At 65.9% G+C, this 56208-nt stretch carries 58 protein-coding genes; 31 read left to right on the forward strand and 27 right to left on the reverse strand.

Annotated features, from left to right (window positions below; all coding sequences use genetic code 11):
- Window positions 1-100: 100 nt before the first annotated feature.
- Window positions 101-361, reverse strand: coding sequence for a 30S ribosomal protein S20 (rpsT, locus tag LOC57_RS07850; RefSeq protein WP_227911452.1), 261 nt, complete (start codon window positions 359-361; stop codon window positions 101-103).
- Between the two features lie 173 nt (window positions 362-534).
- Window positions 535-1164 (reverse strand): type II toxin-antitoxin system PemK/MazF family toxin, encoded by a 630-nt coding sequence (locus LOC57_RS07855; protein WP_229959038.1) that lies wholly within the window; start codon window positions 1162-1164, stop codon window positions 535-537.
- Between the two features lie 178 nt (window positions 1165-1342).
- Here LOC57_RS07855 and lepA point away from each other — a divergent pair, with 178 nt between their 5' ends.
- The gene (gene lepA, locus LOC57_RS07860) at window positions 1343-3196 is read left to right on the forward strand and encodes a translation elongation factor 4 (RefSeq protein ID WP_227911450.1); all 1854 of its coding nucleotides are present in this window, start codon (window positions 1343-1345) and stop codon (window positions 3194-3196) included.
- Window positions 3193-4425 (forward strand): radical SAM family heme chaperone HemW, encoded by a 1233-nt coding sequence (gene hemW, locus LOC57_RS07865; protein WP_227911449.1) that lies wholly within the window; start codon window positions 3193-3195, stop codon window positions 4423-4425. Before lepA ends, hemW begins: the two co-directional genes overlap by 4 nt.
- A 66-nt stretch (window positions 4426-4491) precedes the next feature.
- Here hemW and LOC57_RS07870 read toward each other — a convergent pair whose 3' ends face one another.
- Both LOC57_RS07870 and LOC57_RS07875 read right to left on the reverse strand, forming a co-directional pair.
- On the reverse strand, window positions 4492-4914 hold the full coding sequence (locus tag LOC57_RS07870; RefSeq protein WP_442860712.1) for a DUF4870 domain-containing protein: 423 nt from the start codon (window positions 4912-4914) through the stop codon (window positions 4492-4494).
- A 121-nt stretch (window positions 4915-5035) separates the two neighbouring features.
- Complete coding sequence (locus LOC57_RS07875; protein ID WP_229959040.1) at window positions 5036-5884, reverse strand: DUF3097 domain-containing protein; 849 nt, start codon at window positions 5882-5884, stop codon at window positions 5036-5038.
- 163 nt (window positions 5885-6047) lie between these two features.
- On the opposite strand from LOC57_RS07875, the gene hrcA reads away from it, so the two are divergent.
- The 3 genes from hrcA (at window position 6048) to LOC57_RS07890 (ending at window position 9089) form a co-directional block, all read left to right on the forward strand.
- Window positions 6048-7061 carry a heat-inducible transcriptional repressor HrcA gene (gene hrcA, locus LOC57_RS07880; RefSeq protein ID WP_229959041.1) on the forward strand — a complete coding sequence of 338 codons (1014 nt, stop codon included), beginning with the start codon at window positions 6048-6050 and terminating at the stop codon, window positions 7059-7061.
- A 104-nt stretch (window positions 7062-7165) separates the two neighbouring features.
- Complete coding sequence (gene dnaJ / locus LOC57_RS07885; RefSeq protein WP_227911446.1) at window positions 7166-8305, forward strand: molecular chaperone DnaJ; 1140 nt, start codon at window positions 7166-7168, stop codon at window positions 8303-8305.
- A 1-nt stretch (window position 8306) separates the two neighbouring features.
- Entirely contained in the window at window positions 8307-9089 is a 783-nt protein-coding gene (locus tag LOC57_RS07890) for a 16S rRNA (uracil(1498)-N(3))-methyltransferase (RefSeq protein WP_229959043.1), read from the forward strand.
- A 20-nt stretch (window positions 9090-9109) separates the two neighbouring features.
- Here the strand turns inward: LOC57_RS07890 and LOC57_RS07895 are convergent, their stop codons facing one another.
- Window positions 9110-10081 (reverse strand): GerMN domain-containing protein, encoded by a 972-nt coding sequence (locus tag LOC57_RS07895; protein WP_229959045.1) that lies wholly within the window; start codon window positions 10079-10081, stop codon window positions 9110-9112.
- A gap of 380 nt (window positions 10082-10461) precedes the next feature.
- On the opposite strand from LOC57_RS07895, the gene LOC57_RS07900 reads away from it, so the two are divergent.
- The 8 genes from LOC57_RS07900 to LOC57_RS07935 all read left to right on the forward strand — a co-directional run bounded on the left by LOC57_RS07900 (window position 10462) and on the right by LOC57_RS07935 (window position 19513).
- Window positions 10462-11520 (forward strand): PhoH family protein, encoded by a 1059-nt coding sequence (locus LOC57_RS07900; protein WP_442860135.1) that lies wholly within the window; start codon window positions 10462-10464, stop codon window positions 11518-11520.
- On the forward strand, window positions 11517-11993 hold the full coding sequence (gene ybeY, locus LOC57_RS07905; RefSeq protein WP_227911442.1) for an rRNA maturation RNase YbeY: 477 nt from the start codon (window positions 11517-11519) through the stop codon (window positions 11991-11993). Before LOC57_RS07900 ends, ybeY begins: the two co-directional genes overlap by 4 nt.
- A 20-nt stretch (window positions 11994-12013) precedes the next feature.
- Window positions 12014-13330, forward strand: a complete 1317-nt coding sequence (locus tag LOC57_RS07910) for a hemolysin family protein (RefSeq protein ID WP_442860134.1) — start codon at window positions 12014-12016, stop codon at window positions 13328-13330.
- Window positions 13323-14252, forward strand: a complete 930-nt coding sequence (gene era / locus LOC57_RS07915) for a GTPase Era (protein WP_227911440.1) — start codon at window positions 13323-13325, stop codon at window positions 14250-14252. The genes LOC57_RS07910 and era overlap by 8 nt, the downstream gene beginning before the upstream one ends.
- Window positions 14253-14369: 117 nt before the next feature.
- Complete coding sequence (locus tag LOC57_RS07920) at window positions 14370-15905, forward strand: LCP family protein (protein WP_227911439.1); 1536 nt, start codon at window positions 14370-14372, stop codon at window positions 15903-15905.
- A gap of 177 nt (window positions 15906-16082) precedes the next feature.
- Window positions 16083-17825: a 2-isopropylmalate synthase gene (gene leuA, locus LOC57_RS07925; protein ID WP_227911438.1), complete on the forward strand. Its 1743-nt coding sequence runs from the start codon at window positions 16083-16085 to the stop codon at window positions 17823-17825.
- A gap of 78 nt (window positions 17826-17903) precedes the next feature.
- Window positions 17904-18653 (forward strand): DNA repair protein RecO, encoded by a 750-nt coding sequence (recO, locus tag LOC57_RS07930; protein WP_227911437.1) that lies wholly within the window; start codon window positions 17904-17906, stop codon window positions 18651-18653.
- Window positions 18654-18688: 35 nt separating this feature from the next.
- The gene (locus tag LOC57_RS07935; RefSeq protein WP_227911589.1) at window positions 18689-19513 is read left to right on the forward strand and encodes an isoprenyl transferase; all 825 of its coding nucleotides are present in this window, start codon (window positions 18689-18691) and stop codon (window positions 19511-19513) included.
- On the opposite strand, the gene LOC57_RS07940 is transcribed toward LOC57_RS07935, so the two are convergent.
- Complete coding sequence (locus tag LOC57_RS07940) at window positions 19510-20511, reverse strand: alpha/beta hydrolase (protein WP_227911436.1); 1002 nt, start codon at window positions 20509-20511, stop codon at window positions 19510-19512. The genes LOC57_RS07935 and LOC57_RS07940 overlap by 4 nt on opposite strands.
- A 78-nt stretch (window positions 20512-20589) precedes the next feature.
- Between LOC57_RS07940 and LOC57_RS07945 the strand changes: the two genes are divergently transcribed.
- A complete protein-coding gene (locus LOC57_RS07945; RefSeq protein WP_227911435.1) occupies window positions 20590-21654 on the forward strand; it encodes a quinone-dependent dihydroorotate dehydrogenase in 1065 nt (354 codons plus the stop codon).
- A gap of 91 nt (window positions 21655-21745) precedes the next feature.
- On the opposite strand, the gene LOC57_RS07950 is transcribed toward LOC57_RS07945, so the two are convergent.
- Window positions 21746-22339: a DUF3043 domain-containing protein gene (locus tag LOC57_RS07950; protein WP_227911434.1), complete on the reverse strand. Its 594-nt coding sequence runs from the start codon at window positions 22337-22339 to the stop codon at window positions 21746-21748.
- 38 nt (window positions 22340-22377) lie between these two features.
- On the opposite strand from LOC57_RS07950, the gene LOC57_RS07955 reads away from it, so the two are divergent.
- The 8 genes from LOC57_RS07955 (at window position 22378) to LOC57_RS07990 (ending at window position 30048) form a co-directional block, all read left to right on the forward strand.
- A complete protein-coding gene (locus LOC57_RS07955; RefSeq protein WP_227911433.1) occupies window positions 22378-23787 on the forward strand; it encodes a dipeptidase in 1410 nt (469 codons plus the stop codon).
- Between the two features lie 163 nt (window positions 23788-23950).
- Complete coding sequence (locus LOC57_RS07960) at window positions 23951-24331, forward strand: HesB/IscA family protein (protein WP_227911432.1); 381 nt, start codon at window positions 23951-23953, stop codon at window positions 24329-24331.
- A gap of 181 nt (window positions 24332-24512) precedes the next feature.
- Entirely contained in the window at window positions 24513-25367 is an 855-nt protein-coding gene (gene ctaC / locus LOC57_RS07965) for an aa3-type cytochrome oxidase subunit II (RefSeq protein WP_227911431.1), read from the forward strand.
- A 9-nt stretch (window positions 25368-25376) separates the two neighbouring features.
- Window positions 25377-27104 carry an aa3-type cytochrome oxidase subunit I gene (ctaD, locus tag LOC57_RS07970; protein WP_227911430.1) on the forward strand — a complete coding sequence of 576 codons (1728 nt, stop codon included), beginning with the start codon at window positions 25377-25379 and terminating at the stop codon, window positions 27102-27104.
- The gene (locus LOC57_RS07975) at window positions 27101-27502 is read left to right on the forward strand and encodes a cytochrome c oxidase subunit 4 (protein WP_227911429.1); all 402 of its coding nucleotides are present in this window, start codon (window positions 27101-27103) and stop codon (window positions 27500-27502) included. Before ctaD ends, LOC57_RS07975 begins: the two co-directional genes overlap by 4 nt.
- Before the next feature lie 105 nt (window positions 27503-27607).
- A complete protein-coding gene (locus LOC57_RS07980; protein ID WP_229959047.1) occupies window positions 27608-28576 on the forward strand; it encodes a 5'-3' exonuclease in 969 nt (322 codons plus the stop codon).
- 141 nt (window positions 28577-28717) lie between these two features.
- Window positions 28718-29449 (forward strand): GntR family transcriptional regulator, encoded by a 732-nt coding sequence (locus tag LOC57_RS07985; RefSeq protein ID WP_442860133.1) that lies wholly within the window; start codon window positions 28718-28720, stop codon window positions 29447-29449.
- 41 nt (window positions 29450-29490) lie between these two features.
- Entirely contained in the window at window positions 29491-30048 is a 558-nt protein-coding gene (locus tag LOC57_RS07990; RefSeq protein ID WP_227911427.1) for a hypothetical protein, read from the forward strand.
- A gap of 87 nt (window positions 30049-30135) precedes the next feature.
- Here the strand turns inward: LOC57_RS07990 and qcrB are convergent, their stop codons facing one another.
- From qcrB to ctaE, 4 genes are all read right to left on the reverse strand, one after another.
- Entirely contained in the window at window positions 30136-31821 is a 1686-nt protein-coding gene (gene qcrB / locus LOC57_RS07995; RefSeq protein WP_227911426.1) for a cytochrome bc1 complex cytochrome b subunit, read from the reverse strand.
- 2 nt (window positions 31822-31823) lie between these two features.
- Entirely contained in the window at window positions 31824-32855 is a 1032-nt protein-coding gene (qcrA, locus tag LOC57_RS08000; RefSeq protein WP_227911425.1) for a cytochrome bc1 complex Rieske iron-sulfur subunit, read from the reverse strand.
- 86 nt (window positions 32856-32941) lie between these two features.
- A complete protein-coding gene (gene qcrC / locus LOC57_RS08005; RefSeq protein WP_227911424.1) occupies window positions 32942-33742 on the reverse strand; it encodes a cytochrome bc1 complex diheme cytochrome c subunit in 801 nt (266 codons plus the stop codon).
- A gap of 80 nt (window positions 33743-33822) precedes the next feature.
- A complete protein-coding gene (gene ctaE / locus LOC57_RS08010) occupies window positions 33823-34461 on the reverse strand; it encodes an aa3-type cytochrome oxidase subunit III (RefSeq protein WP_227911423.1) in 639 nt (212 codons plus the stop codon).
- Between the two features lie 159 nt (window positions 34462-34620).
- On the opposite strand from ctaE, the gene trpD reads away from it, so the two are divergent.
- A complete protein-coding gene (gene trpD / locus LOC57_RS08015; protein ID WP_229959049.1) occupies window positions 34621-35667 on the forward strand; it encodes an anthranilate phosphoribosyltransferase in 1047 nt (348 codons plus the stop codon).
- Between the two features lie 63 nt (window positions 35668-35730).
- Here trpD and LOC57_RS08020 read toward each other — a convergent pair whose 3' ends face one another.
- From LOC57_RS08020 to LOC57_RS08065, 10 genes are all read right to left on the reverse strand, one after another.
- Complete coding sequence (locus LOC57_RS08020; protein ID WP_227911421.1) at window positions 35731-36012, reverse strand: Lrp/AsnC family transcriptional regulator; 282 nt, start codon at window positions 36010-36012, stop codon at window positions 35731-35733.
- Between the two features lie 64 nt (window positions 36013-36076).
- Window positions 36077-36526, reverse strand: a complete 450-nt coding sequence (locus LOC57_RS08025; protein WP_227911420.1) for a DUF3054 domain-containing protein — start codon at window positions 36524-36526, stop codon at window positions 36077-36079.
- The gene (locus LOC57_RS08030; protein WP_227911419.1) at window positions 36523-37128 is read right to left on the reverse strand and encodes a TetR/AcrR family transcriptional regulator; all 606 of its coding nucleotides are present in this window, start codon (window positions 37126-37128) and stop codon (window positions 36523-36525) included. Before LOC57_RS08030 ends, LOC57_RS08025 begins: the two co-directional genes overlap by 4 nt.
- 23 nt (window positions 37129-37151) lie before the next feature.
- Window positions 37152-37856, reverse strand: a complete 705-nt coding sequence (locus LOC57_RS08035) for an ABC transporter ATP-binding protein (RefSeq protein ID WP_227911418.1) — start codon at window positions 37854-37856, stop codon at window positions 37152-37154.
- Entirely contained in the window at window positions 37853-38998 is a 1146-nt protein-coding gene (locus LOC57_RS08040; RefSeq protein WP_227911417.1) for an ABC transporter permease, read from the reverse strand. Before LOC57_RS08040 ends, LOC57_RS08035 begins: the two co-directional genes overlap by 4 nt.
- A gap of 172 nt (window positions 38999-39170) precedes the next feature.
- Entirely contained in the window at window positions 39171-39956 is a 786-nt protein-coding gene (locus LOC57_RS08045) for an SDR family oxidoreductase (RefSeq protein ID WP_227926265.1), read from the reverse strand.
- Between the two features lie 43 nt (window positions 39957-39999).
- Window positions 40000-40347 (reverse strand): UBP-type zinc finger domain-containing protein, encoded by a 348-nt coding sequence (locus LOC57_RS08050; RefSeq protein ID WP_227911415.1) that lies wholly within the window; start codon window positions 40345-40347, stop codon window positions 40000-40002.
- A 93-nt stretch (window positions 40348-40440) separates the two neighbouring features.
- Window positions 40441-42114: a glycoside hydrolase family 13 protein gene (locus LOC57_RS08055; RefSeq protein WP_229959051.1), complete on the reverse strand. Its 1674-nt coding sequence runs from the start codon at window positions 42112-42114 to the stop codon at window positions 40441-40443.
- Window positions 42115-42223: 109 nt separating this feature from the next.
- Window positions 42224-43519, reverse strand: a complete 1296-nt coding sequence (locus tag LOC57_RS08060) for an RNA polymerase sigma factor (protein ID WP_229959053.1) — start codon at window positions 43517-43519, stop codon at window positions 42224-42226.
- Window positions 43477-43920 carry a YciI family protein gene (locus LOC57_RS08065; RefSeq protein WP_229959055.1) on the reverse strand — a complete coding sequence of 148 codons (444 nt, stop codon included), beginning with the start codon at window positions 43918-43920 and terminating at the stop codon, window positions 43477-43479. The genes LOC57_RS08060 and LOC57_RS08065 overlap by 43 nt, the downstream gene beginning before the upstream one ends.
- A gap of 163 nt (window positions 43921-44083) precedes the next feature.
- Between LOC57_RS08065 and LOC57_RS08070 the strand changes: the two genes are divergently transcribed.
- A complete protein-coding gene (locus tag LOC57_RS08070; protein ID WP_229959057.1) occupies window positions 44084-44920 on the forward strand; it encodes a class I SAM-dependent methyltransferase in 837 nt (278 codons plus the stop codon).
- Between the two features lie 24 nt (window positions 44921-44944).
- Here LOC57_RS08070 and LOC57_RS08075 read toward each other — a convergent pair whose 3' ends face one another.
- Together LOC57_RS08075 and LOC57_RS08080 are read right to left on the reverse strand one after the other, a co-directional pair.
- Complete coding sequence (locus LOC57_RS08075; RefSeq protein ID WP_229959059.1) at window positions 44945-45508, reverse strand: GNAT family N-acetyltransferase; 564 nt, start codon at window positions 45506-45508, stop codon at window positions 44945-44947.
- A complete protein-coding gene (locus LOC57_RS08080) occupies window positions 45505-45975 on the reverse strand; it encodes a MarR family winged helix-turn-helix transcriptional regulator (protein WP_229959061.1) in 471 nt (156 codons plus the stop codon). The genes LOC57_RS08075 and LOC57_RS08080 overlap by 4 nt, the downstream gene beginning before the upstream one ends.
- A gap of 85 nt (window positions 45976-46060) precedes the next feature.
- Between LOC57_RS08080 and LOC57_RS08085 the strand changes: the two genes are divergently transcribed.
- Window positions 46061-46945 carry an alpha/beta fold hydrolase gene (locus tag LOC57_RS08085; RefSeq protein ID WP_229959063.1) on the forward strand — a complete coding sequence of 295 codons (885 nt, stop codon included), beginning with the start codon at window positions 46061-46063 and terminating at the stop codon, window positions 46943-46945.
- Here the strand turns inward: LOC57_RS08085 and LOC57_RS08090 are convergent.
- Window positions 46942-47310, reverse strand: a complete 369-nt coding sequence (locus LOC57_RS08090) for a hypothetical protein (protein ID WP_229959065.1) — start codon at window positions 47308-47310, stop codon at window positions 46942-46944. The two genes, LOC57_RS08085 and LOC57_RS08090, sit on opposite strands and share 4 nt — an antisense overlap.
- Window positions 47311-48094: 784 nt before the next feature.
- On the opposite strand from LOC57_RS08090, the gene LOC57_RS08095 reads away from it, so the two are divergent.
- Entirely contained in the window at window positions 48095-48397 is a 303-nt protein-coding gene (locus LOC57_RS08095) for a DUF4193 domain-containing protein (protein ID WP_227911407.1), read from the forward strand.
- A gap of 220 nt (window positions 48398-48617) precedes the next feature.
- On the opposite strand, the gene LOC57_RS08100 is transcribed toward LOC57_RS08095, so the two are convergent.
- Window positions 48618-49184, reverse strand: coding sequence for an SOUL family heme-binding protein (locus LOC57_RS08100; protein ID WP_227911406.1), 567 nt, complete (start codon window positions 49182-49184; stop codon window positions 48618-48620).
- Between the two features lie 109 nt (window positions 49185-49293).
- Here LOC57_RS08100 and LOC57_RS08105 point away from each other — a divergent pair, with 109 nt between their 5' ends.
- Window positions 49294-49878, forward strand: a complete 585-nt coding sequence (locus LOC57_RS08105) for a peptide deformylase (RefSeq protein ID WP_229959557.1) — start codon at window positions 49294-49296, stop codon at window positions 49876-49878.
- 28 nt (window positions 49879-49906) lie between these two features.
- On the opposite strand, the gene LOC57_RS08110 is transcribed toward LOC57_RS08105, so the two are convergent.
- Complete coding sequence (locus tag LOC57_RS08110; RefSeq protein ID WP_229959067.1) at window positions 49907-51967, reverse strand: S9 family peptidase; 2061 nt, start codon at window positions 51965-51967, stop codon at window positions 49907-49909.
- Between the two features lie 58 nt (window positions 51968-52025).
- Here LOC57_RS08110 and LOC57_RS08115 point away from each other — a divergent pair, with 58 nt between their 5' ends.
- The 4 genes from LOC57_RS08115 to LOC57_RS08130 all read left to right on the forward strand — a co-directional run bounded on the left by LOC57_RS08115 (window position 52026) and on the right by LOC57_RS08130 (window position 55310).
- Entirely contained in the window at window positions 52026-52862 is an 837-nt protein-coding gene (locus LOC57_RS08115) for a putative RNA methyltransferase (RefSeq protein ID WP_229959069.1), read from the forward strand.
- 242 nt (window positions 52863-53104) lie between these two features.
- On the forward strand, window positions 53105-53629 hold the full coding sequence (locus LOC57_RS08120; RefSeq protein ID WP_229959071.1) for an NfeD family protein: 525 nt from the start codon (window positions 53105-53107) through the stop codon (window positions 53627-53629).
- Between the two features lie 75 nt (window positions 53630-53704).
- A complete protein-coding gene (locus tag LOC57_RS08125) occupies window positions 53705-54676 on the forward strand; it encodes an SPFH domain-containing protein (protein WP_229959073.1) in 972 nt (323 codons plus the stop codon).
- A 286-nt stretch (window positions 54677-54962) separates the two neighbouring features.
- On the forward strand, window positions 54963-55310 hold the full coding sequence (locus LOC57_RS08130; RefSeq protein WP_227911401.1) for an RNA polymerase-binding protein RbpA: 348 nt from the start codon (window positions 54963-54965) through the stop codon (window positions 55308-55310).
- A 119-nt stretch (window positions 55311-55429) separates the two neighbouring features.
- On the opposite strand, the gene LOC57_RS08135 is transcribed toward LOC57_RS08130, so the two are convergent.
- Complete coding sequence (locus LOC57_RS08135; protein WP_227911400.1) at window positions 55430-56158, reverse strand: polyprenol monophosphomannose synthase; 729 nt, start codon at window positions 56156-56158, stop codon at window positions 55430-55432.
- Window positions 56159-56208: the final 50 nt, after the last annotated feature.

The following is a 56208-nucleotide window of genomic DNA, read 5'->3' on the forward strand; positions in this document are numbered from 1 at the left end:
CGGGCCGGGGGGGCGGGGCCCCCCCCCCCCCCCCCCCCACCCCCCCCCCCCCCCCCCCCCCCCCCCCCCCCCCCCGCCGGAAGTCTTGCTAGCTTGCTGCTTAGAGCGCGCTGACCTTCTTGGAGATGGCCGACTTGCGGTTGGCAGCGTTGTTCTTGTGGATTACGCCCTTGCTGACGGCCTTGTCCAGCTTGCGGCTGGCGGTCTTCAGCGCTTCGGCTGCTGCATCCTTGTCGCTGGCCTTGACTGCAACATCAACCTTGTTGATGACGGTCTTCAGCTCGGACTTCACCGAGTTGTTACGCTGACGCGCCTTCTCGTTGGTGAGGATGCGCTTCTTCTGGGACTTAATATTGGCCACTTATAAACTCTCTTTGTATTGCGGACTTGGTCGGTGAGGGAATTTCAGACCAGACATTGACTGAGCGGCGTGGGGATACCGTAATGGCGCCTGAACTGAAGTGCCCGTCGACCTGCGCGGACACACAGCAATAAATGTTAGCAGAGATTCGGTGCCGGTATGCCAACCGGCGCTCAGCGCGCCGGGCGCACCTTTGCCAGTGCGCGGACTACCCGGCCGAACACCCGCTCATCCATCACTGCGCCCTCACGGCGGATGCTCTCCGGTTCCAGGCGGAGCACCCGGTCCAGTTTAACTTCACTGGGACGGCCCTTACTGTCCCACGGCCCGGTACCGACGTCCAGGTACCGCGGATCAGACGATCCAGTGTTGTTCCGGTCCCGGCTGGTCATCATCAGGCCCAGCAGCAGGGCACCGCTGCGGCCGATCAGCAGCACGGGGCGGTCCTTGCCCTGCGCCGGGTCTTCCTCGTAGGGGACCCACGCCCATACAACCTCACCGGGGTCGGGATCGCCGTCGGGCCGGGGTGCGTAGACCGGACTTACGGGCCCCGCATAGTCACCCGCGTATCCAGTAGGGCCCGACGCCGCGGCCTGCCGGGGGTGCGACGGCGCAGCCTTGGGTCCGGGGGAGGGCGCGGAGGACGGCCTTGGGGAGCGCCGGCCGGGCCCGGGCCGGGATTTTATGCCGGTCCGGTTCCGGGACCCCTGCCCGGAAACGGTGCCGGCACCGGACCCGGCCTGGCCCAGCAGCCGGGCGGCGGAACGGACAAGGGAAGCGAAGGTGCGTGCGTTAAAGGGCATGGCACTACGTTAGGCGTCCGGCAGTCAACGGCGCTTCGGTTCCTGCTGGGGCAGGCAAACGTGGGAGACTGTTAATTCGACAGAAACACCCACCAGCAAAGCCTGGACACTGCCACCGCACGCAGGCGCACCCGCGCGGCGTCGGGCCTGTCCCGGAAACAGTAAAGGAACCGCCACAGTGTCACCTATGGCCCGCTTCTCGCCGGTGCCTGCCGCGACGGATCCGGCGATCATCAGAAACTTCTGCATCATCGCCCACATCGACCACGGCAAGTCCACCCTGGCCGACCGCATGCTCCAGTCCACCGGCGTCGTCGAGCACCGCAATATGAAGGCCCAGTACCTGGACCGGATGGATATTGAGCGGGAACGCGGCATCACCATCAAGTCCCAGGCCGTGCGCATGCCGTGGGAGCTCGACGGCGAGTCCTACGCACTGAACATGATCGATACACCGGGCCACGTGGACTTCACCTACGAAGTATCCCGGTCCCTGGCAGCCTGCGAAGGCGCGATTCTGCTGGTGGACGCCGCCCAGGGCATCGAGGCCCAGACGCTGGCGAACCTGTACCTGGCCATGGAGAACGATCTGACGATCATTCCGGTGCTGAACAAGATCGACCTCCCGGCAGCGCAGCCGGAGAAGTACGCCGAAGAACTGGCGAAGCTCATCGGCGGCGACCCGGCGGACGTGCTGAGGGTTTCCGGCAAGACCGGCGTGGGCGTCGAAGCCCTGCTGGACCAGATTGTCCGCGAGATTCCGGCGCCGCAGGGCGATCCCGATGCCCCGGCCCGCGCCATGATTTTCGACTCCGTGTATGACACCTACCGCGGCGTCGTCACCTACGTCCGTGTGATTGACGGGTCCCTGTCCCCGCGCGAACGAATCCAGATGATGTCCACCCGCGCCAGCCACGAGCTCCTGGAAATCGGCGTCAGCTCCCCGGAACCCACCCCGTCCAAGGGACTTGGGGTCGGCGAGGTGGGCTACCTGATCACCGGCGTGAAGGATGTGCGCCTGTCCAAGGTCGGCGACACGGTTACCAACCTGGCCAAGCCGGCTACGGAATCCCTGCCCGGCTACGCAGACCCGAAGCCCATGGTCTTCTCCGGGCTGTACCCCATCGACGGTGCCGACTACCCGGTGCTGCGCGAGGCGCTGGAAAAGCTGATGCTCAACGACGCCGCGCTGGTCTACGAACCCGAGACGTCGGCCGCGCTGGGATTCGGCTTCCGGGTGGGCTTCCTGGGCCTGCTGCACCTGGAAATCACCCGTGAACGGCTGGAGCGTGAATACAACCTTGACCTGATCTCCACGGCGCCCAACGTGGAGTACGAGGTGACGCTCGAGGACAAGAAGGTCGTCACGGTGACGAACCCCAGCGAGTACCCCGAAGGCAAGATCAAAGAGGTCCGTGAGCCGATGGTTTCGGCTACTATCCTGGCGCCGAATGAATTTGTCGGCGCCATCATGGAGCTGTGCCAGACCCGCCGCGGTGTCCTGGGCGGCATGGACTATCTGTCCGAGGACCGGGTCGAGATCCGGTACCGCCTGCCGCTGGCCGAGATCGTGTTCGACTTCTTCGACATCCTCAAGTCCAAGACCCGCGGCTACGCCTCCCTGGACTGGAAGGCCGACGGCGAGCAGGTTGCCGATCTGGTCAAGGTGGACATCCTGCTCCAGGGCGAGCAGGTGGATGCTTTCAGCTCCATCACCCACAAGGACAAGGCGTACTCCTACGGGGTGATGATGACGGGCAAGCTGCGCGAACTCATCCCGCGCCAGCAGTTCGAGGTCCCCATCCAGGCCGCCATTGGCTCGCGCATCATTGCCCGCGAGTCCATCCGCGCCATCCGCAAGGATGTGCTTGCCAAGTGCTACGGCGGCGACATCAGCCGTAAGCGCAAGCTGCTTGAAAAGCAGAAGGAAGGCAAGAAGCGCATGAAGATGGTGGGCCGTGTGGAGGTTCCGCAGGAAGCCTTCGTGGCTGCACTTTCCTCTGACGATTCCAAGGACAAATCCAAGAAGTGACACCCAGCGCATTGCCCCTCGGAGACCCGGCACCCGCCGACGGCCTCCTGCCCGCACAGGCCGCAGAAGGCGCAGCGGAGCGGAACTTCGGACTGTACGTCCACATTCCGTTCTGCTCCGTCCGCTGCGGTTACTGCGATTTCAACACCTACACGGCCACCGAGCTCGGCGGCGGCGCCTCCCAGGCGGCCTACGGGGCGACGGCGGCCCGCGAAGTGGTTTTCGCAGCGGACGCGCTCCGCCGGTCCGGGATGCCCGAGCGCCGGATGGAAACGGTGTTCTTCGGCGGCGGCACGCCCACGCTGCTGCCGGCCGAGGACCTGGCCATGATCCTCACAACCGCCGTCGACCAGTGGGGCCTGGCGCCCGGCGCTGAGGTCACCACCGAGGCGAACCCGGATTCGGTGACCCCCGAATCCCTGCAGTTGCTCGCCGACGCCGGTTTCACCCGCGTGTCCTTTGGGATGCAGTCAGCGGTACCGCACGTGTTGGCGGTCCTGGACCGCACGCACACCCCCTCGCGGGTGCCGCAGGCAGTGAAATGGGCGCGCGACGCCGGCCTGCACGTGAGCGTGGACCTGATCTACGGCACCCCGGGCGAATCCATGGAGGACTGGAAAACTTCCGTGGAAGAAGCCCTGAGCTACGAGCCGGACCACATTTCGGCCTATGCCCTGATCATCGAGGAAGGGACCAAGCTCGCGGCGCGGATGCGGCGCGGCGAGGTGCCCCCGATTGACGACGACGACCACGCTGACAAGTACGTGCTGGCCGACGAAATGATGACCGCAGCCGGCTTGTCCTGGTATGAGGTCAGCAACTGGGCGCGCACCCCGGCGGACCAGTGCCGGCACAACCTGGCCTACTGGCGCAGCGACGACTGGTGGGGGATCGGCCCCGGCGCACATTCGCATGCCGGCGGCGTGCGCTGGTGGAACGCCAAGCACCCCACCGCCTACGCCCAGCGGATCGCAGCGGGGGAGTCGCCCTCAGTGGGCCGGGAGACGCTTGACGCCGACACCCGGTACATCGAAGACATCATGCTGCGCACGCGGCTGGCAGAGGGCCTGGAACTGAACCGGCTGCGGGAGCCCGGCCGGCTGGCCGTCGCGGGCCTGATGGCCGACGGACTGGTGGATCCCCGGGCGGCGCTGACCGGGAAAGTGATCCTCACCGGCAACGGACGGCTGCTGGCCGATGCGGTGGTCCGCCGGCTGCTGCCGGACTGATCGCCGGCACAAACGAAAATAGCCGGACCGGGCTTAGTCCCGGTCCGGCTATTTTATTTGGCTGAACTACTTGATGCGGCGCAGGTTGAACGGGTAGCGGTACGGCCGTCCCCGGTTGCACTCAATGCCGGCAATGACGGAGGACACAGCCACGTAGACCCAGATCAGGGCGTTGAGTACGGCGAAGAAGCCGCCCACCACGGGAATAAAGGACAGGGCCCAGACCACCAGCGCCGCAATGCTGGGCGGTAGCGTGAAGTTCAGTGCTTCCTTGGATTCCTGGGCAGTGAACGGGCCGCGGTCGCGGAAGACCAGGTAGATGATCAAGGACGGGACGAAGGCGAGTATGCCGCCGAAGTGCGCCATGGTTGCCCACTGCCGGTCCTCCGAAGCGGTCAGCGGAAGTGCGTTGGCCGGAGCGCCCTGATACACGGGTCGCTGCGTGGGCTCTTCCGGGCGGGGCGGGTGATTCTGGCGTGTGTTGGACACGGCGTAATTTCCTTTTGGCTCATGGTGACTCAGGGTCGGTCCGCTACTACGTATTCCTCAAGCGTACTGTCTGGTCCGCTTTATAACGGAACGGAGACGGCCGGTGCGGCGCACATCTCACCTAAGGGACAGTCAGGAAGTCAATGACTTCTTCCACCCGTCCCAGCAGCGAGGGCTCAAGGTCCGCATAGGTGTGCACCTGCCCCAAAAGCTTCTTCCACCCCAGGGCGACGTCGGTGTGGTCCCGGTGCGGCCAGCCCAGGCCCTGCAGGATGCCGGTCTTCCAATCAAGGTTCCGCGGCACCACCGGCCAGGCACTCCGGCCGATCACCGAGGGTTTGATCGCCTGCCATACATCCACATAAGGGTGGCCCACAATGAGGACGTTGCCCGGCGCTCCGGGGCAGGTCATTGCCTCGGCGGCAATCCGGGATTCCTTGGACCCCGGGACCAGATGGTCCACCAGGATGCCGAGGCGGCGCCCGGGTCCCGGCCCGAAGTCGCGGACCGCCGAATAGAGGTCATCAACGCCGTGGAGGGGCTCGACGACGATTCCCTCCACGCGCAGGTCATCGCCCCAGACCTTTTCCACCAGTTCCGCGTCGTGCTTGCCTTCCACCCAGATGCGGCTGGCCCGCGCGGTGCGGGCGCGTTGGTTGGCCACCCGTACGGATCCGGACGCGGTACGGGCCGGTGCGGCCCTGCCCGGCGCGGCCGCGGACGCCGGCACCACCTCCACGGGCTCGCCCTCCAGCAGGAAGCCAAAGCCCAGCTCGAAGGACTTGGTTTTTCCGCGGCGGTCCTCCAGGACCATCAGGTGCAGCCCGCCGGATTTCTCCACCCGCACCACGGCACCCACCCAGCCGGAGGCAACATCCTCCAGGACCAGGCCGGGTTCGGCGCCGACTTTTCGCAGGGCCGTCCGGGCCGGGGCAGTGATGTCCTGCGGACCCCAGGAAAAACTGGACACGAAAATTGCCTCACTCAGATGCTCGGTTGGGCTGGAATGCCCGCAGGGGGTGAACGGGTTCCTCAATGCTAGCAACGCAGTTGATCCGTATTAGACTTAGCACTTGAGCAGTGGGAGTGCTAACCCGCCGCACCATCCGCCGATTCGCTGGGAGGGAAAAGCCATGAGTGAGCCACGCCGGCTCGAGGTCCTCCGCGCCATTGTCGAGGACTACGTCCATTCACGCGAGCCCGTCGGCTCCAAGGCACTGGTGGAGCGCCACCAGTTGGGTGTTTCCTCGGCCACCATCCGCAATGACATGGCGGCCCTTGAAGAGGAAGGGCTCATCACCGCCCCGCACACTTCGGCGGGACGCATCCCCACGGATAAGGGCTACCGCCTGTTCGTGGACCAGATTTCGGACGTGAAACCGCTCTCGGCCCCGGAACGCCGTGCCATCCAGTCCCTGCTCGAAGGCGCAGATGATCTGGATGACGTTATGGACCGCACTGTACGGCTGCTGTCCCAGCTGACCAACCAGGTGGCCGTGGTCCAGTACCCGCACCTGGGCAACGCCAAAGTGCGCCACATCGAATTCGTCCTCCTGGCGCCGGCCCAGGTGCTGGTTGTCCTGATTTCCACCACGGGACGGGTGGAGCAGCGGGTCATCACGGTTCCGCAGCCGGTGACCGAACCCGATCTGCTGGACCTGCGCCACCATTTCCTTGCCGCCCTTGCCGGCACGCCGCTCAGCAGCATCACCGGCCACCTTGCCGAAGCGCTGGCCACCGTGCCTGCCGCTTCCCGGAGGGTGGCTGCCTCGTTGGGCCACTGCCTGGAAATGCTCGCCGGAATTAACCGGGAGGACCGCATGGTTATGGCCGGAACGGCCAACCTGGCCCGCTCCACGGTAGACTTCCCGCTGACAATCGGACCGGTCCTGGAGGCTCTCGAGGAACAAGTCGTGATGCTGCGGCTGTTGTCCGAGATGGAGCAGGACGCCCGGGGTGTTGCCGTCCGGATTGGACGGGAAAACCCGCACGGCGGACTATCCGAAGCATCGGTGGTGGCCACGGGGTACGGACCCGACGCTTCGGCAAAGGTCGGCATCCTGGGGCCCACCCGGATGGACTATCCCACCACCATGGCAGCCGTCCGGGCCGTGGCGCGGTACCTCTCCCGAATACTCAATAACTAGGCCGGCCCGCACCAGCTGCGCGGCCGTCCCGCCGGGCCACCCGGCGGACCACAAACTACGCCTCCACCACCGGAGGCAGGCAATACAGGAAGCGATGTGCACGAGTGAGCGATCACTATCAGGTTCTGGGCGTCGGACGAGACGCCACGGGTGAAGAAATCAAGAAGGCGTACCGGAAGCTTGCCCGCAAGCTGCATCCGGACGTCAACAATGCTCCGGGTGCATCCGATGAGTTCAAAGCCGTAACGCACGCCTACGAGGTTCTCTCGGATCCGGAGAAGCGCCGCATTTACGACACCACGGGCAACGAGAACGGCACCGACAACGGCTTCGGCGGCGGCGGCTTCGGCGGCCAGGGCTTCGGTTTCCAGGACATCTTCGACACCTTCTTCGGCGGTGCAGCCCCCGGCGGCGGCCGGGGACCCGCCTCGCGGGCCCGGCGCGGCCAGGATGCGCTCATCAACGTGCGGATCGACCTCAAGGACGCCGTCTTCGGCGTCAACAAGAAGATCGACGTCGACACCGCCGTCGTCTGCCCCACGTGTGACGGATCGTGCTGCCAGCCGGGCACATCCCCGCGGACCTGCGACATTTGCCACGGCACCGGCCAGGTGCAGCGGGCTGTACGTTCCATCCTCGGCCAGGTCATGACCTCGGCCCCCTGCGGAACCTGCAACGGCTTCGGCACCGTCATTCCGGATCCGTGCCACGAATGCTCCGGTGAAGGCCGGGTCCGCAACCGCCGCACACTGACCATCAAGATCCCCGCCGGCGTCGCCACCGGCACCCGGATCCAGCTCAGCCAGCAGGGCGAGGCCGGCATGGCCGGCGGCCCCGCCGGCGACCTCTACGTGGAAATCAGGGTCAACAATGACCCGACGTTCCTCCGCGAGGGAGATGATCTGCACGCCACCCTCACCGTCCCGATGACTGCGGCGTCCCTGGGCACCACGGTCACCCTCGACACCTTCGACGGCGAACGTGAAATCACGGTCAAGCCCGGCACCCAGTCCGGTGAGGTCTCCGTCCTCAACGGACTCGGTGTTACGCACCTGCGCGGCCACGGCCGCGGCGATCTGCGGGTGCATGTGCACGTGGAAACCCCGCAGAAGCTGGACTCCGAGCAGGAAGAGCTGCTGCGCAAACTCGCCCAGCTGCGCGGGGAGGAATACAGCGAGGGCCGCCTGAACAGTTCGAACTCCGGCGTCTTCGCGAAACTGCGGGACCGGTTGGGCAACCTCTAGGATGACCAACCCCATTTTCTTCGGGGATCCGGAGCTGGTGGCAGCAGTCCGCCCCGGCGGCTCGTTCCGCCTGGAAGGACCGGAAGCCCGCCATGCCGTGTCCGTGAAGCGGATTGCCCCCGGCGAGCCGGTGGACGTTGTGGACGGTGCCGGACGGCGGATCACCGGCACCGTCACCGTGACCGGCCCGTCCCTGCTGGAACTGGCCGTGGAAGCGGTAACGCAGGAGCCGGCGGAGGCTGAGCGCCTTGTCCTGGTGCAGGCCCTCGCCAAGGGAGACCGTGATGAGCAGGCGGTCGAAGCGGCCACGGAACTGGGCGTGGATGCCGTGATCCCGTGGCAGTCGGACCGCAGCATTGTCCGGTGGCGCACGGAGAAAGCGGTCAAGGGCCAGGCCAAGTGGCAGGCACTGACCACCGCCGCCGCCAAGCAGTCCCGCCGCTCCCGCATTCCCGAGGTTGAGCCGCTGCTCGACAGCAAGGCCCTGGTCCGCCGTCTCTCGGACCTGGACCTGGTACTGGTGCTGCATGAGGAAGCCGACGCACCCCTCGCCGGGGCCTTGGCGGCACTCGGCGACCGCCGCGCTGGTCCGGCCGGGCCGGATGAGGCGCAGGCTTCCATTGCGGTGGTTGTGGGACCGGAGGGCGGTATCAGCCCGGCGGAGCTGGAACAGCTGCGTGCCGCCGGCGCGGTGGCGGTCCGGCTGGGCCCGCATGTGCTGCGGTCCTCCACCGCCGGTCCTTCTGCGCTGGCCGTGCTGAATCAGCTGCTGGGCCGCTGGTAGTCCGGCCGCCGTAGGGCGCCTTACCCCTCGGGGGAGCCGGGATCGGAGATAACCGTGATCCGCTTGGAATCTCCGGCCGATTCATGTCCGCCGTAGAAGACACGGATACTGTAGTCGCCCGGTGCGAGGGTCGCGGAGAAACTGAACCTCCCGGTTTCCCCTACTGCGGCAGGCAGGTCCACGGTGCCCGCAGCCACGGCTGCCGAGGACGGCCTGCCGTCCACCACGGGCTCGGCACGCCAGTACAGCTGGGAAGGCTGCGCCACCGCGGTGCCGCTGATCTCCACGTCACTGCCGCGCACCTGGGATTCCTGCGGATCGATGATCCAGATGGGAGCAGCCAGCTTGGTGTCCCGGCGAAGCGGCTCATCCAGCGGGACATGCCCGAACGCACGATAGCCCGCCTTGCCGTCCACCAGGATCACCACCGTGCTTTCCTGGCCCACCGCAGTGAGTTTCGCGTTGGCGGCAGCGGCGGTGGCGGTGTACACCAGCTGCTGCACGGCACGGTGGGCCATTCCGGAGTCGAGGGAGCCCTTGAACGCATCCGAGGAGATGTCCACCGTGATGACGTTCTTGCTGGAAATGGAAGCGGTGACGCTGTCAGCCGGATGCCATGGCGTGAAATAGTCCTGGTCCAGCGGTTTCCCCGCCGTCATTGCCCGGACTGCCTCGCCGACCGGATCGCCGGTGTGGTCCGAGTGCAGGAACTCCCGGTAGAGGCTCACGGTTGTTTCGTTGAGGCCGAGCCAGTAGACCGGCATCAAGGTAGAAGCCGAGGCCGCCTCGGCGGGCGGGGAGATGGTCATGGCGGCACCTCCGCCGGTTTCGCCGGCGTTGGCCGACGTCGGCATGGTGGTGGTGGCATTCTCTGCCACCACGCCGCAGCCGCCAAGCATCACGGCGCCGGCTGCCAGGGCGGACCCGGCGAGCAGGAGCCGGCGCCGGCACATGGAGGGGGATGGGGCACGGCGGGTTTTTCCGGTGGACATCAACCCTCCTTAAGGTGTCGCTAACAGGTACGTCATCCACCTTCGCACACGGTTTCGGGCCCACCGGTGCTGTTCGCGGGACCGCGGCCGGACTGAAACACGATTGAGACATCACCGTTGCGGCCCCGAGATAAAGCCCATGGTGTTCCGCCCGGGTGCGGGCAGATCAAGTAAGATTTACGTAGCCGGAGTTGCGCGGCGCAGGCACCAGCAGGGGCGCAGGAATCACGTGCAGGGAAATAAAGCCCCGTACTGCGGCGTTTTTAGTAAAAGGGACGCGGAGTACGGCGCACCGAACCACCCAACAGCAGCACACCCAACAGCACTCAATAAGGGGCGATGAAAGGCCTGGAAAGGCCGTCTATATGACCGAATCTTCAATGGAAATCGGCACCATCCGACTGGACAACCAGACAATTGTCTTTGACTCCACGGAACACATGGTCCAGTCGCTGGGGGCCAACGACGAGGCCCTGCGGATCATTGAGGCGGCCAATCCCGAGGTGAGCCTGCTGGTCCGGGGAAATGAGCTTTCGGTTGCCGGACCCGCGGCCGATGTGGAGCAGACCGTCCGCCTGGTCAACGAGGTCCGTGTCCTGGCCCGGAACCAGACCCGGGTTACCCCGCAGGTCCTCGAGCAGCTGATCAGCATGCTCCGTGACCAGAGCACGCACCGCCCGGCGGACGTGCTTACCCAGAACATCCTCTCCACCCGGGGCAAAACCATCCGGCCGAAGACCCTGAACCAAAAGAACTACGTGGACGCGATTGACCGCAACACAGTGGTCTTCGGCATCGGGCCGGCCGGCACCGGCAAGACATACCTGGCAATGGCCAAGGCCGTTCAGGCGCTGCAGCAGAAGGAGGTCAACCGGATCATCCTGACCCGGCCGGCCGTTGAAGCGGGGGAGCGGCTCGGCTTCCTGCCGGGCACACTGAGCGACAAGATTGATCCGTACCTGCGACCGCTGTACGACGCGCTGCACGACATGATGGACCCCGAATCCATTCCGCGGCTGATGGCGGCAGGCACCATTGAGGTGGCGCCGCTGGCCTACATGCGCGGCCGGACCCTCAATGACGCGTTCATCATTTTGGACGAAGCGCAGAACACCACGCCCGAACAGATGAAGATGTTCCTGACCCGCCTCGGCTTCGGCTCCAAGATGGTCGTCACCGGAGACGTCACCCAGGTGGACCTTCCCGGCGGCACAGCCTCGGGGCTGCGTATTGTGCACGACATCCTGGGCGACATCGACGACGTCGCGTTCTCCGAACTCCAGGCGGTCGACGTCGTACGCCACCGGTTGGTCAGCGACATTGTCACTGCCTACAGCGAGTGGGACGAGGCAAAGCGCAGCCGCAGCGCCGCGCGCAGCGACGAAGGACAGTCCAACAGCCGCGGCAACGGCGGCCACGGGCGGGAGGCCCGTTCATGAGCATTGAAGTAAACAACGAATCCAGCGCGCCCGGAGTGGACGAAGAGGGACTGGCCCGGCTGGGCCGGTACCTGCTCGACAGCCTCTACGTGCACCCCGAAGCGGACCTGTCCATCATCCTCGTGGACGAGGATGCCATTGAAAAGCTGCATATCGAGTGGATGGACCTGCCGGGCCCCACCGATGTGCTCTCCTTCCCCATGGATGAGCTGCGTCCCGGAACAGCCGGACGAATCACCCCGGCCGGCGTCCTGGGCGACATTGTGCTGTGCCCGCAGGTAGCCGCACGCCAGGCCGCCGACGCCGGGCACGGCACCGACGAGGAACTGCTTCTCCTGACCACACACGGCGTTCTGCACCTGCTCGGATACGACCACGCCGAACCGGAGGAAGAGAAAGAAATGTTCGGCCTCCAGCGCCGCCTGCTCTCCGCCTACCTGGGTAAACAGGCCCCCAAGGAGACCCGAAGTTGAGCATTGGTGTCCTTGTTGTTATGGCCATGGCCTTTATGGTCCTGGCCGGGCTGCTGACCGCAGCCGAATCGGCGTACGGCTACCTGCCCCGCCAGGACGCCGAGGCGCTGCTTCACGGCAAGGCAGGCGCACCGCTGCGCCGCATCCTGGCACACCCCGTGGCGCACATGCACGCGCTGCGGTTCTGGCGCGTCTGGTTCGAAATGGCGATGGCGGTTTCCGTGGCCACGCTGTTCCAGCTGCTGCTGGACAACATCTGGCTGGCCGGGCTGCTGGCGACCGTCACCATGGCCGCCGTCGGCTTTGTCCTGGTGGGGGTGTCCCCGCGGCAGATTGGACGCAAGCACGTTACCGCCGTCGTGGTCCTCACCGCCGGACTGGTCCGCGTGCTGCGCGCCGTCCTGGGTCCGATCCCCGGCTGGCTGGTGCGGCTGGGCACGGCCGTGGCTCCCGGCACCCAGGGCCCGGATGCCGCCTTCTTTACCGAAGAGGAATTCCGGGAGCTGTTGGACCGCGCCTCCGATGCGGACATGATCGAAGACACCGAAGCGGAACTGATCCATTCCGTCTTCGAACTCGGTGACACCAAGGTCCGCTCGGTGATGGTTCCCCGCACCGACATGGTCTGCATCGAAGCGGGCAGCACCCTGCGCCAGGCCATGTCCCTGTTCCTGCGTTCGGGATACTCCCGGGTGCCGGTCATCGAAGACAGCGCCGACCACCTGGTGGGCATCCTCTACCTCAAGGACGTAGCCGCCCGGATCCACAGCGATCCCGAGCGCGGCTCCGTGGAAAAGGTCGAAGACTTTGCCCGCAGCGTCCGCTACGTGCCCGAATCCAAGGCCGTCAGTGAACTGCTCCAGGAACTCCAGCGGGAATCCACTCACGTGGCCGTGGTGATCGACGAATACGGCGGAACTGCCGGGCTGGTGACGCTTGAGGACCTCATTGAGGAGATCGTCGGCGAAATCGTCGACGAGTACGACTCGGAGCGCCCCGAAATCGAAAACCTCGGCGAAAACCGCTACCGCGTCAGCTCCAAAACCGGCATCGACGACCTCGGCGAACTGTTCGACGTCGAACTGGAGGATGATGAAGTGGACACGGTTGGCGGATTGCTGGCCAAAGCCCTCGGCCGCGTCCCGATTGTCGGTTCCGAGGTGGTAGTGGAAGGCATCGTCCTCCACGCCGAACGCCTGGAAGGCCGGCGCAACCGGGTTTCACATGTCCTGGCCTGGAAGGCCGCTTCCCCGGAAGACTCCGAAGAATCCAGCGATGAGGGCCAGAACCCGGCCCCGCGCTCCCGCTCTACAGAATTGGTACCCCGTAATGACTGAACCGCAGTTCCGCGCAGGATTCGTTTCCCTGGTGGGCCGGCCCAATGCCGGCAAGTCCACCCTGACCAATGCGCTGGTCGGTTCCAAGGTGGCGATTACCTCCGCCAAGCCGCAGACCACCCGGCACACCATCCGCGGCATCGTGCACCGCGAAGACTCACAGGTGATCCTCGTGGACACCCCGGGACTGCACCGCCCCCGCACCCTGCTGGGCAAGCGGCTCAACGAGCTGGTGGCTGACACCCTGGCTGAGGTCGACGCCGTCGGGTTCTGCCTGCCGGCCAACGAAGCCGTAGGCCCCGGCGACCGCTACATTGCCGCCCAGCTGGCGGCACTGAAACGCACTCCCGTGATTGCCCTGGTCACCAAGACCGACCTGGTGGACCGCGCGGCACTGGCCAAGCAGCTGATGTCTGTCACCGCGCTGGGCAATGAGGTGCTGGGCGAGGCCGGCTGGGCCGACGTCGTACCCGTCTCTGCTGCGGACGGTTTCCAGGTCGGTACCGTAGCGGACGTGCTGGCCGGCCACATGCCTGCCTCGCCGCCGCTGTACCCGGACGGAGAGCTGACGGACGAGCCCGAGGCCGTTATGGTGGCAGAACTGGTCCGGGAAGCCGCCCTGGAGGGCGTGCGGGATGAGCTGCCACACTCCCTTGCCGTGGTTGTGGAGGAAATTGTTCCCCGCGAAGGCCGCAGCGAGGAGAACCCGCTGCTGGACGTACGCGTGAACCTGTACGTAGAGCGTTCTTCCCAGAAGGCCATTATCATCGGCCGCGGCGGGTCCCGCCTGCGGGACGTTGGAACAACTGCGCGCCGCGGCATCGAGGCGCTGCTGGGCACGAAGGTGTACCTTGACCTTCACGTCAAGATCGCCAAGGACTGGCAGCGGGACCCCAAGCAGCTGGTGAAGCTGGGGTTCTAGCTCCGCTCCGGCCGGCTCTTCCGGCCGCCACGGTGCCTGCCCCCGCGTAACTCACAGGGTCAGCCCGTACACTTTGTACATTCGTTTGAGCATATCGATTCATGAAGGGGACCGGCTATGTCATCTCGCCGTGCCGCAACGGGCGGCGGCCCCTTGGGAAATACCAGTGCCAGGACAGGCGGTTCCGCGGAACCGGGTGGCAGGCATCTTTCCCGGCGGGCCTCCGCCGGGCATCCGGTCCTCAAGGGTATTGCCGCCCTCCTTTCGCTGGTCCTCGTGGCCGGCGTCGTTTTCGGCGTGGTGCAGGTCATGCGGCTGCAGGGCAACTTTGACACCGAGCCGCTGAACCTGGGTTCGGGTGACGCTCCGGTTGAGCAGGTGGATGCCAACACCGATCCCATGCAGATCCTGGTCTTGGGCACCGACAACCGCGACGGGCAGAACTCGAACAACTCCGACGTGATGATGCTGGTGAACCTCTCCGCGGACCGCTCTAACGTCACCGTGGTGAGCTTCCCCCGCGACCTGCTGGTCCCGCTGCCCCAGTGTGAAGATCCGGCCTCCGGCGTTGTTTATGACGCCATGGACTTGGGCCAGCTCAACGGCGCCCTGGGCAACGGCGGCCCGGGCTGCACGGTTGCAGCCATCAACGAACTGACCGGCCTGACCATCGACCACTTCATGATGGCCGACTTCGATGCCGTGAAGGAGTTGTCGAACACGCTCGGCGGCGTGGAGGTGTGCGTCAACCAGCCGGTTAATGACCCGCTTTCAGGTTTGGATCTTCCCGCCGGTGTCAGCACCGTCCAGGGCGAACAGGCACTGGCGTTCCTGCGCACCCGGCACGGATTCGGCAACGGCGGCGACGAAGGCCGTATCCGCGCCCAGCAGAGCTTCCTGGCCTCCATGGTCCGCAAGGTCAAGGACGAAGGTACGCTGAACAACCTGCCGAAGCTGTACTCCATGGCCGAGACGGTCACCAAGAACCTCACCGTGGACGAGGGCCTGGCGCAGATTCCGGACCTGGTTTCCCTCGCCACCCGGCTCAAGGACGTGGACCTGGGCAAGGTGGCGTTCGTGACCGCTCCGGTGGTGCCCTGGGAACTGGACCCGAACCGCCTCGTGCTTGACGAGGAAAAGGCGCAGCCGCTCTTTGACGCACTGGTCTCCGACCAGGGTGTGACCGCAGAGCCCACCGCACCTGGAACCACCGGGACCCCGACGGATGCCTCTACTGACGCAGCCACCGGCATGCCGGTCACAGAGGAGCCCACGGTTCCGGTGGTGGATCCGGCAACTGTGCCCGTCACGCTGGTGAACGCCTCCGGCGCTTCGGGACGGGACAAGGCTGTAGCCGAAGTCCTGCTCTCGAAGGGGTTTGTCCAGGCACTGGCCGGCGGCACGGCGTCCACGCAGAGTCCGGCAACGCAGATCTTCTATGGTTACGGCTATGAGGAGATGGCGCTGGAAGTGGCCCGGACCCTGAATATCCCGGACGTGCAGGTGGTCCTTAGTGCGGCCTACACGGGTGTTTCCGTGGAGATCGGAGCGGACTTCGCCTCCGGCTCCGCCATGAAGGACCTGGGCGACGTCGGTGACCTGAGCGGCCAGACCGCTGCGCAGGTTACGTGCCAGTCCGCATTTGGAAACTAACATTTGAAGCGGGGGATCGCCTGCGTGTTAGTGTGATCACGTGCACGCAGAGATCCTTCTCCTTAGCTGCCGCGGCGAGGCTCCACAAGCACCTGCTTAGGCCGACCCCCCGCTGCGGAGTTCGTGTTGCCCGGCCACCGTTTCTGATGATCGACGAGAAAAGGCCAAACCAACACCATGCGCAACGCACAGCAGCCCTCGGGCATGCCGACGTCCAAGTACGTACCGTTCCACGAGCAGATCAACGTGGACCTGCCGGACCGGACGTGGCCCGGCAAACTCATCACCAAGGCGCCGCGCTGGTGCGCGGTGGACCTGCGGGACGGCAACCAGGCCCTCATTGACCCCATGACTCCCGAGCGCAAGCACAAGATGTTCGACCTGCTCGTGAAAATGGGCTTCAAGGAAATCGAGGTCGGTTTCCCCTCCGCATCCCAGTTGGACTTCGACTTTGTACGGCAGCTCATTGAAGGCGACCGGATCCCGGACGACGTGACCATCCAGGTCCTCACCCAGTCCCGCGAACACCTGATCGAGCGGACCTACGAATCGCTCGAAGGCGCAGACCGGGCCATTGTGCACCTCTACAATTCCACCTCGATCCTGCAGCGGCGGGTGGTCTTTAACACCGACCGGGACGGGATCGTGGACATTGCGCTCAGCGGTGCCCGCCTGTGTAAAAAGTACGAGGAACAGCTGCGCGGCGTCGACGTCACGTATGAATACTCCCCGGAGTCCTACACCGGCACTGAACTGGACTTCGCCGCACGCATTTCCGACGCCGTCGCCGAGGTGCTGGAAGCGTCCCCGGACCGGCAGATGATCCTGAACCTGCCGGCCACCGTGGAAATGACCACCCCCAACGTTTACGCGGACTCCATCGAGTGGATGCACCGCAACCTCGCCAGCCGGGACTCGGTGATCCTCTCCCTGCATCCGCACAATGACCGGGGGACCGGTGTGGCCGCAGCGGAGCTGGGCTACCTGGCCGGGGCGGACCGGATTGAGGGCTGCCTGTTCGGCAACGGTGAGCGCACCGGCAACGTGGACCTGGTGACCTTGGGCATGAATATGTTCAGCCAGGGCATCGACCCGCAGCTCGATTTCTCCGACATGGACGAAATCCGGCGCACCGTTGAGTACTGCAACCAGCTGCCCGTGCCCGAGCGTTCCCCCTACGGCGGCGACCTGGTGTTCACGGCCTTCTCCGGCTCCCACCAGGACGCCATCAAAAAGGGCTTCGAGGCCATGGAGAAAGACGCCGCCGCCGAAGGCAAGACCGTGGACGAAATTGCGTGGGGCGTTCCGTACCTGCCGATTGACCCCAAGGACATTGGCCGCAGCTATGAAGCGGTTATCCGGGTCAACTCCCAGTCCGGCAAGGGCGGGGTGGCCTACCTGCTTAAGAACGAGCACAACCTGGACCTGCCGCGGCGCGCGCAGATCGAGTTCTCCGGCGTCATCCAGCGCCGCACCGATACTGCCGGCGGCGAGATCACCGGTGCTGAGCTGTGGAAGGTGTTCCAGGACGAGTACCTGCCGCACACCCCGGAGTCCGACGCCGCCGCGTGGGGACACTATGAACTGATCTCCGTGAACGCCGACACACCCGCGGACGGCCGCTTCAACCTGACCGCCACCCTGAGTGTTGACGGCGTCTCCCAGCGGCGGATGGCCAGTGGAACCGGTCCCATTGCCGCACTGCTGGAAATCCTCGGCCAGGACGGCATTGACGTGCGCCTGCTGGACTATACCGAGCACGCACTGTCGGCCAGTGGAAACGCCCACGCGGCGGCCTACGTGGAACTCGCGGTGGGGGAGCGGGTGCTGTGGGGTGTGGGAATAGACCCCAACACCACCATGTCCGCGCTGAAAGCGGTCATTTCCGCGGTCAACCGGGCCATCCGGGACCAGGGCTGATCCTGCCCTTCGCAACGGTGTCCGGACGCGCCCGGCGGCAGTGTCCGCCGGGGCGTCCGGACGTGGGAAAATAGCCGGGTGGCCAAATCCTTCGCATCCCGCACCTACCGTGATGATGCCGTGGTCCTGCGAACCCACAAGCTGGGCGAGGCGGACCGCATCCTCGTGCTGCTGACGCGCGAGCACGGCCAGGTGCGCGCCGTGGCCAAGGGCGTGCGGCGGACTTCGAGCAAGTTCGGGGCGCGGCTGGAACCCTTTATGGTGGCCGAACTCCAGCTCTCGCACGGCCGGAACCTGGACATCGTTACCCAAGCCCAGACCAAGGGCGCCTACGGGCACGGCATAGTATCCGACTATGCCCGCTACACGGCCGCCGCCGCCGTCGCCGAAACGGCCGAACGGCTCACCGACATTGACGGCGAGTCGGCCAAGGCGCACTACCAGCTGGTGATCGGCGCCTTTGCCGCGTTGAGCCGCGGTGCGCACGCCCCGGAACTGATCCTGGACTCATATCTGCTGCGCGCGCTGGCCACGGCTGGGTGGGCGCCGAGCTTCACCGACTGCGCCCGGTGCGGTGCGCCGGGTCCGCACACCGCTTTTTCAGCGCCGCTGGGCGGAGCGGTCTGCCCGGTGTGCCGCCCGCCCGGCTCGGCGTCGCCGTCCCCCGAAACCATGACGCTGCTGGCGGCGCTGCTCAGCGGCGACTGGCCGGCGGCCGATGCTTCCGGACCACAGCCGCGGCACGAATCCGCCGGGCTGGTGGCCGGTTACCTGCAGTGGCACCTGGAACGGGTGCTGCGGTCCCTTCAACACGTGGAGCGTGTCTGACCTTGCGTTCAAAAACCCCCTCCGCCGTTCCGGCAATGCCGGTTATCCGGCCTACACCGCATCCCTCAGGGGCGGTGCCGCCGCCGGTGCCAGCGGAGCTGGTGCCCGCGCACGTGGCTATTGTGATGGACGGCAACGGACGCTGGGCCAACCAGCGCGGACTGCCCCGGACCGAGGGGCACCGCGCCGGCGAGGCGGCACTGCTGGACGTGATGGCAGGCGCCATCGAAATGGGTATCCGGCACGTCTCCGTCTACGCCTTCTCCACCGAAAACTGGAAACGCTCCCCGGAAGAAGTCCGCTTCCTGATGGGCTTCAGCCGCGACGTACTGCGGCGCCAGCGGGACCAGCTGAACGAATGGGGCGTCCGGATCCGCTGGTCCGGACGCCGCCCGCGGCTGTGGCAGAGCGTGGTGAAGGAACTGGAGACCGCTGAGGAGGCCACCCGCGGCAACACGGTATGCACGCTGAACATGTGCGTGAATTACGGCGGGCGGGCGGAAATTGCCGACGCCGTGGCCGCGATTGCCGCAGATGTGCAGAAGGGGCGGCTGCGGCCGGGGTCCATCAGCGAAAAGACCATCCAGAAGTACCTGGACGAACCGGACCTTCCGGACGTTGACTTGTTCCTGCGCACCTCGGGGGAGCAGCGGTTCTCCAACTTCATGCTCTGGCAGTCGGCCTACGCTGAAATGGTCTTTATGGACACGCTTTGGCCGGATGTGGACCGGCGGACCCTGTGGGAAGCGGTGGAGATCTATGCCCGGCGCGACCGCAGGTACGGCGGCGCCGTCGATCAGGCCGCCGTCGGCCAGGCCGCAGCCGACCCGGCCGCAGTAGATGAGGCCGCCGGGGCCTAGCCGCCGAACACAAACGCGGAGGCCCAGCGTTTGATGCCGGCGTATACGCGGGTCCGGACCGGCAGCGCGGAAAGCAAGGTGTCATGGAGGGCGCCGTCGAAGCGGTACACAGTGACTTCCGGACCCAACAGCACCGCGCGCTGGACCATCAGGGAGACGTCCAGGACGCTGTCGGTGCGCAGCATCTGCGGATTCCAGGCGGGGGCGATGGTGGAGGCCGCAGAGGCGAGCATCAGGACGGGCACGTTGATGTCCAGTCCCCGGGCCACGCGTGCGTGCCCGGCCAGCACGGCCCGAATCCAGCCTGCCCGCACCGGGAAGCTGAAGGGCGGACGCCAGGCCGGGTCTACGGGCCACTCCCCGTCCATTTCGGCGCTGATGCTGCGGAAGTAGAAACCGAATTCGGGGATCTTCAACCGTGTTTTGGGCCGGCGGCGTGCCACCGGTTCCACCAGCCCGCTGGTGGCGAAGCGGAGCATGGAACTGCCGCTGATTTCCAGCCACGGGCTGTTCAGGATCAGGGCCCGGAGCCGGCCCGGGTTGCGGTGCGCCCACAGCGCGGCGACCAGCCCCCCGGTGGAATGCGCCATCAGCGTGGTCCGGACTGTTGCATCGGCACCGTACCGGGCCTGTACATCCTCGGCGACGGCGGCCAGCGCCGCTTCGATGTCGGCGTTATACTCGGCGAGGTCGCTCACGTAACCTTCGGATTGTCCCGGCCTCAGGCTCCTGCCGTACTTGCGCAGGTCAAGTGCATAGAACACCGCACCCTGTTCCGCCCAGAAGCGCGCAAGCTCCGCCTGGAAGAAGTAGTCACTCCAGCCGTGCAGGTAGAGAACGGTATCCACGGTCCCCTTTACCGGTGCCGCCTGCACCGGTACATAGGAGACCAGGGTGGCAACCAGCGGGCCTTCCTCGTCTGCCCCGAGGTCCAGCGTCATACTCCGGAATCCAACGCCCAGGACGTCGGGTTTCCAGTTCGGCTGATCGTGGTGCATGCCTTCGACAATAGCGGAGCGTGCAGCAGCGGCGGGCAGGGTTTGGCCGGACGTGCAGGTTCTGGAATTCTTTGGAGTATGCGCATCTATCCCACCTTCTTCCGCCTCGTTTTCTCCGGCATGGATCCCGAGCGGGCCCACCGGATCGGTTTTGCGCTGATCCGTGCCGCAGCCCGGACTCCCGCAGCACCCGTGATGCGCCGCCTGATGCGGCCGGCGGCAGGTCTGCGCACCGAGGCCCTCGGCTTGTCCTTCCCCTCGCCCTTCGGCCTGGCCGCCGGGTTCGACAAGGAAGGCTCCGGCATCGGCGCCCTGGCGAACCTTGGCTTCGGCCACGTGGAAGTAGGCACGGTCACCGCGCAGGCGCAGCCGGGCAACGCCAAACCCCGGCTCTTCCGCCTGGTCGAAGACCGTGCGGTCATCAACCGGATGGGTTTCAACAACGACGGCGCCGCCGCCGTCGCCCCGCGCCTGGACAAAGCGCGGAGGGCGCTGGCCCGCACCTTCAGTGAGCCCCGTCCCGTGATCGGGATCAACATCGGCAAGACGAAAAAGGTGGACCTGGCCGACGCTGTGCAGGACTACCTCACCAGTGCACGCACCCTGGCGCCGCACGCGGACTACCTCGCCGTCAATGTCAGCTCGCCGAACACCCCCGGCCTGCGCCTGCTGCAGGACATCAGTTCCCTGCGGCCGCTGCTCACGCAGGTGGGCAATGCTGCGGACGACGCCGCGGGCCGGCATGTGCCGCTGCTGGTAAAAATCGCGCCGGACCTGACGGATGAGGATATTGACGACGTCGCAGAACTGGCGCTGTCACTGGGACTGGACGGGGTGATTGCCACCAACACCACCGTCACGCGGGAAAACCTGGCCACGGACCCGGAGCAGGTGATCTCCTGCGGTGTCGGCGGACTAAGCGGTGCACCGCTGAAACGGCGTTCCCTTGAGGTCCTGCGCCGGCTGCACGCCCGGCTGGAAGGCAGCGGCTGCGCGATCATCTCCGTCGGGGGAGTGGAAACCGCAGCGGATGTCCGGGAACGCCTGGCTGCCGGGGCAACCCTGGTGCAGGGCTACACGGCCTTCCTCTATGAAGGTCCGTTCTGGGCGGCACGCATCAACCGGGCACTGGCGCGCGGCTAGGCGGCGCCCGGAGAGCAGGCCTGGAAAGCAGGCACAAAAAAAGGGGGAAGGGCCGCCGTCGGCCCTTCCCCCTTCCGGTAAGCGGAACGGGTCAGGCGGGGTACTGTCCGCGCGCCACCTGCGGCTTCGGGAGCCGGAAGCGGCGCAGCTGCAGGGAGCGGGACACCCCGTACCAGACATCGCCGGAGTTGGGACCGCCGAACTTTGAGGTGAGACGCTTGCGGATCTGGCGCCGCAGCATAAAGCTGTCGGCGATAACAGCCAGGATCAGCACCCAGAAGGCGGCCATCACGAACAGCTGGACATCTACGTTCTGGATGAAGCTGAAGATGACGAACACCAGGGCCGCGATCATGACGTATTCGCCCACGTTGCGGCGGGCGTCGACAATGTCGCGGATGAACCTGCGGTTGGGGCCCTTGTCGCGCAGCGGAAGATAACGCTCGTCGCCGGTGTCCAGGGCCTGGCGGGTCTTCAGCCGTTCCGCCCGCATGGAGTCGCGGGCAGCAGCCTTTGCCGCCTTGCGGTCATCGGGGACCAGGGGGCGCCGGCGTGCGGCTTCCTGGTCCTTGCGGCGGGGTGTGGGAGCGCCTTTGCCGGCACGTTCCCTGGCGCCGGCTTCAGCGGCGACAGCCTGGTCCACAGTTTCCTGCGCGGTGGGCGCTTCTTTCTTTCGTCCGAACACACCCCAAGGATACCGTGAAAGATTGTAGGGTTTTGGCTATGACTTCCAACCCCGCACAAGACCCCATTCCCGCGCAGATCCATGAGGACGCCCTGCGCGCCAGCGTGGCCGCAGACTTCCCGCGGACCGTCGAGCAGCTCAAGTCCCTGGTCAGCATCCCGGGCATCGCGTGGGACTCTTTTGACCCCGAGCACCTGAACCGCAGCGCCGCCGCCGTGGCGGAGCTGATCCGCGAAGCCGGCATCGAAGACGTGCAGGTACTCCGCGTGGACAACAACGGCACGCCCGGCGGCCCCGCCGTCGTCGCCCGCCGCCCGGCCCGCCCCGGCGCTCCCACCGTCCTCCTCTACGCGCACCACGACGTGCAGCCGCCGGGAGATCCGGACCTCTGGGAATCCGATCCCTTCAGCGCCGAGGAACGCAACGGGCGGCTCTACGGCCGCGGCGCTGCAGACGACAAGGCCGGCATCATGGCGCACATCGGTGCCCTGCGTGCGCTGGAGGACGTCCTGGGCGAAGAGTCCGGCGTAGGCGTCACCCTGTTCATTGAAGGAGAGGAAGAAGCCGGTTCGCCGACCTTCCGCACCTTCCTGGAGACCTACCAGGACCTGCTGCGCGCAGACGTCATTGTGGTGGCGGACTCGGGCAACTGGAAGGTGGGCGTTCCGGCCCTGACCACCAGCCTGCGCGGACTGGTGGACGGCACAGTGGAAGTCCAGGTGCTGGACCACGCCGTGCACTCGGGTATGTTCGGCGGTCCCGTGCTGGATGCGCCCACGCTGCTCGCCCGGCTGATCGCCACTTTCCACAACGCCGACGGCGACGTCGCCATCTCCGGGCTCGTCGCCACCGACGACGCGGCCGTGGACTACCCCGAAGCCGATTTCCGCGCCGATTCCTCGCTGCTCGACGGCGTGCAGCTGGCCGGTACCGGGTCAATCGCCTCCCGCCTGTGGACCAAGCCGGCCCTGTCCATCATCGGCATCGACGTCCCCACCGTCGCGATGTCCTCGAACACCATTCAGCCCAAGGCGCGTGCCAAGTTCAGCCTGCGCCTTGCTCCCGGCCAGAGCCCGGAAGCAGCCATGGAAGCCATTGAAGCCCACATGCAGGCCAATGCACCGTTCGGCGCGAAGGTCACCTTCACACCGGGGGAGAAGGGCAACGCCTTCGCCACCGACACCAGTGCCAGTGCGGCCCGGACCGCACTGTGGGCACTGGGCCGCGCGTGGGGAGTGGAGCCCGTGGAGTCGGGCATGGGCGGCTCCATTCCGTTCATTGCAGACCTGGTGGAGCTGTTCCCGTCCGCTCAGATCCTCATCACCGGGGTGGAGGACCCGGATTCCCGGGCACACAGCGCCAACGAATCGCTGGACCTGAACGACTTCCGGAACGCGATCCTGGCCGAAGCACTGCTGCTGGCCCGCCTGGGTGCACGCGAAGGCTGATCGGCCGGCAGCCGGGGCGCACGGATGACCGGGGGAATGGATCAGTCCCCGGTATCTGTTAGATCGTTGGGGGATACGGGACGTACCATTGAGACACTGGTTTCGGCCTGCGGCAGGCGCGACGGCTTGCCAGCGGGAAACCAGCTGAGGAAAGAGAGAAACTATGAGCGTTTCCACCAGCGAAAACATCACCGCTGCGGCAGATACTGAGCTGCCCACGCACGAAGTGATGCTCTCGGACGTAGCCGCACAGAAGGTCCGCAGCCTGCTGGAGCAGGAGGGCCGTACGGACCTCCGTCTCCGCGTTGCTGTCCAGCCCGGCGGCTGCTCGGGACTTATCTACCAGCTGTACTTTGACGAGCGGGTCCTGGACGGCGACGCCGTCCGGGACTTCGACGGCGTCGAGGTCATTGTGGACAAGATGAGCGTTCCCTACCTTTCCGGGGCATCCATCGACTTCGAGGACACCATCTCGAAGCAGGGCTTCACCATCGACAACCCGAATGCGGGCGGCTCGTGCGCCTGTGGAGACTCCTTCCACTGACACACCGGCCCGACGGCCCTAAAAGCAGAGCTTTATTTCCCCGGCGCGGCGGCGATCTGTCACTGGATGGCCGCCCGTACGGGTAAGCTCTACACGTAGTAGTAAAACTAATGCCTGCAACCGGGAACTTTTTTGTCCCCGGCCGGGCAGCACTTGCACGCAACAAGAGGAAGGGCCGTCTGTGAGTTCGCAGGACCGAACCAGCAGCCGACGCGCCAGGATCTTAAAGATCTCAGCCGTAACGTCGGCCGGCGCGTTGTTTTTATCGGGGTGTTCATCGGAAGTCCAAAAGGGCTGGCTGCCTACGGACCGCGACACCACTAACCACACCGGCCGCATCATGGACCTTTGGGTCAACTCATGGATTGCTGCCCTGGCTGTAGGTATCCTCACCTGGGCATTGATCCTGTGGTGCATGGTCGCTTACCGCCGGCGCAAGAATGAGACCGGATACCCCCGCCAGCTCAGCTACAACCTGCCGCTGGAAATCTTCTACACGGCGGTTCCGCTGTTCATGGTTTTGGTGCTGTTCTACTTCACCAACCAGGACATCCAGGCGATCAACGAGCGCAGTGATGATCCCGACGTCGTCGTAGACGTCCGCGCCAAGCAGTGGTCCTGGGACTTCAACTACGTCAACGAAGACAAGTACTACCAGGGCACCCAGGTTAACCTGGACGGCCAGGAAGTCTCTGCCGACGAGTTCCCGACACTGGTACTGCCCGTCGACAAGACGATCGAACTGCAGCTGAACACCCGCGACGTCCAGCACTCCTTCTGGGTGCCTGCGTTCCTGCAGAAGATGGACATCTACCCGGGCCGCACCAACGTCATCACCTTGGAAACCGGCAAGACCGGAACCTTTGACGGCAAGTGCGCCGAGCTCTGCGGCGAGTACCACTCCGAAATGCTCTTCAACGTAGAGGTCCTCAGCGAAGACGACTACAACGACTACGTTGCCACCTTGCCCGACGGCCAGGTGACCGGCGAGTACGACCGCCAGTACAACTCAGAATCAAGCGAAGTTAGGAGGTAGGAGGACGCTATGACTACTCTCGAATACACTTCGGAAGATTCCGGCACCAGGGTTGCACCCCGCGTAGTACCCGTCTCCAAGGGACGAATCGTCGTCAACTGGATCACCTCCACTGACCACAAGACGATTGGGTACATGTACCTGATTGCCTCATTTATTTTCTTCTGCCTCGCAGGCGTGATGGCCCTGGTCATCCGTGCGGAGCTCTTTGAGCCGGGTATGCAGATCCTGCAGACCAAGGACCAGTACAACCAGCTGTTCACGATGCACGGCACCGTGATGCTCCTGATGTTCGCCACGCCGCTGTTCTCGGGCTTTGCGAACGTCATCATGCCCCTTCAGATCGGTGCCCCCGACGTCGCCTTCCCGCGGCTGAACGCACTGGCCTTCTGGTTCTTCCTGCTGGGCAGCAGCATCGCAGTGGCCGGGTTCATCACCCCGCAGGGTGCCGCATCCTTCGGCTGGTTCGCCTACACCCCGCTGTCGAGCACGACATTCTCTCCCGGCGTCGGCGGTGACCTCTGGGTCTTCGGCCTGGCACTGTCCGGTTTCGGCACCATCCTCGGTGCGGTCAACTTCATCACCACCATCATCTGCATGCGTGCCCCGGGCATGACCATGTGGCGCATGCCGATCTTCACCTGGAACACGCTGGTTACGGCCATCCTGGTCCTCATGGCCTTCCCGCCGCTGGCAGCAGCCCTGTTCGCCCTCGGTGCAGACCGCCGGTTCGGGGCGCACATCTTCGATCCGGAGCGCGGCGGTGCCATCCTGTGGCAGCACCTGTTCTGGTTCTTCGGACACCCCGAGGTGTACATCATCGCCCTGCCGTTCTTCGGCATCGTGTCGGAAATCTTCCCGGTCTTCAGCCGCAAGCCGATCTTCGGCTACAAGGGCCTGGTGTACGCAACCATCGCCATTGCTGCACTGTCGGTGACCGTCTGGGCGCACCACATGTATGTGACCGGCGCAGTTATGCTGCCGTTCTTCGCATTCATGACAATGCTGATTGCGGTGCCAACCGGCGTGAAGTTCTTCAACTGGATCGGCACCATGTGGCGGGGATCGATCACGTTCGAAACCCCCATGCTTTGGAGCATCGGCTTCCTGATCACCTTCCTCTTCGGCGGCCTGACCGGCATCATCCTGTCCTCCCCGCCGCTGGACTTCCACGTCTCGGACACCTACTTCGTAGTTGCCCACTTCCACTACGTGATCTTCGGCACCGTGGTATTCGCGATGTTCGCCGGCTTCTACTTCTGGTGGCCTAAGTTCACCGGAAAGATGCTCAACGAGCGTCTGGGCAAGATCCACTTCTGGCTCCTGTTCGTCGGCTTCCACGGCACCTTCCTCATCCAGCACTGGCTGGGCGTCATTGGTATGCCGCGCCGCTACGCCGACTACCTGGTGGAGGATAACTTCACGGCCATGAACCAGTTCTCCACCATTGCCTCCTTCGTCCTCGGCGCCTCGATGATCCCGTTCTTCTGGAACGTGTACATCACCTGGCGCCACGGCAAGAAGGTTGAAGTGGATGATCCCTGGGGCTTCGGCGGATCCCTCGAGTGGGCTACGTCCTGCCCGCCGCCGCGCCACAACTTCACCTCGCTGCCCCGCATCCGTTCGGAGCGTCCCGCCCTGGACCTGCACCACCCCGAACTGCAGCAGCACGTTACCGACGAATCAGCTGCGGCCAAGGTCTTCGGCCCCGGTGACCGGAAGGAAAAGGTCAAATGAAGGTAGAGACTAAACTCTTCAGCTACCTGACACCGTTCTTCCTGGTTGTCGGCGTGGTCTACGGCTACATGGTGGAGTGGACGGAACCCGTTGGTTACCTCGCCCTCTTCCTGACGGCAGCTATGTCGGGCATGATCGCCTTCTACATCGGCTTCACCGGCCGCCGCGTGGGTCCCCGCCCGGAGGATCGGCTGGACGCCGAAATCCATGAGGGATCCGGCGAACAGGGCTTCTTCAGCCCGTGGAGCTGGTGGCCGCTGCTGCTGGGTATCTCCGCTGCCATCGGATTCCTCGGTATGGCAGTTGGCTGGTGGATCCTGTTCATCGGTGCCGGCCTTGCCGTCATTGCACTGGTTGGCTGGGTCTTCGAATACAGCCGCGGAAACCACGCCCACTAGGGCAGGTTTGAACACGGCAGCTTAGACAAGCAGCATCTCAGGGAGGATCCGCAGGAAACTGCGGGTCCTCCCTTTTTGCGTGCCCCCGGTGTGTAGGGTGCGGATATGGCTTCCCGACTTATGCTGCTTGATACCGCCTCCCTGTACTTCCGTGCCTTCCACGGCATTCCGGACACCATCCGCCGGGCCGACGGAACCCCGGTGAATGCCGTGCGGGGACTGCTGGACATGATCGCCCGCCTGAGCACCGAGTATGGGCCGACCCACCTTGTGGCCTGCTGGGACAACAGCTGGCGCCCGGCGTGGCGGGTTGCCCTGCTGCCCGGGTACAAGGCCCAACGCGTGGCAGCCGCTTCCCCGGACGGGGACACTGAAACCGTGCCCGAGGGCCTGACCGCCCAGATTCCGATGATCCGGGAGATCCTTACAGTGGCAGGCATTGCCCTGGTGGGCGCCGATGACCACGAAGCCGACGACGTCATCGGCACCTACGCCCAGTCGGCAGGAATGCCGGTGGACGTGGTGACGGGCGACCGTGACTTGTTCCAGCTGGTCAGCGATGACCGGGAGGTACGGGTGCTCTATACGGCACGCGGGATGAAGAACCTCGAAGTTCTGACGGAGGCATCTGTGGTGGGCCGGTACCGGGTGCTGCCTGGCCAATACGCCGACTATGCGACGCTGCGCGGGGACGCTTCCGACGGGCTGCCCGGGGTGGCTGGGATCGGTGAAAAGACCGCGGCACAGCTGCTGGGGGAGTACGGAAGCCTGGACGGGCTGCTGGCGGCCGCGGCGGATCCGGGCAGCGGGCTGGCGGCACCGGTCCGCGCCAAGCTGGCCGCAGCGGGGGAGTACCTGCAGGCGGCACCGGCCGTGGTGCATGTGGTGCGCGACCTTCCCGTTCCGGCGCTGGAGGCCGCTGGGGCGCGCCTGCATGCCCCTGGTCCGCAGGCCCGCGCCGACCTGGAACGGCTCGGCTCCGGCTGGAACCTGGGTGGATCCCTCAACCGGTTCCTGCACGCGCTGGCGGCCTATCCTGCGGAGCAGGGCGGGGAGACCTCCCGGTATCCTTAGACGGCACGTGTTTTCCCAGCCGAAGGGGCGGAGTAGAAGAATGCGGAAAATTCTGGCCGGCCAGGGAGCTCCCCAGTGAGCAACCGCCGGCTTCTGCTGCTGACCGAATCCATCGATCCGGAAGCCGGCGTCGCCAAGCACATCCAGCTGCAGGCCATTCTCCGCCGGTTCGTGGAGGACCACGCCGGTGCGGGGGAGATCATCCCGTCCGAGCGGGAACTGGCGGAGCACTTCGCCGTCGCCCGTATGACCATCCGCCAGGCCGTAGACGCCCTCGTTGCCGACGGTGTCCTGGAACGCGTCGTGGGGCTGGGAACTTTCGTGGCACGCAAGAAGATGGACCTGCAGATCCAGCTAACCTCCTACTCCGAGGAAATGCACCGCCGCGGCATGGTTCCGGATGCCCATGTGCTCAGCTTCGAGCAGACCGGAGCGTCCCAGCTGGTGGCCCGTGAGCTGCAGATTGAACCCGGACAGCCGGTGGTGCGCTTCAGGCGCCAGCTGCTGGCCGACGGCGAACCCATGAGCGTGGACGAGAACTTCATTCCCGCCCACTACGTCCCGGGGATCCTCGAGGAGGAGGCTCCCACCTCGCTGTACAACATGCTGGGAGAACGGTACGGACTGGTGATGGAGTGGGGTGAGGACACCATCGAGGCCACTGCCGCATCGGCGTCCATTGCGCGGCTGCTGAATGTAGAACTGGGTGCACCGGTCCTGAAGATCCAGCGGCATGCCTATGTCTCCCGGGCGATGGTGGACTACTCCGTGTCCTACTACCGCGCAGACCGCTACAAGCTCTGGGTGCCGCTGCAGCGCCCCGGCGTACGCACCCCGCGCTCGTACCATCCCCGCCGCCTTCCGCGCGCCTAGGCCGCGGCACCACAATCCACAGCAGGAAGAGGAACACCGCAATGATAACCATCAGGATGTACAAGCGCGACGAAGCAGGAGTACTGCACTTTCGTGAAGCGCTCTACGAGGAGGACGAAGGGCAGCTAATGCTGACCTCCGGGCCCGTGGGCCACGAAGGCAAAGCCAAGGTTCAGGACGTGGCGCCAGAGGCAGCCGAGGGGCTCCTGCACGCCTTCGCAGTGGCCTCGGAAGAGGACGGCTATGCGGAACTGGATCCGGAGCAGCAGCACTGGGTCATCGCCCAGTACGCGCTGAAGTCCGCCACCGGTACTGAGCGGGACCGGTACCTTGAGCACAAGGCCACCCAGGCTATCTCCTCCTACTTCCTCTGGCGCGGGCTGGGGGAAGTGGACCACAGCGAGTTCGCGCCGCGGAAGCTGAACATCTACTGCCTGGTTCCGGATGTGAACAAAGCCGTGGCCGGACTGAAGGTTGTGCTGCGGGACCCGCTGCTGGACTTCACCAAGCTCACCATCGGTTCCGCGCCGGTGGCCGATCCCGATCAGCTGCGCCGCCGGTACCCGCTGCCCTCCAAAGAGCCGTTCACTCTGTCCTGATTACCAGCCTGAACATCGCAGAGATACAAGGAAGGCCCCGCCGGACATCCGGCGGGGCCTTCCTTTACGCTAAGCGCCTTGCGGCAGTTAGTGCTGTTCGATCGACTGCTGGTCGTCAGCCTTGGCTTCGACCTCGGCAGGCGACTCGTGGTGGTGCGCGTTTTCAAGCTCCGACGGCGTTACCGGGGCAACGCGGTCTTCGAAGAAGAAGCGCGAGAGCTTGGCCCGCCGCTTCTCCTTGCCGGAGACCTTGCCGTTGGCGCCCGGCTGGGCCGGCAGTGCCTTGTAGGACTCGAAGTCCACCAGGCGGTAGCGCTTGTACTCGTCCAGCGGCTCGTGGACCTCGATGTACTCGCCGTGCGGGAGACGGACAATGCGTCCGCTCTCCACGCCGTGGAGGACAATCTCGCGGTCCTTGCGCTGCAGCGCCAGGGCGATGCGGCGCGTGATGATGAACGCCAGGACCGGGCCAACGAAGAGCAGGACCCGCAGCCAGTAGGTCACGTCGTTCAGCGACACGTGGAAGTGCGTGGCGATGAGGTCGGAGCTGGCAGCTGCCCACATAACCGAGTAGAACGTGATGCCGGCGACGCCGACTGCCGTGCGGTACGGAGCGTTGCGCGGACGGTCGAGCAGGTTGTGCACCCGCTTGTCCTTGGTCAGCCACGCTTCGATCCAGGGCCAGGTGAACAGCAGTGTGAAGACCAGGCCTGCAGGCACCAGGGCCGGCAGCAGGACGTTCAGGGAGAGCGTGTTGTCGCCCCACGGGAACGGGATGACCCATTCGAAGGGGAACCCGCCGATGAAGCCGGGCATCAGGCGCAGGGCGCCGTCAACCCAACCGATGTACCAGTCAGGCTGGGTACCGGCGGACACGGGGGAGGGATCGTACGGGCCGTAGTTCCAGATCGGGTTGATCGTGAAGAAGCCCGCAATGATGGCGATGATGCCGAAGACGATGAAGAAGAATCCACCGGCCTTGGCAGCGTAGACCGGGCCCACCGGGTAACCGACAACATTGTTGTTGGTCCGGCCGGGTCCGCGGAACTGGGTGTGCTTGTGGATGACCACCATGAAGAGGTGGATCGCGATCATCAGCAGGATCAGGGCCGGCACCAGGAGGATATGCAGGACGTAAAGACGCCCGATGATATCCGTTCCCGGAAATTCGCCGCCGAACAGGAAGAAGCTGATGTAGGTGCCCACTACGGGAATCGACTTGATGACGCCGTCGATGATTCGCAGGCCGTTGCCGGAGAGCAGGTCATCGGGGAGGGAGTAGCCGGTGAAGCCGGCCGCGAGGGAGAGGATCAGCAGGACGCCGCCCACCACCCAGTTCAGTTCACGGGGCTTGCGGAACGCTCCGGTGAAGAACACGCGGAGCATGTGCACGGAGACGGCCGCTACGAAGAGCAGGGCCGACCAGTGGTGCACCTGGCGCATAAAGAGGCCGCCGCGGATATCGAAGGAGATATTCAGCGAGGACTCGTAGGCGACAGACATCTCCACGCCGTTGAGCGGAACGTAGCTGCCTTCGTAATGCGTTTCCGCCATGGACGGATCGAAGAAGAAGGTCAGGAACGTGCCGGTCAGCAGCAGGATGACGAAGCAGTACAGCGCAACTTCACCGAACATGAAGGACCAGTGGTCGGGGAAGACCTTGCGGCCGAACTCCTTGACCATGGCCGAGCCGCTGACCCGGGAGTCAACGAAGTTGGTGACGCGGCCAAGACGGGTCTTGGCTTCGTAAGGCGTAGCGGAGGGGACACTCACGGTTAACCACGCTCCCAGTAGCTCGGTCCGACAGGCTCTTTGAAGTCACTCTGAGCCTGCAGGTAGCCGTCTTTGTCGACCTTGATGGGCAGCTGCGGCAGTGCGTGGCCGGCCGGGCCGAAGATGACCTTGCATTCCTGCGTGACATCGAAGGTCGACTGGTGGCACGGGCACAGCAAATGGTGCGTCTGCTGCTCGTAGAGGGCCACGGGGCAGCCCACATGGGTGCAGATCTTGGAGTAGGCGACGATGCCGTCTACGGCCCAGTCCTCGCGCCCGGGGGAGGGGTTGAGGTCTTCCGGGTTAAGGCGCATGAGCAGGACTACTGCCTTGGCCTTCTCTTCGAGCTTGTGCTCTTCCAGTTCCGTCAGGCCTTCGGGGATGACGTGGAACGCCGAGCCCAGGGTGACGTCGGAAGCCTTGATCCGGGTACCGCTGGGGTCCCGGGTCAGGTAGGTGTTCTCGTCCCACATGGTGTGGCGCAGGGTATTGCCGGGCAGCGGGCCGAGGTCGCGGAAGACCGCGATCGCCGGCAGCGGTGCCAGGACCATGGCGCCGAGGAGCGTGTTGCGGATCAGGGGACGGCGCTTGATGCCCGTCTCCTCGATGATGTCGCCCACCATCTTCTCGGCAATAACGCGGTCCTCTTCGGGACGGATCTCGTGGCGTTCTTCCACGATTTCGTGGTCCGGCATCAGGGTCTTGGCCCAGTGGACAATACCTACGCCGATGCCCAGCATGGCGAATGCCGTGCCCAGACCCAGCAGGATGTTCTGCAGCCGCAGCGTGGCGATGCTGGCATCATCCAGGTGGATGCTGAAGTACCCCACGAAAAATACGATCGTGCCAATGGCCGAGATGACGAACAGGCTTGCGACCTGCCGTTCGGCCCGCTTTTCGGCGCGGGGATTTGTGTCGGCTAGACGAGGGCGGTGCGGGGGAAGTCCCGGATTCTGGAACTTCTCCTCTTCTCCCTGGCCAGCCGTAGCGACGGTGCCCGAGGTGTTCGGACTGCCGTGACTATGGTCGCCCATGATCCCCCTCATCCTTCTCTTGAAACTGCATTTATAGACCTATGTGTAACTGTGATGTCACCCGTGGGGGTGAGCGCGGCGGGTGGTTAGGAAGACCGGGAGGTCAACCAAATAGTGAAAGCGATGATGATTCCCAGACCTGCGGTCCAGATGAACAGGCCTTCGGAAACCGGTCCCAGCGAGCCGAGCTGCGCTCCGCCGGGAGAGCCGTTGGCCTCGATGTTCTTCAGGAACGTGATGATGTCCTGCTTGTCTTCGGGCGTGATGTTCGTGTCGTTGAAGACAGGCATGTTCTGCGGGCCGGTGACCATGGCCTCGTAGATGTGCTTCTCGCTGACGCCCTCCAGGGACGGAGCGAACTTGCCGCGGGTCAGCGCACCGCCGGCGGCGGCAGCGTTGTGGCACATGGCGCAGTTGACGCGGAACAGCTCGCCGCCGTTGGCGGCAGCCTCTTCGTCGCTGGTGTCCGGTTCCAGGTACTCGGAGTCCGGAACGGAGGGACCGGCGCCGATGCTGGAGACGTAGGCGGCGAGGTCTGCCGTCTGCTCTTCATTGAACTGGACGGGCTTCTGCTGGGCCTGCGGGCCCTGCATGGCCAGCGGCATGCGGCCGGTACCGACCTGGAAGTCAACCGACGCAGCGCCGACGCCCACCAGGGAGGGTCCGTTCTCGGATCCGGTGGCTTCGATGCCGTGGCACGTTGCGCAGTTGGCGACGAACAGCTTCTCGCCTTCGCTGACGTCATCGGCAGTGTAGGTGGTGGTCGCGGCCTGGGCCTGGTTGGCGCCGTTGGCGACGGCGTAGAGACCACCCGTAACGAGGAGTCCCAGCAGCAGCAGCGCTACTGCTGCGAGGGGATGACGCCGCCTTTGCGATAGTGCCTTCACTTCGTAGTTCCTAACTTATGTGGTCTTTGGGAAACAGGTGCCACTTTGAGGTATTTCTTGGGTGCGGTCCTCAAGCAGTGTTACTTGAGGAAGTAGATGATGACGAACAGGGCAATCCAGACCACATCAACGAAGTGCCAGTAGTACGAGGTGACGATCGCCGAGGTTGCTTCGAAGTGTCCGAAGCGCTTGGCGGCGTAGGCACGGCCGATGATGAAGAGGAACGCGATCAGGCCGCCGGTCACGTGCAGGCCGTGGAAACCGGTGGTCAGGTAGAACGCGGAACCGTAAGAGTTCGACGAGAGGGATACGCCTTCAGAAACCAGCGTCGCGTATTCGAAAGCCTGTACGGAGACGAAGATCGCTCCAAGTACGAAGGTCAGCAGGAACCACTCGGTCATGCCCCAGCGGGAAAGCTTCAGAAGCCCTCCGGTGCGGCGTGCCTGGAGTCGTTCTGCAGCGAAAACGCCGAACTGGCAGGTGAAGGAACTGGAAACAAGGATCACCGTGTTAACGAAAGCGAACGGGACGTTCAGCTTCTCCGTCTCCATGGCCCACAGTTCGCTCGAGGTGGAGCGAAGCGTGAAGTACATGGCGAACAGGGCGGCAAAGAACATCAGTTCACTGGAGAGCCACACCACGGTTCCTACGGAAACCATATTGGGGCGGTTCAGCGTGGGGTGAGCCGGGGTACTGGGGGCATGGGTCGCTGTTGTCACATAGACATTATGGCGGTAAAACCGCCTACTTCTCCAACAGATCAGGGCCAACGGCGCGTCCCCGGCGCGCACTGAAGCCCCGGATCCCTGTATTGGCGCGGAATCGGAGCTTCAGAAAGAAATCAGCAATTTCTACGAATCGTAGATAACCTAGGGGGTGTGACTACGAATCCGAGTTCGACATACACCTGGCCGGGCCTGATTACGGCGCTGATCGAGGGCAGGCACCTCACTACCGCGCAGACCCGCTGGGCGATGTCCGCGATCATGGCCGGCAACGCCACCGACTCCCAGATTGCGGGGTTCCTGGTGGCACTGCGCGCCAAGGGAGAGACGGTTGACGAACTCACCGGGCTGGTCGAGGCCATGCTGGCAAGCGCCCGGCCCATCGATATCCCGGGGGAGACCCTGGACATTGTCGGTACCGGCGGTGACCGCCATAACACTGTGAACATTTCCTCCATGGCGGCGCTGGTGTGCGCAGGGGCGGGCGCCAAGGTGGTCAAGCACGGCAACCGGGCGGCCTCGTCGGCGTCCGGTTCCGCCGACGTCATTGAGGCGCTGGGAGTCCGCCTTGACCTTCCCGTTGACCGGGTGGCGCGGGCCGCCGTGGAAGCAGGCATCACGTTCTGCTTTGCGCAGGTCTTCCATCCGTCCATGCGCTTTGCCGCCGTACCGCGGCGTGAGATGGGCGTGGCCACCGCCTTCAATTTCATGGGTCCGCTGACCAATCCGTCCCGCCCCAGCGCCTCCGCGATCGGCGTGGCCGATGCACGGCTGGCACCCCTGATGGCCGGAGTATTGGCCCGGCGCGGCGTGCGCGCCCTGGTGTTCCGCGGCCAGGACGGTCTGGACGAGATGACCACCACGGGTATCTCGACCGTCTGGGAGGTCCGTAACGGGGCCGTGGAGGAGTCAGTGGTGGATCCCCTGGATCTCGGGATCAGCCGGGCCACGCTGGAGGACCTGCGGGGCGGTGACGCTGCGTCCAATGCAGCGGTGGTCCGCAGTGTGCTCGCCGGAGACAAGGGGCCGGTGCGCGACGCGGTGGTGCTGAACGCTGCAGCTGCCCTGGTGGCACTGGATGAAGACGCAGACGGCCCGCTGCTGCACCGGCTGGCCCGCGGGCTGGAACGCGCCTGCGCCTCAATTGACAGCGGCGCGGCCCAAACCGCGCTGGACCGCTGGGTGGCGGTAACGCAGTAGGGCCGCGCCGTGGTTCGGCGGGCGTGGGACAAGCGGGGGACCGGCGGGGAACAGGCCCGGATATTAGCTGTCGAAGCCCAGTGAGAACGCGGCGTCGAGGTCGTGTTTGGAGTAGGCCCGGAACGCGATCTGCGTGGTGGTTCCGATCACCCCGTCCACCTTGGACAGCCGGTTGGCAATGGCGTCGGCGAGGTCCTCGTGCCGCTGCACACGGGCAATGGCAATAAGGTCGCATTCGCCGGTGACGGAGTAGACCTCGCTGATGCCTTCGATCTCCGAGATTTCCTCGGCGCATTCCGGGATCCGGGCCGAGTCGGTCTGGATGAGTACAAAAGCTGTGATCATGGCGGGGGCCTTTCCTGCGGCGGTGTGCGGGCGCGCGGTGCGCCCGCGGGTCGTAACCTCGAGCCTAGTGGATCCGCCGGGAACGCACGCGGGCACCGGCGCGCCAGAGGAGCCGCTGGCCCAGCAGGAACACTGCCAGCACAGCGAGGGTAACCAGCATGAAGCTGGTGGCCGTACCGCCGCCGGTTAGTGCCCGGATGCCCAGGCCTGCAACTACCGTAACCAGCCAGATGACGACGCCGGAGGGCCACAGTGCGACCGGTCGGCGCCAGGCGCGCGCAGCAGCCCATCCGAGCAGGCACGCGGCAGCAAAGGGCAGGGCCGTGCCGAGGATGCCGGCAAGCGCCAGCCCGTGCTCATGGCTGCGCCGGCCCAGGGCGGCGAACACAACAATCAGGACCAGGTCCGCCGCGAGGACCAAGGGCCAGGACCGGATGGTCTTTTCAGTGGAAGTACCAGCGGAATTTGCGGCGGCAGCGTTTCCGCCGGACGTATGCGGTGCGGTATTGCTCATGCGGTGCCCTCCTGGGCGGCGGTGGCGCGGTTTTCGCGGACGTACGGGCCAAGGAGTTCGCGGACCCGGCCCTCGACGATTTCCCGGCCGGTGCCCGATTCCAGCAGCCGGGTGGAGGAATGGACTATGGCGTTTATCAGTTCGGCGGTCACATGAGGATCCCGGACGCCGAGCATGGTCAGGGTTTCCACCAGCGGGGTCAGCAGCTGGCGGTGCATCATGGCGCTTTGGTTGTTCAGTTCCTCGCCCGGTGCGACGGCGGCAAGGGCGTTGCCCACGGCATGTTCACCTTCGGCCACGAGGGCGATGTTGGTCAGGACATAGGCCATGATCCGGTCCGCCGGGTCCGGCTCAGCGTCCATGGCTTCCCTCACCCGCCGGGTCCAGCGCGGAAAAACGTCCTGGACCAGTGCGTGCAGGAGGTCCTGGCGGGACTTGTAGTACTGGTAGGCGCTGGGCCGGGCGAGGCCCGCCAGCGCGGCCACTTCGGCCATGCTGGGGGCCTCGCCGGTGCGGGCCAGGAGGGTGCGCGCCGCATCCAGCAGCGCCCGCTGCTGTGCCGCCCGGTGTTCGGCCACCGTGGGGGCAGAGATTCGGGGCACCTGGCCCTCCTGTTCGTGCTGGTTTAGCTTGAGAGACGCCCGTCCACCATTTCGACTACGCGGTCGCAATGGTGCAGGACGTCGTGATCGTGCGTCACCATAACTGTAGCAACGCCGCGCTCATGGGTTTCCCGGGCCAGCAGGGCCACCACGTCCTGGCTCCGGGCCCGGTCCAGGGCTGCGGTGGGTTCGTCCACCAGCAGCAGGGACGGCCGGTTGACCAGTGAGCGGGCAATGCCCACGCGCTGGCGTTCCCCGCCGGAGAGCTGGTCCGGCCGGCTCTTGGCCTTGTGTTCCATGCCCACCCCGGCCAGCAGTTCCATCGGGTCCAGGCCGTCGCTGCTGCCGGCCAGTTTCTGCATCAGCTTCAGCTGTTCGACGGAGTTCAGTGCGGGAATCAGGTTTCCCGACTGGAACACAAAGCCGATTTCGCGCAGGCGGAACCTGGCGCGGGCGGCCTTGCCGAGGGTTGCGAGGTCCACGCCGTTCACCTGCACGGTGCCCGTGTCAGGCGCGGTGAGGGCGCCGGCTACCGCTAGGAGGCTGGATTTGCCAGCCCCGGACGGTCCGACGACGGCGACCATTTCCCCGGGCCGGACGGCCAGCGAAACATTGTCCAGGGCCTGGACTGTGCTGCCGCCGTCGCCCAGCGCCAGGTTCGCGGAGGTGATCAGCAGGCCGCCGGTTCGGGTGCCGGAGTTTTGCTGCTGTGTGGTTGCGGTGCTCATCGTTGTCCTCCAAGGGCAGCCAGGGGATCTACGCGGGAAATGCGGACAATGGCCAGGGCGGCGCCGGCCAGGCCCAGCACGATGGTCAGGACCGTGGCCAGCACGATGGGTGCGGGTTCCAGTGCGAACGGCATGGCGGTCCCGCTCAGCCCGGCGCCCATGGCGAGGCCGGCAAGGATGCCGACAACCGTGGAGACCACCAAGATGATGGTTGCCTGCAGCAGGCCGTCACGGAGCAGGTACCCGGTGGAGGCGCCTACGGCGCGCAGGACTGCGAGTTCGTGTTTGCGCTGGATGGTCCAGACCGTGAAGAAAGCACCAACGACCAGGGCGCAGATGGCGTAGAGGAACACCTGGATCATCTGCAGGGTCATGGTTTCGGCGGAGTAGCCGGGGGAAGCATTGAAGGATTCGGACAGGGTGGACGTGACTGTTCCGGCGGCGTCGTCTCCTGCCGCAAAGTCGATGTCCGCACCGTCGGCTGCCTTCAGGGCAACCGTGCTGGCAGTGTCGAATTTCACGCCGTCCATTTGTGCCTTGGCGGGGGCTCCGGGAACACTCTGGCCGCTGGCCAGGTACTGCCAGGTATCCAGCGGAAGGTAAGCGAGGTCAACGTGGCCGAACGTCGCCTGGCTGTCCGTGTAGCCGACCACGGTCAGTTCGACGCCGATGCGTTCGAGGGTCACCACGTCACCAATGTTCAGGCCGGCATCTGCCGCGGTGGAGGAGACCACGATTTCATCCGGTGCGGACAGGCCACGGCCTTCGCCGACCTGCGGGGCCAGGAACGAGTCGGGTTCAATGCCGAACAGGGCCAGATCCACCTGGGTGCCGTTTCCGGTGGTGCCGTTCATCATGGCAGTGCCCATCAGGGCCGCCTCATCCACGCCGGGCTGTTCGGCCCACACTGCAGCCTGGTGTTCGTCCACCACGCTGCGGGAGAAGGCATTGTCGGTCTTGGTGCCCTCGTTGAAGGCAAACGCAGTTGCCGGCATGGATTTCAGGCCGGAGACGCCGTCGTTGACGAGACCGGAGGACAAGCCGGACAGCAGGACCATTAGCACGGCGATGAGGGCGACGACGCCGCCCATCAGTCCGAATCTGGCCCGGGCGAAACGCAGTTCACGCAACGCTAAAAACATCGGTACCCCTTGAGTGGTATTTTCTGGGCATGATGCCGACGGGCTGTTGGCATCATGCCAACATCATGTCAGAAAAGTACCGGGGGACGCGAATGCTGCCGTTAAACACCTCCGGCGCCGGGGGATACCCGGCGCCGGAGGTGTTTGCCGCAGCGGTGCGGCAGGGGACGGACTAGGACCAGATGTCGTCGCCGCGCAGCGTCGCGTCGGCGCCGCCGTCGGTGTAGATGGTCTGGCCGGTGGTGTGGGTGTTCTCCTCGGACGTCAGCCAGATGAGCAGCCGGGCAATGACCTCGGGCTCGGAGTGGCCGTTCAGCGGCATGGGGACGTTTTCGTCCACCATGGCACGGCGTTCGGGCGTGGCCAGGAGCTCGCGGGTCATGGCGGACAGGACGGTGCCGGGGGCCACGGCGTTCAGCGGGATGCCGGCACCGGCAAATGCCGGGGTGATGCTTTCGCGGCGGACCCAGCGGCTGAGTGCGCGCTTGCTGGACGGGTAGTTAAGGTAGCCGGTCTGGGGGCCCTTGTCTGCGAGCTCCTTGCCGATCCGCAGCGCTTCCTCCTCGCTGCCGGCCAGCAGCGCCTCAACCAGCTCGGGGGAGTTGGGCTGCAGGCTCGCCATGGAGCTGACGACGGCGGCACGCGGGGCGCTGCTCTTGGCCAGGACGGGTGCCAGTGCGGTGAGGAAGTCGGTAACACCGAAGAAGTTCACGGCCACGGTGATGGGGGCGGGGGCAGAGATGCCTGCGCAGGCGATCACGGCGTCGACAGTGCCGCCGGAAAGGTCAAGGACCTTGGCTACGGCAGCGGAACGGCCCTCGGGGGTGCTGAGATCGCCTTCAACGTCGGCGTTGCGGAGGTCAACGCCAATGACCTTGTTGCCGGCCTCCTTCAGCAGGTTGGCGGTGGCTGCTCCGATGCCGGAAGCGGATCCTGTAACGATGTAGGTTCTAGTCATGTTTACAGTGTAAACCCGGACTCACCCGGTGCTGCCCACGCGTTCAGCGCAGCAGCTCCTGCCAGTCCGGAGGCACCCGGCTGGCCGGCCCGGGAACCGACTGGTTGAACGGGTGGTGCTCCGGCGGGGCCAGCTCGGGGCCGGCGAAAACAGAGGAATCGGCGTAGTTCCAGAACCAGTCCTCGCCCGGCTCATAGCTGCGGATGATCTGGTGCCCGGTCTGCTGCTCGTGCGCGGTGGCGTGCTGGCCCGGCGAATTGTCGCAGCAGCCGATGTGCCCGCATTCGGTGCAGCGGCGCAGGTGGTACCACCAGCCCTGCTGCTGCGTGCATTCCACGCAGCCCGGGCCGCTGGGCGGAACCGAAACGTTGATCCCGGGGATTGGCTCCATGGCGGATCTCCTTACAACGGGTAGCTGTTCTTGCCTACCCTCCACGGTAGCCATCCCGCCTTCCCGCCGACAGGCCCCGGAAGCAGCCGCCGGTCAGCCGAGCCAGACCGTGGTGTCCGGCGGCAGCAGACCGCCCTCGAGCGGCGCGCTGGTGTGCAGCACCGTGCCGGCGGGCAGGGCCACGGCCGCGGTACCGAAGTTGGTGATGCTCTGCCAGCCGCCGGGCCGGGTGAAGTGCAGGACGGAGGCAGCGCTGGGTACCCACGCAAGTTCCTCGGCACCCTGCCGCTTGCCGCGCAGTTCCAGGGCCCGCCGGTAGAAGTTCAGCGTGGAATCCGTATCGGCGTCCTGCAGCGACACGGCCGCGGGACCAAACCATTCCGGCTGGGGCAGGTGGGGTGCACCGGTGCCGAAGCCGAAGGACGGCTCCTCCGGGGTCCAGGGCAGCGGCACCCGGCAGCCGTCCCGGCCCTTTTCCACCCCGGCGTTGCGGAAGAAGGCGGGATCCTGGCGGTCGGCGTCGGGGATGGCAGCTACCTCGTGCAGGCCCAGTTCTTCGCCCTGGTACAAATAGGCGGAGCCGGGCAGGGCCAGCATCAGGAGGGTGGCCGCGCGGGCCCGGCGCAGTCCCGCGGCCCGGTCCAACTGCTCTTCCGGTCCGCCGGCCAGGACCCATGCCTTGCCGTCCTGGCCCTTGGCGCTGTCCGCCGGCGTTGCCGGCAATCCGTAGCGCGTGGCATGCCGCACGACGTCGTGGTTGGACAGGACCCAGGTGGACGACGCGCCGGTTTCCGCCGCCTGGACCAGATTGTCGGTGATGACGGTGCGGAAGCGGGCGGCGTCGAAATCCGCCTGCAGCAGGTCGAAGTTGAATGCCTGGCCCAGCCCCTCGGGGCTGGCGTAGCGGCCGCGGCGGGATGCATGGACCCAGGCTTCGGCCACCGCAGTGCGCGGCGGAGTGTATTCATTGAACAGGGCGCGCCACTCGGTGTAGATGTCATGGACCTCGTTCCGGTCCCAGAACGCATGCGCGCCGTCGGTTCCGTCGCCCTCGGCAGCGAGCAGTGCGCTGGAGGGCAGCGGTTCGCTCAGGTCCTTCGCCAGGGCATGCGCCACGTCAATCCGGAAGCCGTCCACTCCGCGGTCGGACCAGAAACGTAGGGTGGCCAGGAATTCATCCTTTACCGCACGGTTGTCCCAGTTGAAGTCCGGCTGCTCCGGAGCGAAGAGGTGCAGGTACCACTGCCCGTCCGGCACCTGCTCCCAGGCGCTGCCGCCGAACACGGACTGCCAGTCCGAGGGCGGCTGGGCGCCGTCGGGCCCGGTGCCGTCGCGGAAGATATACCGTTCCCGGGCCGCGGAACCCCGGGGCGAGTCCAGCGCTTCGCGGAACCAGGCATGCCGGTTGGAGGAATGATTGGGGACAATGTCCACAATCAGCTTGATTCCGGCACCGTGCAGGGCAGCGGCCATGTCGTCGAAGTGCGCCAAGGTGCCCAGGCGCGGGTCGACATCACGGTAGTCGTCGACGTCGTAACCTCCGTCGGCGAGCGCCGAGGGGTAAAAGGGACTGAGCCATACGGCGTCCACGCCGAGGGCCGAAAGGTAGGGCACCTTGGCGGTTACGCCCTGCAGGTCGCCCAGCCCGTCACCGTTGGAGTCCGAGAAGCTGCGCGGATACACCTGGTAAACCGCAGCCTGCCGCCACCAGTCCGGATCCGTCAGGGGATCGGCGTTGGATGGGAAGGGCTGCGGGTTTGAGGTCAAGGTGATCCTTTGGCAGAGACTGTGGATTTGCAGAGACTGTGGATTTGGAGAGACGGTGAATATGGACAGACGGTGAAAGGGCAATGCGGGAAACGCGTGTGGTTGGACTCTACTCCTGCCCCCGGAGCAGCAGGAGCCGGCGTTCATGCCGGTTCTCCGCCAGTTCCGCGGCGGCGCGGAATTCGGCCCTGGCCTCCTCGACCCTGCCCAGCCGGGAGAGCAGCTCGCCGCGCACGCTGGGCAGCAGATGGGATCCCCGCAGGGCCCCCCGGGCGTCCAGACGCTCCACAATGGCCAGGGCCGGCTCGGGCCCCGACGCCATGGACACTGCTACGGCACGGTTGAGTTCGACGACGTCGCCGGGGCTGATGCGGCCCAGCGCCTCATAGAGGTCCACGATGGCCGGCCAGTCCGTCTCGTCGGCACGCCCGGCGGTGGCATGGCATTGCGCGATGGCTGCCTGCAGTGCGTAGCTCCCGCGGGACCGTCCGGCCGCTGCTGCCAGGGCGTCCGCGCGGGCCAGCGACGCGCGGCCCCGCTCAATCTGCGCCCGGTCCCACCTGGTGCGGTCCTGGTCCGGCAGCAGGACCGGCTCACCGCCGGCCCCGGTGCGGGCGGCGAAGCGGGAGGCTTGGAACTCCATCAGCGCCACCAGGGCGTGGACCTCCGGGACCCGGGGCACCAGGCCGGCCAGGATCCGTCCGATCCGCAGTGCCTCGTTAGCCAGGTCCGGCCGGATCCAGGTCTCACCGGCCGTTGCCGCATACCCCTCCGTGAACATCAGGTAGACAACATGCATCACACCCCGCAGCCGCGGACCCCACTCATTGGGTTCCGGGACTTCGAACGGGACCCGGGCGGCGGCCAGGCTCTTCCGGGCACGGAGGATCCGCTGCTGCATGGTGGCCACGGGTACCAGGAACAGCCGGGCGATTTCCTCCGTGCGCAGTGATCCCACCACCCGCAGGGTCAGCGCTACCTGGGCCTGAGGCGCAAGCACGGGATGGCAGGCGGTAAACAGCAGCCGGAGCACATCGTCGGGGAGCGGATCCCAGTCAACGGCGGCTTCATCTTCCCGGGCGCGGGCCAACTGCCCGTAACGGTTGCCGAGCTGGTCCTCCCGCCGCCAGTGGTCGATGGCGCGCCGCCGGGCCGCCGTCGTAATCCAGGCGCCGGGGTTCCGCGGAATGCCGCGTGTGCCCCACTGTTCCAGTGCCTGGGCAACCGCTTCCTGGGCCGCGTCCTCGGCCAGGCCCACGTCCCCGGTGGCACGCGCCAGGGCAGCAACAATCCGGGCACCTTCGATGCGCCACAGCGCGTCTAGGCGGCGCCGGATTGCCGCTGCCTGCCCGGGACCGGCTGCTACCGGTGCTCCGTGCGCAGCTTCTCCTCGTCCCTGCGCCATCCTTCTTCCTTCCGGATGTACTCGTTGTCGGCGAAATCCGAGAAGTCCGCAGCCTCCGTTACCCGCCGCACTTCCAGCTTCGATCCCGGTCCAAGCGGGCAGCGGCTGGCCCATTCCGCCGCTTCTTCGCGGGAGGCGGCGGAGATGATCCAGAACCCGTTGAACAGCTCATGGGTTTCCCCGTAGGGGCCGTCTGTGATCAGCGGCGGATCCTCGGAAAAGTCCACAACAAAGCCGCTGCCGGTGGAAATCTCGGCCAGGCCTTCGCCGGCCAGCAATACCCCTGCGTTGATCATTGACTCGTTATAGGCGCCCATCCGGTTAATGACTTCCTCGAAGGGGACATCCTTGTAGGCCTGCACGCCCGCGTCGGTGGACCGCATAATGAGCATGTACTTCATGGTGGACTCCTTCTTCTATGCGTTGCCGTTCCTGCAACTGTGAGGACGCGGTGTTGCGTCTTCTACTATGGCGTCGAACGAGCGGCGGAGATATCGACAGCCGCGGAAAAAATTTGTTCTGCAGTACCGCAGCGTTCGGTTCCGAAACCAAGGACGTGAGGATATGGACGAGCTTCCTGGCGATGCCGGCGCGGACCGGGCGATTAAGGCACGGCTTAGGGCCATCTGGTCGCTGGGGAACTACGCGGCCGTTGCCGCCGAAACCATTTCTCCCCTGGGGCCCGTCCTCGTCCGGGCCGCCGGCATCCGGGGCAGCGACCGGGTCCTGGACATTGCGGCGGGGACCGGGAATGCGGCAATCCCGGCAGCTGAGACGGGAGCTGATGTCACCGCTTCGGACCTGACGCCTGAGCTGCTGAATTCCGGTAAGCGCCTGGCGCTGGCCCGGTCCGTCCGGCTGACCTGGTCCATGGCGGACGCCGAGCATCTCCCGTATGCCGATGCCTCCTACGACGCGGTGATCTCCTGTGCAGGCGTGATGTTCGCCCCGCATCATCGCCTGGCTGCCGCCGAACTCGTCCGCGTGTGCCGGCCGGGAGGACGGATCGGGCTGATTAACTGGACTCCGGAAGGATTCGTCGGCAGCATGTTCGCCGCTTTGAAGCCCTACTCGCCGGCGCCGCCGCCGGGAACGCAGTCACCGCAATTGTGGGGAAACCGGGAGCACGTAGAGTCCCTATTGGAGGGGCAGGTACGGGAGTTCCGCGCCGAACGCCGCACCGTGCTTATTGACCGGTTCGCCACGCCGGAGGACTTCCTGAGGTTCCTTAAGGCGAACTACGGACCAATTATCGCGGTGTACGAATTCCTTGCGCACAATCCGGACCGGGCGGGCGCACTGGATGAAGAACTGCTGGCCCTCGTGAAGCGGTACAGCGCCCAGGCCGGCGGGATGGCCATGGACTGGGAATATCTGCTGGTGACCGCCACGCGGTCCTGACACCGGCCGCCCGGGGGAGAGGACTCAGGCAGGGGCCGCGGCCACGCCTTCGCCGGCGGGCAGCGGCAGGCGCATGAGGACCTCGTCACGGAAGTCGTCTGCGGCCAGCCGCAGGGCCCGGGGCCGGCGGCCGTACTCGACCCAGCCCAGGCCCGAATAAAAGGACTCCAGCCCCATGCCGCCGCGGACCTCGAGGATCAGTTCGTCCAGCCGCAGTTCCTCACGGGCATATCGGGCGGCTTCCTGCATCAGTGCGGAGCCAATGCCCCGGCCACGTGCCGCCAGCGCGCTCTGTACCCGGGTTACGCGGGCCCAGTGGCTGGTCAGGGTGCCCGGGTTAACGGTGAGGACCAACCACCCGGCCAGCACGCCGTGTTCTTGCGCAATCAGCAGCCGGGAGCCTTCGGGTGCGAGGGCGGCAACGAGCGCTGCCAGCGCCGGCTCGACGTCGCCGGTATCCACCGGCAGCAGCGGGAAGCCGACGGCGCCGCCTGCGTTGCTGACGTCCGTCCAGCAGTGCAGCAGCTGGCGGCGCATGGCAGGGGAAAGGCTGCCGGGGGAGTCGAGCCAGGAAAAGGCCACCGTCATTCGCCGGCCCCTGCGGCCCATCCCGGGTGCTCGAGTGAGATGCGGGAATCGCCTGCCAATACGCCCAGGTCCCGTTCGAGCTGCCCTAGTTCGGGTGCGCCGATCCGATTCGCCCATGCAGCACGGAGGCCGTCAAATACTGCTTCGCCTTCCCTGAGCATCCGGTGGCCCAGGGGAGTGACGGTTAGGCGCTTGCGCCGGGCATCCTGTTCATCCGTGCGGCGTTCAGCGTAACCGCGTTCCAGCAGCACCGCGATGGTCTTGGCGGCCGCCTGCTTCGTCACCGCCGTCGCGCGCCCGAGTTCAGAGGCGGTGTCGGCTCCGGCGTCAATGGCGCGCAAGGCAAAATCATGCACCGGCCGGATGTCGGCATAGCCGCGGGCCGCCAGCTCGGCGGTCGCGTCCTCCACCAGCTGCCGGTAGGCAGCGAGCAGCAGCAAAGCAAGGTCCGCACCGGTCCGATTCACGAAAACAGCATACGCGGACTATGGATTAGACAACCCGATTGTCTTACGATGGTGGACAACTCGGTTGTCTATTGGAGGACGCGCCATGAACATGAGTCCAGCCGCCACCATCCCCGGCGCCCGCCATGCCACCGCCCAGGCCGGCGAAATTGGCCTCCATTACGTCTCCGCCGGCCGGGAAGGATCACCGGTCCTGCTGCTGCACGGTTTCCCGGAAAGCTGGTGGGCGTTCCGCACATTGATCCCCGTGCTGGCCCGCAGCCACCGGGTGTTTGCCGTGGACCTGCCGGGCTTCGGGGATTCCGCTGCAGTTCCGGACACGGGCCTCGACAGCAGAGCCGTGGCGGAAACACTCCATGAATTCCTGCGTGCCCTGGGCGTCGGGCCGGTACATCTACTGGCGCAGGACATCAGCGGGGGAGCGGCGTTCCGTCTTGCCGCCGTACACCCCGAGGCAGTGGCAAGTTTTACGGCGGTGGAGGCCGGGCTGGCCGGGTTTGGACTCGAAGCCCTGGCCGATGTCGCCCATGGCGGTTCCTGGCATATCGGCATGCTTGCCGCCCCCGGAATACCGGACTTGCTGCTGACCGGCAGGGAAGTGGACCTGCTGGCCGCCTGGGCCTATCCGTCCATGACGGCAGTGGAAGGCGCCGTGACCAGCACGGATATTGCTGAGTTTGCCCGCACGTACTCCCGTCCGGGCGGCTGGAACGGCGCCGCGGGCCTCTACCGCTCCATGCTTTCGGAAGGGGCGGAAATCAAGGCCCTGGCGGCGTCGCGGCCCCTTGCGATGCCGGTGCTGGCCGTGGGTGCCGGCGGCGGGCCGTTCACCGAACAGACCTTCGCACCGCTGGCCACCGGATCTTTCACGGCTGTGCAGCTGGATGGCGTTGGGCACTATGCGGCCCAGGAGGCTCCCGAGGCCCTGGGGGCGGCGCTGCTGGAGTTCCTCTCCGGCGTGGACGGCTAGCCGGACCCCGGGCCGGCGACCGAAACTTCTGCGGACGGCAGGGCCTGCTGCAGGCAGTCGGCAATCCGCCCGGCATCGTCTGCGGTTGCGTCAGCAGTCAGGGTCACACCCATGTGCGAAGCTGGATAGTCCGCGGACACAAACGCCTCCTCAACGTGCGGATCTTCAAGGCACTGCTCATAGGCGCCGGGCCCGGGATCGATGACGCTCACGGACCACCGGCTGGGCCTTCCGCCGGTGCCCTCGGATTCGGCGCCGTCGGATCCAGCGCCGTCGGATCCGGAAGCGCCCGCGCCGCAGCCGGCCAGGGACACTACGAGAGTGCTGACGGCTGCGGCAACGGGAAACCAGCGATGCGCGCCCATGATGCCTCCCTTGAACGCCGGGTGTTTGCCGGAAGCCTACATGCTGCGGCTGCCCCCGGAGATGACGGCTTCGGGCGGGTCCGGGGGACCCCCTTCCAAACGCTAGTTGACATAATGTAGATTATCGGCACTTTGCGGTACGCGTCGGAAGTGGCCAGAAGCACTAATATCGCTTTTCCGGGTTATATGCCGATTCGGTACTCAAATCAGCACAAATCCCCCGGTTTTGGACGTTTCTGCCTCCCGGAGACCTTTGGGATTGTTTTTTGCAGCGGACGACTCGTTTTGCGCTGCTGTGCGGGCCTGCAGCATGCCGGGCCGGTTTTCTCCGGCCTGTTGGCTTACCCGGGCGGCCGGGCCAAAATCCGCTGACCTGGTTGGACAATTTCCGGTCCCCGGACGTTTCCCGTACAGGTTCATGGTGAGTTGACATAACTCCCCCGCAGGCCCGCCGCCGCGGTTCATCAAGTTGACATAACCGTTGCGTGCAGCGCTGGGCCGTGCCATTCCCCTGTGCCCGTCCCCCGTGCCCGTCCCCCGTGCCCGTCCCCCGTGCCCGTTCCCGTGCTGCACTGCGCGCCCGGGGTCCCCGGATTACCCGGGTACCGGCGGTCCTGCCGAAGGAACTACCGCCGGCACTACGGGAGAACGGGACGTTGGTCACTTTCGCCGCCTATTTCGTCAACGAACGGCCGCCACGCCTGTACGGTTTGGTGCAGCGACTTTCGTTGCCCTATATGATCTACGCTTCAACCCCCCCAAATCAGGAGATAAGCACAACAAAATGGCTACCGATTACGATGCCCCGCGCGTCAAGGAAGAAGACCAGCACACAGACTCCCTGGAGGGTCTGAAAGCTCAGCAGCGCGGCGGAGCGATGACGGCTGTCATCGATGTCGAAGAGTCAGACGCCATTGATGGTTTTGACCTTCCCGGCGCAGACCTGTCCGGCGAGGAACTGCTCATCAAGGTAGTTCCCCCGCAGGCAGACGAGTTCACCTGCATGTCCTGCTTCCTCGTACGCCACCGTTCGCAGATTGCCCGCGAAAAGAACGGCGAGGCTTACTGCGTGGACTGCGAAGGCTAACTCCTGCCCCGCAGCACAGCCGGGTTCCGCCGTTGAGGCGGGACCCGGCTTTTTGTTTGGCTCTCCCCCGCCGGCGCATACAATCCACGGGTGACCTCCTCCCTCCATGCCGCCCTCCCGCCGTCGTCCCGGGCGCTGTCATCCGCAGGACAGGACCTGGCGGACCCGGACGCATGACCGGAACAGGCGCCGCCCTGCCCGGGATCCACCCGCTGCCGCATCAGTCCCCCGGTCCCTCCACGTCCTGAACCACCTCGTTGCGGCGCAGGAACCAGGGCCGGTAGGGCGGGTCGAACCGCGCAAAACGCGGATTTCCCAGCAGGCTGAACCCCTCTGCCCCGACGGCGGCCTGCAAGGCGGCCAAATGGGCTTGGTAGTTGGCTTCATTCCAGCGTCCGGAGAAGGCGGCCGCCGCCCCCGTTTGTCCCGGTACCGCCACAATGCTCACAGCGGGATCCTCCGGCACCGGGGCGGTGAGGGCGGTCAGGTCCCCAGGGAGGACAAAAGCCACCGTAAAGGCTCCCGCGATGGGGCTCGGCTCCAGGAGCACCGGGGCTGTCATCGCCAGGTTTTCGCTGAACTGCACTTCGCCCGGCGGATAGGGGTCCAGTCCCGCCCGGGAGGAGTTCCGGCCGCTGATGTACCGGTACAGGTAGCGGAAACCGGTGTTGCCGGCCCCCTCGAATCCCGCGTTCACAGTGACCTGGGCCAGCACGTGCGCCGGATAGTGGCGCAACTCGAATCCTGGATACCGTCCCAGCACGGTGTAGGGCTGCTGCTCAGTCATGATGGCCCAGACGCTACTCTTCGGCGCGGCGCACCAACAGTGTAGCGGCCATTAGGATGAATCCGTGCCCACCGAATCCTCCGCCCTGCTGCGTGACCTGGTCCTTCCGATGCTGGAGCAGGAGCTTGTACCGATTGTCCAACTGGGCCACCCCGCCCTGCGCCGTGCGGCGCTGCCCTTTGACGGTGAGCTGGACGCCGAGGAGCTGGAAGCGCTGATCGCGCTGATGCGGCGGGTGATGCATGCTGCGCCAGGTGTGGGCCTGGCCGCGCCCCAGTTGGGCATCCCGTTGCAGATCGCGGTACTGGAAGACACCTACGACGTCGGCGCCGAAGCTGCAGCGGTACGCGACCGCCAGCCGTTGCCGTTCTTCACCATCATCAATCCCCGCTACGAAGCCGACGGCGAGGACAGCGCCGAATTCTTCGAGGGCTGCTTGTCCTTCGAGGGGTACCAGGGCGTGGTGCGCCGGCATGCGTCCGTGGTGCTGGACTACACCGACCCGCAGTCCCGCCAGCACATGGAACGGTTCAGCGGCTGGCAGGCGCGGATTGTCCAGCACGAGACGGACCATCTCTACGGGACGGTGTACGTGGACAAGGTGCTCACCCGCTCGTTGTGCAGCAACACCGAATACGCCCGGCGCTGGGCCTCGCCGGACATCGACGAGGCCCAGCGGGTCCTGGGCTTCTGACCCGGCCCCGATGCGGGTTCCCTGCTGCCTAGGCGCCGGCCGGCTCCGGCTGTCGGGCGTTCTGCGGTGCGGGATTCTGTGCCGTGGGCAACCAGCGCGCCCACCAGCGCAGCAGATGCTCGAACCGGCGGCGGCGGTGCCAGGGGGTGCCGCTGCGTGATAGTTCGTGGTTTTCGCCCGGGAACAGCAGCAACTCGGTGGGCACGCCCCGCAGCTTCAGCGCCGTGTAGTAGCGCTGGGCCTGCTCCACGGGACACCGCAGGTCCTCCTCGGAGTGGACCACGAACGTGGGGGTCCGGACGGCGTCCACGCAGGCCATCGGGCTCTGCTCCAGGACGTGCCCGGGATCGGTGCCCGTGTAACCGGCGCTGAAGAACCAGCCAATGTCCGCTGAGCCGGTGAAGGAGAGCGGATCCAGGAAACCTCGCTCCACCACGGCAGCGGTGAAGCGGTGGTCGTGCGCGATGGTCCAGGCCGTGAGGTAGCCGCCGTAGGAGCCGCCCATGATGCCCACCCGGGTGCCGTCCAGTTCCGGGTGCCCGGCCAGGGCGCCGTCCAGGAAGGCCAGCACATCGGCCAAATCGAGGGTGCCCATAGCCGCTTTGATGCTGCGTCCATGGTCCTGCCCGTACCCGGCGGAGCCGCGCGGATTGCACATCAGCACGGCGTAGCCGGCCTCCGTGTAAATCTGCGTTTCATCGAAGCAGCCCCACCCATACTGCGCAAACGGTCCGCCGTGAATGTTCAGCAGTACCGGGTGGGGACCGGGCCCCTCCGGCAGCGCCACCCAGCCATGGACCGGATAGCCGTCGGATGAGGAATGGGTTTCCTCCGCCGGAATAGTCAGCGGAGCATGCCGGCGCAGGGCCGCCGAGAAGTCGGTAAGCCGCCGCAGCCCGTCGTCGTCGACGACGGCCAGGTCGCCGGCGGTCTGCGGATCCGTATAGCAGGCCACCACGGTGCCGCCCGCCGAGCCGGCTGCGGTGACAACCCGCGGGCCCTCCACCATGGTGTGCACCCCGCCGCGGGGATCCACGGACAGCAGCTCGCCTGTGCCCCGGGACCGGTTAAAGACCAGGGCTTCGGCACTGTTGTGCGGAACCACGGTGCCCTCGGCCAGGTCCACGGTTTCCGGATCCGTCAGCCGGCGCACCGCGGACGGGTCTGCTGCCGGCGCGGCGTACAGCGAGGTGTTCCGGGCCACGAAGTCGGTGCCTGACTCCGATACTTCCTGCCCGAGGTAGAACAGCCAGTGCCCGTTGGTGCTTTGCACCGGGTCGGACACGGCCAGCGGGCTGCCGCCGCCCAAATTGGTCAGCTTCGTGAGGCCGGTTCCGTCAGGGCTGATGCTGTAGGCATCCGCCACCAGGGTCTCATCGTCCCGGGCGGCAGTGAACAGGATCCGGCTCCCGTCGGCGCTGAACACGGGCTGCAGGTGGTCGGTGGCTCCGGTGGTCAGCTGCACCGCCTCGGGCAGGCCGCGGCTGCCGCGGTCCTCTTCGCGGTCTTCCCCGGCCCGGGCTTCCCGGCTCCGTCCCCGGGGCGGAATGTACGGTTCCGCATCCAGATCGGGCAGGTCCACGAGGAAGGCCTGGACGGGTTTGTCCTGCGTGTAGCCCACGCCGTTCATCCGGTATTTGAAGGTGGTGATCAGCCGGGGATCCTCGGCACCGGCGGCCACGCCCTCAACAGTGCCGTACCGGCCCCCTTCCGGCACCCGGGCGGAAAACACCGCGCGGACCCCGTCCGGCGAGAACGCGAACCAGCTGACGCCCAGGGCGGCATCGGTCAGCTGCACCGGTTCCCCGCTGCCGGCACCCAGCACGTACAACTGGGCCGGCTCCCCCGGTGCTGCACGCAGGAACCCCAGGACACTGCCGTCCGGACTGTACTTTGGGGCGGTGTCGCGGAAGCCCCGGGTGAGCCGGCGCGGCGGGCCGCCCGGAGTCAGCGGGACCCGCCACAGCTGGCCGGTATAGGCATCAGCGGCGAAGTCGGGCCGGGTCACGGACACCACGCAGTGCAGGGCATCAGGGTGCAGGGCGGGTGCGGACAGTGAATTAAGGAGAGGCAGGTCACATGGTTTCACGAGTGGAAGCCTAATGTTCCCTGCCGTTCCCGGCCAACTGCCGTCTTAGGATGGTTTTATGCCTTCCCTGCCGCCCCTGGAGTGTCCCGTCTGCGGCAGCACCCTCGAGCCCGACGCCGAGCTGCGGACCCTTGCGTGCCCGGCCGGGCACCGGTACGACGCCGCCAAACAGGGCTATTTCAACCTCCTCACCGGTGCCGGCACCAAGTTCCAGGCCGACACTGCGGCCATGGTGCAGGCCCGCGCCGATTTCCTCGCCGCCGGCCACTACTCGCCCCTGGCTGCGGAACTGGCCCGGCTGGTTTCCCCGGCGGCCCCGAACGCTGCCACGGTGCTCGACGCCGGTGCCGGCACGGGTTATTACCTCGGCGAGGTCCTGGCGGCCCTTCCCGGAGCAGCCGCCGTGGCCATGGACATTTCCAAATTTGCGCTGCGCCGTGCTGCCCGGTCCCTGCCCGGTTCCTACGCCTTGGTGTGGGACGTGTGGCGCAGGCTTCCGCTCCCGGATGCCTCGGTGGACGTGGTCCTGAATGTCTTCGCACCGCGGAACCCGGCCGAGTTCCGCCGGGTCCTGGACTCCAGCGGCGTGCTGGCGGTGGTCACCCCCGGCCCGGACCATCTGCAGCAGATCCGCGCCGCAGCAGGGATGCTGGACATCGGGGCGGAAAAAGCGGAACGGGTTGCCGCCGCAATGGAGCGGTGGTTCACGCCGCTGGACACGGTCCGCTGCACCTACGAAATGCAGCTTGAGGCCGCGGACCTGCGCAACGTCGCCCTCATGGGCCCCTCTGCCCGGCACCTGGATCCGGCCGCCCTGGACCGCACCGTGGCGGGCTTTGCCCTGCCACTTGGGGTAACCGCGTCGTTCTCCCTGCAACTCTTCCGGGCCCGCTAGCCCGGGCGGGACGCAAACGTTACCCAACCGGCACGGTTATCCCTAGGTCTGTACCGTCTCTTCGGGCAGAATGATCTCAACGCGCCGCTGCGGCGGGAGAACCCGCGCACACCCGGACCGCCGCACCAACCGGCAAGACGCCCCGCGCGACGCCCGGGCACAGCGGAGCAACCCGGTAAAGCCGGAACCCGACTACACGCGGATACATCCGAACGAACATCCGAAAGAAAAGGGGATAACGGATGCAGGAAGTCTACGAATGGATGCTCAGCTACGGCTGGGCCCTGTGGCTGGTGCTTTTCCTTGGCTTCGCCGCTATTGAGGCCCTCACTCTGGATCTGTTTTTCGCGATGCTCTCCGTTGGTGCGCTGGCGGCCATGCTCAGTTCGCTGCTCGGTGCCCCGCTGTTCCTGCAGGTTGTGGTGTTCGCCCTGGTGTCCGTGCTGATGATCGCACTGGTGCGTCCGCTGGCACTCAAGCATCTGCAGCACAGCAGTAAGGACCAGCTCTCCAACATAGACCGTCTCGTCGGCGGGCCGGCGCTGACGCTGGAGGCCGTAACCGGGCTCGCCGGCACAGTGAAGATCGGCGGGGAAACCTGGTCCGCGCGCAGCGCCGCCGGGGATACGCTGGCGGCCGGGACGCAGGTACGTGTGGCCCGGATCGAAGGCGCCACCGCCGTCGTCGAGGCTTCGGCCGGGAATACCCCGGACCGGCCCGCCGGAAGCGGAAAGACCCCGGAACCGGGCCGCCGCGAAACAACCTAACGAATCGTGCCGGCGGCACCACCGCCGGACCAACCGCAGGATCCGCGGATCCTGCCAAATCCCAAAGGGGGGAACATGGGTACCGGAACCGGCGTCCTAGTAGTTGTTCTTGCCGTGCTGGTGATCTTTGTATTGGTCATCCTCGTCAAGGCTGTAAAGATTGTCCCGCAGGCCCGGGCAGGGGTGGTGGAACGGCTGGGCAAGTACCAGAAGACCCTGAATCCCGGCCTGACTATCCTGATCCCGTTCGTGGACCGGCTCCTGCCGCTGCTGGACCTGCGTGAACAGGTGGTGTCCTTCCCTCCGCAGCAGGTCATTACCGAGGACAGCCTGGTGGTCTCCATCGACACCGTGGTGTACTTCCAGGTCACCGACGCCCGGGCGGCCACCTATGAGATTGCCAACTACATCCAGGGTGTGGAGCAGCTGACCATTACCACCCTGCGCAACGTAGTGGGCGGCCTGAACCTGGAAGAGGCGCTGACCTCCCGCGACCAGATCAACGGCCAGCTGCGCGGCGTGCTGGATGAGGCCACCGGCCGCTGGGGCATCCGTGTCTCGCGTGTGGAGCTCAAGACCATTGCCCCGCCCCTGACCATCCAGGATTCGATGGAAAAGCAGATGCGTGCCGAACGTGAACGCCGGGCCACCGTGCTGACCGCGGAAGGCTCCAAGCAGTCGCAGATCCTCACGGCCGAGGGGCGCCGGCAGGCAGCCATCCTGGCCGCCGAAGGCGACGCCAAGGCTGCGATCCTGCGGGCGGACGGCGAGGCCCAGGCCATCGCCAAGGTCTTCGACGCGATCCACAAGGGCAACCCGGACCAGAAGCTGCTGGCCTACCAGTACCTCCAGACGCTGCCCAAGCTGGCCGAAGGCACGTCCAACAAGGTCTGGATCATCCCCAGCGAACTCGGTGAGGCGCTCAAGGGTGTGGGCAGCGCCCTGGGCGACTTCGTACCGGATGCGAAAAAGCACTCCTCCACCAACGGCAGCTCCCCCGTGCAGAACGGGACGGGGCCCGCAGCGGACGCAGCCGGGGTGGCCTGACCCTCCCCTGTGTTCGCCGATCGGCGGTTGGTACCGGTACAATAGGTTGTTTGCCGGGCAATGGCCGCGGCGCCGATACGGGACCGCCGCCGGGAACAGCAGCAGCGCCGTCGGCGTTGTAAGAACTGTGAGGGCGGAAGGGGCCGCCGGCCGGACCGCCCGCAGGGGCGGCAGCGTGCAGATAAGCGGCATCAGAACCGGCATCAGCACCGGAAAGAGCACCGGCCCGGCGCCGGCACAACAGAGGATCCGCCAGCGGATCCAGCGGATTGAAGAGGGAGAAAAGATGAGCGATCGTAGCCTGCGGGGTATGCGCCTTGGTGCGCAGAGCATGGAGACCGAATCCGGTGTGGAGCCGGCTCCCCGCCAGCGGGTGGAATACCGCTGCGAGGATGGCGAGCGTGTTTTCGTAACCTTCGCCGCCGAAGCGGACATTCCGCCGGTCTGGATTTCCAAGACCGGCAAGGAAGCGCTCCTGGTCAACGGCGAGAAGCCCGACACCAGCAACGACAAGCCGGTGCGTACGCACTGGGACATGCTGCTGGAGCGCCGCAGCATCGAGGAGCTTGAGACCATCCTCCAGGACCGGCTGAACATCCTGCGTGAACGCCGCGGAGAGCGCACCAGCGCTTGACCCGGTTCGCCGGTACGGCAACGTACCGGCTGACGCAGACATAGTCGACACGCAAAAGCAGGGCGGCTGCCAATCGGCAGCCGTCCTGCTTTTTTGCGTCTGGGCCCGGGGCCCGGGGACTAGGACCGGCCGGTGAGCTTCTTCCATCGTGCCGTGAGTCCCCAGCGGGTCACGTTGGTCATGGCCTCGACCACAATGTTGCCGCTCATCTTCGAGGCGCCGAATTCCCGTTCCACGAAGGTGATGGGCACTTCGGTGATCTTCAGGCCCAGCCGTGCCACGCGGAAGGTCATATCGACCTGGAAACCGTAGCCGACGGACTCAACTGCACCCAGGTCCAGCTGTTCCAGCGTGCCGCGGCGGAACGCGCGGTAGCCGGCGGTAATGTCACGGACGGCAATGCCCAGCATCAGGCGCGAGTACGTGCTGCCGGCGCGGGAGAGCAGCTTGCGGCGCAACGGCCAGTTCACCACCGAACCGCCGGGAACCCAGCGCGAGCCGATCACCAGGTCCGCACCGGCTTTGGAAGCTTCGAGCAGCCGCGGCAGTTCCTCCGGACGGTGCGAGCCGTCGGCGTCCATCTCCACCAGTACGTCATAGCCGCGCTCCAGGCCCCAGCGGAAGCCGGCAATGTAGGCGGCGCCCAGGCCCTCCTTGCCCTTACGGTGCAGTACATGCACCTTCGGGTCCTTGGCAGCAACCTCATCGGCGTAGTCGCCGGTGCCGTCCGGGCTGTTATCGTCCGCAATCAGTACATCCGAGTCGGGCACCGCATTCCGCAGCCGCGTGAGCGTCTTGGGAAGGGACTCAATCTCGTTGTAAGTAGGGATGATGGTCAGGACACGCACTCGGTAAGCCTTTCGTGGACGCACGCCGCGCTGTTGGCGGGCTAGACGGG

Origin of the sequence: Arthrobacter sp. zg-Y750, assembly GCF_020907365.1 — a bacterium.
Lineage (GTDB): Bacteria > Actinomycetota > Actinomycetes > Actinomycetales > Micrococcaceae > Arthrobacter_B.

Bases quoted from the DNA above. Each gene is read 5' to 3' on its own strand.
- LOC57_RS07855 (WP_229959038.1), bottom strand. From the start codon at position 1,164: ATGCCCTTTAACGCACGCACCTTCGCTTCCCTTGTCCGTTCCGCCGCC.
- hrcA (WP_229959041.1), top strand. From the start codon at position 6,048: ATGAGTGAGCCACGCCGGCTCGAGGTCCTCCGCGCCATTGTCGAGGAC.
- LOC57_RS07890 (WP_229959043.1), top strand. From the start codon at position 8,307: ATGACCAACCCCATTTTCTTCGGGGATCCGGAGCTGGTGGCAGCAGTC.
- LOC57_RS07895 (WP_229959045.1), bottom strand. From the start codon at position 10,081: ATGTCCACCGGAAAAACCCGCCGTGCCCCATCCCCCTCCATGTGCCGG.
- LOC57_RS07900 (WP_442860135.1), top strand. From the start codon at position 10,462: ATGGAAATCGGCACCATCCGACTGGACAACCAGACAATTGTCTTTGAC.
- ybeY (WP_227911442.1), top strand. From the start codon at position 11,517: ATGAGCATTGAAGTAAACAACGAATCCAGCGCGCCCGGAGTGGACGAA.
- LOC57_RS07910 (WP_442860134.1), top strand. From the start codon at position 12,014: ATGGCCATGGCCTTTATGGTCCTGGCCGGGCTGCTGACCGCAGCCGAA.
- era (WP_227911440.1), top strand. From the start codon at position 13,323: ATGACTGAACCGCAGTTCCGCGCAGGATTCGTTTCCCTGGTGGGCCGG.
- LOC57_RS07920 (WP_227911439.1), top strand. From the start codon at position 14,370: ATGTCATCTCGCCGTGCCGCAACGGGCGGCGGCCCCTTGGGAAATACC.
- leuA (WP_227911438.1), top strand. From the start codon at position 16,083: ATGCGCAACGCACAGCAGCCCTCGGGCATGCCGACGTCCAAGTACGTA.
- LOC57_RS07935 (WP_227911589.1), top strand. From the start codon at position 18,689: ATGCCGGTTATCCGGCCTACACCGCATCCCTCAGGGGCGGTGCCGCCG.
- LOC57_RS07940 (WP_227911436.1), bottom strand. From the start codon at position 20,511: ATGCACCACGATCAGCCGAACTGGAAACCCGACGTCCTGGGCGTTGGA.
- LOC57_RS07945 (WP_227911435.1), top strand. From the start codon at position 20,590: ATGCGCATCTATCCCACCTTCTTCCGCCTCGTTTTCTCCGGCATGGAT.
- LOC57_RS07955 (WP_227911433.1), top strand. From the start codon at position 22,378: ATGACTTCCAACCCCGCACAAGACCCCATTCCCGCGCAGATCCATGAG.
- LOC57_RS07960 (WP_227911432.1), top strand. From the start codon at position 23,951: ATGAGCGTTTCCACCAGCGAAAACATCACCGCTGCGGCAGATACTGAG.
- ctaD (WP_227911430.1), top strand. From the start codon at position 25,377: ATGACTACTCTCGAATACACTTCGGAAGATTCCGGCACCAGGGTTGCA.
- LOC57_RS07975 (WP_227911429.1), top strand. From the start codon at position 27,101: ATGAAGGTAGAGACTAAACTCTTCAGCTACCTGACACCGTTCTTCCTG.
- LOC57_RS07980 (WP_229959047.1), top strand. From the start codon at position 27,608: ATGGCTTCCCGACTTATGCTGCTTGATACCGCCTCCCTGTACTTCCGT.
- LOC57_RS07990 (WP_227911427.1), top strand. From the start codon at position 29,491: ATGATAACCATCAGGATGTACAAGCGCGACGAAGCAGGAGTACTGCAC.
- qcrA (WP_227911425.1), bottom strand. From the start codon at position 32,855: ATGGGCGACCATAGTCACGGCAGTCCGAACACCTCGGGCACCGTCGCT.
- LOC57_RS08020 (WP_227911421.1), bottom strand. From the start codon at position 36,012: ATGATCACAGCTTTTGTACTCATCCAGACCGACTCGGCCCGGATCCCG.
- LOC57_RS08025 (WP_227911420.1), bottom strand. From the start codon at position 36,526: ATGAGCAATACCGCACCGCATACGTCCGGCGGAAACGCTGCCGCCGCA.
- LOC57_RS08035 (WP_227911418.1), bottom strand. From the start codon at position 37,856: ATGAGCACCGCAACCACACAGCAGCAAAACTCCGGCACCCGAACCGGC.
- LOC57_RS08040 (WP_227911417.1), bottom strand. From the start codon at position 38,998: ATGTTTTTAGCGTTGCGTGAACTGCGTTTCGCCCGGGCCAGATTCGGA.
- LOC57_RS08045 (WP_227926265.1), bottom strand. From the start codon at position 39,956: ATGACTAGAACCTACATCGTTACAGGATCCGCTTCCGGCATCGGAGCA.
- LOC57_RS08050 (WP_227911415.1), bottom strand. From the start codon at position 40,347: ATGGAGCCAATCCCCGGGATCAACGTTTCGGTTCCGCCCAGCGGCCCG.
- LOC57_RS08060 (WP_229959053.1), bottom strand. From the start codon at position 43,519: ATGGCGCAGGGACGAGGAGAAGCTGCGCACGGAGCACCGGTAGCAGCC.
- LOC57_RS08065 (WP_229959055.1), bottom strand. From the start codon at position 43,920: ATGAAGTACATGCTCATTATGCGGTCCACCGACGCGGGCGTGCAGGCC.
- LOC57_RS08070 (WP_229959057.1), top strand. From the start codon at position 44,084: ATGGACGAGCTTCCTGGCGATGCCGGCGCGGACCGGGCGATTAAGGCA.
- LOC57_RS08075 (WP_229959059.1), bottom strand. From the start codon at position 45,508: ATGACGGTGGCCTTTTCCTGGCTCGACTCCCCCGGCAGCCTTTCCCCT.
- LOC57_RS08085 (WP_229959063.1), top strand. From the start codon at position 46,061: ATGAACATGAGTCCAGCCGCCACCATCCCCGGCGCCCGCCATGCCACC.
- LOC57_RS08090 (WP_229959065.1), bottom strand. From the start codon at position 47,310: ATGGGCGCGCATCGCTGGTTTCCCGTTGCCGCAGCCGTCAGCACTCTC.
- LOC57_RS08095 (WP_227911407.1), top strand. From the start codon at position 48,095: ATGGCTACCGATTACGATGCCCCGCGCGTCAAGGAAGAAGACCAGCAC.
- LOC57_RS08100 (WP_227911406.1), bottom strand. From the start codon at position 49,184: ATGACTGAGCAGCAGCCCTACACCGTGCTGGGACGGTATCCAGGATTC.
- LOC57_RS08105 (WP_229959557.1), top strand. From the start codon at position 49,294: ATGCTGGAGCAGGAGCTTGTACCGATTGTCCAACTGGGCCACCCCGCC.
- LOC57_RS08115 (WP_229959069.1), top strand. From the start codon at position 52,026: ATGCCTTCCCTGCCGCCCCTGGAGTGTCCCGTCTGCGGCAGCACCCTC.
- LOC57_RS08120 (WP_229959071.1), top strand. From the start codon at position 53,105: ATGCAGGAAGTCTACGAATGGATGCTCAGCTACGGCTGGGCCCTGTGG.
- LOC57_RS08125 (WP_229959073.1), top strand. From the start codon at position 53,705: ATGGGTACCGGAACCGGCGTCCTAGTAGTTGTTCTTGCCGTGCTGGTG.
- LOC57_RS08130 (WP_227911401.1), top strand. From the start codon at position 54,963: ATGAGCGATCGTAGCCTGCGGGGTATGCGCCTTGGTGCGCAGAGCATG.